Annotated in this window: 56 protein-coding genes and 1 pseudogene (1 of these 57 running past the window's edge); 36 read left to right on the top strand and 21 right to left on the bottom strand. The window is 70.4% G+C overall.

The window, feature by feature from the left end:
* The 5 genes from HQ603_RS14985 to HQ603_RS14965 all read left to right on the top strand — a co-directional run.
* Nucleotides 1-434 carry the final stretch of a PLP-dependent cysteine synthase family protein gene (locus HQ603_RS14985; RefSeq protein WP_261773890.1) on the top strand. 643 nt of this gene lie to the left of the window's left edge, so the window shows 434 of its 1,077 coding nt (coding positions 644-1,077); its start codon lies off the left edge, out of view; it ends in the stop codon at nt 432-434.
* A 20-nt stretch (nt 435-454) separates the two neighbouring features.
* A complete protein-coding gene (locus HQ603_RS14980; RefSeq protein WP_167322373.1) occupies nt 455-622 on the top strand; it encodes a hypothetical protein in 168 nt (55 codons plus the stop codon).
* Between the two features lies 1 nt (nt 623).
* Nucleotides 624-1,058, top strand: coding sequence for a GNAT family N-acetyltransferase (locus HQ603_RS14975; protein WP_222685430.1), 435 nt, complete (start codon nt 624-626; stop codon nt 1,056-1,058).
* A 119-nt stretch (nt 1,059-1,177) separates the two neighbouring features.
* Entirely contained in the window at nt 1,178-1,642 is a 465-nt protein-coding gene (locus HQ603_RS14970; RefSeq protein ID WP_222685428.1) for a helix-turn-helix domain-containing protein, read from the top strand.
* Between the two features lie 17 nt (nt 1,643-1,659).
* Nucleotides 1,660-2,874 (top strand): PIN domain-containing protein, encoded by a 1,215-nt coding sequence (locus HQ603_RS14965; protein ID WP_222685427.1) that lies wholly within the window; start codon nt 1,660-1,662, stop codon nt 2,872-2,874.
* Nucleotides 2,875-3,020: 146 nt separating this feature from the next.
* Here HQ603_RS14965 and HQ603_RS14960 read toward each other — a convergent pair whose 3' ends face one another.
* The 3 genes from HQ603_RS14960 to HQ603_RS14950 form a co-directional block, all read right to left on the bottom strand.
* On the bottom strand, nt 3,021-4,430 hold the full coding sequence (locus HQ603_RS14960; protein WP_222685425.1) for a DUF6297 family protein: 1,410 nt from the start codon (nt 4,428-4,430) through the stop codon (nt 3,021-3,023).
* A complete protein-coding gene (locus HQ603_RS14955) occupies nt 4,427-4,987 on the bottom strand; it encodes an ABC transporter ATP-binding protein (RefSeq protein WP_157889678.1) in 561 nt (186 codons plus the stop codon). The genes HQ603_RS14960 and HQ603_RS14955 overlap by 4 nt, the downstream gene beginning before the upstream one ends.
* Nucleotides 4,988-5,386: 399 nt before the next feature.
* Complete coding sequence (locus HQ603_RS14950; RefSeq protein ID WP_222685423.1) at nt 5,387-6,274, bottom strand: DUF5996 family protein; 888 nt, start codon at nt 6,272-6,274, stop codon at nt 5,387-5,389.
* Between the two features lie 92 nt (nt 6,275-6,366).
* Between HQ603_RS14950 and HQ603_RS14945 the strand changes: the two genes are divergently transcribed.
* The 16 genes from HQ603_RS14945 to hglS all read left to right on the top strand — a co-directional run bounded on the left by HQ603_RS14945 (nt 6,367) and on the right by hglS (nt 23,745).
* Nucleotides 6,367-6,759, top strand: a complete 393-nt coding sequence (locus HQ603_RS14945; protein WP_222685421.1) for a hypothetical protein — start codon at nt 6,367-6,369, stop codon at nt 6,757-6,759.
* 257 nt (nt 6,760-7,016) lie between these two features.
* A complete protein-coding gene (locus HQ603_RS14940; RefSeq protein WP_222685419.1) occupies nt 7,017-7,382 on the top strand; it encodes an NADH-quinone oxidoreductase subunit A in 366 nt (121 codons plus the stop codon).
* A 49-nt stretch (nt 7,383-7,431) separates the two neighbouring features.
* Nucleotides 7,432-7,998, top strand: a complete 567-nt coding sequence (locus HQ603_RS14935; protein WP_222685417.1) for a NuoB/complex I 20 kDa subunit family protein — start codon at nt 7,432-7,434, stop codon at nt 7,996-7,998.
* 59 nt (nt 7,999-8,057) lie between these two features.
* The gene (locus HQ603_RS14930) at nt 8,058-8,693 is read left to right on the top strand and encodes an NADH-quinone oxidoreductase subunit C (protein WP_222685464.1); all 636 of its coding nucleotides are present in this window, start codon (nt 8,058-8,060) and stop codon (nt 8,691-8,693) included.
* Nucleotides 8,693-10,048 (top strand): NADH dehydrogenase (quinone) subunit D, encoded by a 1,356-nt coding sequence (gene nuoD, locus HQ603_RS14925; RefSeq protein WP_222685416.1) that lies wholly within the window; start codon nt 8,693-8,695, stop codon nt 10,046-10,048. Before HQ603_RS14930 ends, nuoD begins: the two co-directional genes overlap by 1 nt.
* Nucleotides 10,045-10,878, top strand: a complete 834-nt coding sequence (gene nuoE, locus HQ603_RS14920) for an NADH-quinone oxidoreductase subunit NuoE (RefSeq protein ID WP_222685414.1) — start codon at nt 10,045-10,047, stop codon at nt 10,876-10,878. Before nuoD ends, nuoE begins: the two co-directional genes overlap by 4 nt.
* Nucleotides 10,875-12,191: an NADH-quinone oxidoreductase subunit NuoF gene (gene nuoF, locus HQ603_RS14915; RefSeq protein ID WP_222685413.1), complete on the top strand. Its 1,317-nt coding sequence runs from the start codon at nt 10,875-10,877 to the stop codon at nt 12,189-12,191. Before nuoE ends, nuoF begins: the two co-directional genes overlap by 4 nt.
* Nucleotides 12,188-14,563 (top strand): NADH-quinone oxidoreductase subunit G, encoded by a 2,376-nt coding sequence (locus tag HQ603_RS14910; RefSeq protein ID WP_222685411.1) that lies wholly within the window; start codon nt 12,188-12,190, stop codon nt 14,561-14,563. The genes nuoF and HQ603_RS14910 overlap by 4 nt, the downstream gene beginning before the upstream one ends.
* Complete coding sequence (gene nuoH, locus HQ603_RS14905) at nt 14,560-15,843, top strand: NADH-quinone oxidoreductase subunit NuoH (RefSeq protein WP_222685410.1); 1,284 nt, start codon at nt 14,560-14,562, stop codon at nt 15,841-15,843. The genes HQ603_RS14910 and nuoH overlap by 4 nt, the downstream gene beginning before the upstream one ends.
* Nucleotides 15,833-16,339, top strand: a complete 507-nt coding sequence (gene nuoI, locus HQ603_RS14900; protein WP_222685408.1) for an NADH-quinone oxidoreductase subunit NuoI — start codon at nt 15,833-15,835, stop codon at nt 16,337-16,339. Before nuoH ends, nuoI begins: the two co-directional genes overlap by 11 nt.
* Nucleotides 16,336-17,070, top strand: a complete 735-nt coding sequence (locus tag HQ603_RS14895) for an NADH-quinone oxidoreductase subunit J (protein WP_222685406.1) — start codon at nt 16,336-16,338, stop codon at nt 17,068-17,070. Before nuoI ends, HQ603_RS14895 begins: the two co-directional genes overlap by 4 nt.
* A complete protein-coding gene (gene nuoK / locus HQ603_RS14890; RefSeq protein ID WP_068149108.1) occupies nt 17,067-17,366 on the top strand; it encodes an NADH-quinone oxidoreductase subunit NuoK in 300 nt (99 codons plus the stop codon). The genes HQ603_RS14895 and nuoK overlap by 4 nt, the downstream gene beginning before the upstream one ends.
* 1 nt (nt 17,367) lies before the next feature.
* Complete coding sequence (gene nuoL, locus HQ603_RS14885) at nt 17,368-19,257, top strand: NADH-quinone oxidoreductase subunit L (protein WP_222685404.1); 1,890 nt, start codon at nt 17,368-17,370, stop codon at nt 19,255-19,257.
* Nucleotides 19,258-20,805 carry an NADH-quinone oxidoreductase subunit M gene (locus HQ603_RS14880; protein ID WP_222685403.1) on the top strand — a complete coding sequence of 516 codons (1,548 nt, stop codon included), beginning with the start codon at nt 19,258-19,260 and terminating at the stop codon, nt 20,803-20,805.
* Entirely contained in the window at nt 20,802-22,346 is a 1,545-nt protein-coding gene (nuoN, locus tag HQ603_RS14875; RefSeq protein ID WP_308126549.1) for an NADH-quinone oxidoreductase subunit NuoN, read from the top strand. Before HQ603_RS14880 ends, nuoN begins: the two co-directional genes overlap by 4 nt.
* Nucleotides 22,347-22,359: 13 nt before the next feature.
* Complete coding sequence (hglS, locus tag HQ603_RS14870; RefSeq protein ID WP_222685401.1) at nt 22,360-23,745, top strand: 2-oxoadipate dioxygenase/decarboxylase; 1,386 nt, start codon at nt 22,360-22,362, stop codon at nt 23,743-23,745.
* 7 nt (nt 23,746-23,752) lie between these two features.
* Here the strand turns inward: hglS and HQ603_RS14865 are convergent, their stop codons facing one another.
* Nucleotides 23,753-24,454, bottom strand: coding sequence for a type 1 glutamine amidotransferase domain-containing protein (locus HQ603_RS14865; RefSeq protein ID WP_222685400.1), 702 nt, complete (start codon nt 24,452-24,454; stop codon nt 23,753-23,755).
* Between the two features lie 143 nt (nt 24,455-24,597).
* Between HQ603_RS14865 and HQ603_RS14860 the strand changes: the two genes are divergently transcribed.
* On the top strand, nt 24,598-24,987 hold the full coding sequence (locus HQ603_RS14860) for a hypothetical protein (protein WP_222685397.1): 390 nt from the start codon (nt 24,598-24,600) through the stop codon (nt 24,985-24,987).
* On the opposite strand, the gene yczE is transcribed toward HQ603_RS14860, so the two are convergent.
* Complete coding sequence (yczE, locus tag HQ603_RS14855) at nt 24,933-25,598, bottom strand: membrane protein YczE (RefSeq protein ID WP_371831061.1); 666 nt, start codon at nt 25,596-25,598, stop codon at nt 24,933-24,935. The two genes, HQ603_RS14860 and yczE, sit on opposite strands and share 55 nt — an antisense overlap.
* 166 nt (nt 25,599-25,764) lie before the next feature.
* Between yczE and HQ603_RS14850 the strand changes: the two genes are divergently transcribed.
* On the top strand, nt 25,765-27,162 hold the full coding sequence (locus HQ603_RS14850) for a GGDEF domain-containing protein (RefSeq protein ID WP_222685393.1): 1,398 nt from the start codon (nt 25,765-25,767) through the stop codon (nt 27,160-27,162).
* Between the two features lie 25 nt (nt 27,163-27,187).
* Nucleotides 27,188-27,625, top strand: a complete 438-nt coding sequence (locus HQ603_RS14845) for an MmcQ/YjbR family DNA-binding protein (RefSeq protein WP_222685391.1) — start codon at nt 27,188-27,190, stop codon at nt 27,623-27,625.
* On the opposite strand, the gene HQ603_RS14840 is transcribed toward HQ603_RS14845, so the two are convergent.
* The 5 genes from HQ603_RS14840 to HQ603_RS14820 are packed head-to-tail and all read right to left on the bottom strand — an operon-like array spanning nt 27,588 to nt 34,111.
* Nucleotides 27,588-28,208: an isochorismatase family protein gene (locus HQ603_RS14840; RefSeq protein WP_308126548.1), complete on the bottom strand. Its 621-nt coding sequence runs from the start codon at nt 28,206-28,208 to the stop codon at nt 27,588-27,590. The two genes, HQ603_RS14845 and HQ603_RS14840, sit on opposite strands and share 38 nt — an antisense overlap.
* Complete coding sequence (locus HQ603_RS14835) at nt 28,205-30,094, bottom strand: hydantoinase B/oxoprolinase family protein (RefSeq protein WP_222685389.1); 1,890 nt, start codon at nt 30,092-30,094, stop codon at nt 28,205-28,207. The genes HQ603_RS14840 and HQ603_RS14835 overlap by 4 nt, the downstream gene beginning before the upstream one ends.
* Before the next feature lie 27 nt (nt 30,095-30,121).
* Complete coding sequence (locus tag HQ603_RS14830) at nt 30,122-32,194, bottom strand: hydantoinase/oxoprolinase family protein (RefSeq protein WP_222685387.1); 2,073 nt, start codon at nt 32,192-32,194, stop codon at nt 30,122-30,124.
* Nucleotides 32,195-32,228: 34 nt separating this feature from the next.
* Nucleotides 32,229-33,434: a CaiB/BaiF CoA transferase family protein gene (locus tag HQ603_RS14825; protein WP_222685386.1), complete on the bottom strand. Its 1,206-nt coding sequence runs from the start codon at nt 33,432-33,434 to the stop codon at nt 32,229-32,231.
* Entirely contained in the window at nt 33,431-34,111 is a 681-nt protein-coding gene (locus HQ603_RS14820) for a GntR family transcriptional regulator (RefSeq protein WP_222685385.1), read from the bottom strand. The genes HQ603_RS14825 and HQ603_RS14820 overlap by 4 nt, the downstream gene beginning before the upstream one ends.
* Before the next feature lie 125 nt (nt 34,112-34,236).
* Here HQ603_RS14820 and HQ603_RS14815 point away from each other — a divergent pair, with 125 nt between their 5' ends.
* Together HQ603_RS14815 and HQ603_RS14810 are read left to right on the top strand one after the other, a co-directional pair.
* A complete protein-coding gene (locus tag HQ603_RS14815) occupies nt 34,237-35,139 on the top strand; it encodes a hydroxymethylglutaryl-CoA lyase (RefSeq protein ID WP_222685383.1) in 903 nt (300 codons plus the stop codon).
* A 29-nt stretch (nt 35,140-35,168) separates the two neighbouring features.
* On the top strand, nt 35,169-35,708 hold the full coding sequence (locus HQ603_RS14810) for a YceI family protein (RefSeq protein WP_222685381.1): 540 nt from the start codon (nt 35,169-35,171) through the stop codon (nt 35,706-35,708).
* Here HQ603_RS14810 and HQ603_RS14805 read toward each other — a convergent pair.
* The 8 genes from HQ603_RS14805 to rpsF all read right to left on the bottom strand — a co-directional run bounded on the left by HQ603_RS14805 (nt 35,639) and on the right by rpsF (nt 41,450).
* Nucleotides 35,639-36,214 (bottom strand): hypothetical protein, encoded by a 576-nt coding sequence (locus HQ603_RS14805; protein ID WP_222685379.1) that lies wholly within the window; start codon nt 36,212-36,214, stop codon nt 35,639-35,641. The genes HQ603_RS14810 and HQ603_RS14805 overlap by 70 nt on opposite strands.
* Nucleotides 36,196-36,495 (bottom strand): hypothetical protein, encoded by a 300-nt coding sequence (locus HQ603_RS14800; protein ID WP_222685377.1) that lies wholly within the window; start codon nt 36,493-36,495, stop codon nt 36,196-36,198. Before HQ603_RS14800 ends, HQ603_RS14805 begins: the two co-directional genes overlap by 19 nt.
* Nucleotides 36,496-36,584: 89 nt before the next feature.
* Nucleotides 36,585-36,878: a hypothetical protein gene (locus HQ603_RS14795; RefSeq protein ID WP_222685376.1), complete on the bottom strand. Its 294-nt coding sequence runs from the start codon at nt 36,876-36,878 to the stop codon at nt 36,585-36,587.
* A gap of 11 nt (nt 36,879-36,889) precedes the next feature.
* Nucleotides 36,890-39,277 (bottom strand): replicative DNA helicase, encoded by a 2,388-nt coding sequence (gene dnaB, locus HQ603_RS14790; RefSeq protein ID WP_222685374.1) that lies wholly within the window; start codon nt 39,275-39,277, stop codon nt 36,890-36,892.
* Between the two features lie 510 nt (nt 39,278-39,787).
* Nucleotides 39,788-40,243, bottom strand: a complete 456-nt coding sequence (rplI, locus tag HQ603_RS14785) for a 50S ribosomal protein L9 (RefSeq protein WP_068104522.1) — start codon at nt 40,241-40,243, stop codon at nt 39,788-39,790.
* Nucleotides 40,244-40,258: 15 nt separating this feature from the next.
* Nucleotides 40,259-40,501 (bottom strand): 30S ribosomal protein S18, encoded by a 243-nt coding sequence (rpsR, locus tag HQ603_RS14780; protein WP_027506021.1) that lies wholly within the window; start codon nt 40,499-40,501, stop codon nt 40,259-40,261.
* A gap of 44 nt (nt 40,502-40,545) precedes the next feature.
* Complete coding sequence (locus HQ603_RS14775; protein ID WP_222676915.1) at nt 40,546-41,082, bottom strand: single-stranded DNA-binding protein; 537 nt, start codon at nt 41,080-41,082, stop codon at nt 40,546-40,548.
* Between the two features lie 80 nt (nt 41,083-41,162).
* Complete coding sequence (gene rpsF / locus HQ603_RS14770; protein WP_068104516.1) at nt 41,163-41,450, bottom strand: 30S ribosomal protein S6; 288 nt, start codon at nt 41,448-41,450, stop codon at nt 41,163-41,165.
* Between the two features lie 155 nt (nt 41,451-41,605).
* On the opposite strand from rpsF, the gene HQ603_RS14765 reads away from it, so the two are divergent.
* The 3 genes and pseudogenes from HQ603_RS14765 to HQ603_RS14755 form a co-directional block, all read left to right on the top strand.
* Nucleotides 41,606-42,964, top strand: coding sequence for a hypothetical protein (locus HQ603_RS14765; protein WP_222685372.1), 1,359 nt, complete (start codon nt 41,606-41,608; stop codon nt 42,962-42,964).
* Nucleotides 42,961-43,584 carry a GNAT family N-acetyltransferase gene (locus tag HQ603_RS14760; RefSeq protein WP_222685371.1) on the top strand — a complete coding sequence of 208 codons (624 nt, stop codon included), beginning with the start codon at nt 42,961-42,963 and terminating at the stop codon, nt 43,582-43,584. Before HQ603_RS14765 ends, HQ603_RS14760 begins: the two co-directional genes overlap by 4 nt.
* A gap of 111 nt (nt 43,585-43,695) precedes the next feature.
* Nucleotides 43,696-43,944, top strand: a pseudogene (locus HQ603_RS14755) (LuxR C-terminal-related transcriptional regulator); the annotation flags it as partial.
* Between the two features lie 18 nt (nt 43,945-43,962).
* Here HQ603_RS14755 and HQ603_RS14750 read toward each other — a convergent pair.
* Nucleotides 43,963-47,739, bottom strand: coding sequence for an nSTAND1 domain-containing NTPase (locus HQ603_RS14750; RefSeq protein ID WP_222685367.1), 3,777 nt, complete (start codon nt 47,737-47,739; stop codon nt 43,963-43,965).
* A 105-nt stretch (nt 47,740-47,844) separates the two neighbouring features.
* On the opposite strand from HQ603_RS14750, the gene HQ603_RS14745 reads away from it, so the two are divergent.
* The gene (locus tag HQ603_RS14745; RefSeq protein WP_222685366.1) at nt 47,845-48,096 is read left to right on the top strand and encodes a LuxR C-terminal-related transcriptional regulator; all 252 of its coding nucleotides are present in this window, start codon (nt 47,845-47,847) and stop codon (nt 48,094-48,096) included.
* Between the two features lie 4 nt (nt 48,097-48,100).
* Here the strand turns inward: HQ603_RS14745 and HQ603_RS14740 are convergent, their stop codons facing one another.
* Nucleotides 48,101-49,201 (bottom strand): DUF475 domain-containing protein, encoded by a 1,101-nt coding sequence (locus HQ603_RS14740; RefSeq protein ID WP_222685364.1) that lies wholly within the window; start codon nt 49,199-49,201, stop codon nt 48,101-48,103.
* A 173-nt stretch (nt 49,202-49,374) separates the two neighbouring features.
* Complete coding sequence (locus HQ603_RS14735; RefSeq protein WP_222685362.1) at nt 49,375-49,950, bottom strand: TerD family protein; 576 nt, start codon at nt 49,948-49,950, stop codon at nt 49,375-49,377.
* A gap of 148 nt (nt 49,951-50,098) precedes the next feature.
* Between HQ603_RS14735 and HQ603_RS14730 the strand changes: the two genes are divergently transcribed.
* From HQ603_RS14730 to HQ603_RS14705, 6 genes are all read left to right on the top strand, one after another.
* Nucleotides 50,099-51,298 carry a hypothetical protein gene (locus tag HQ603_RS14730; RefSeq protein WP_308126547.1) on the top strand — a complete coding sequence of 400 codons (1,200 nt, stop codon included), beginning with the start codon at nt 50,099-50,101 and terminating at the stop codon, nt 51,296-51,298.
* A 22-nt stretch (nt 51,299-51,320) separates the two neighbouring features.
* A complete protein-coding gene (locus tag HQ603_RS14725; protein ID WP_222685360.1) occupies nt 51,321-52,487 on the top strand; it encodes an HpcH/HpaI aldolase/citrate lyase family protein in 1,167 nt (388 codons plus the stop codon).
* Nucleotides 52,484-53,749, top strand: a complete 1,266-nt coding sequence (locus HQ603_RS14720; RefSeq protein ID WP_222685357.1) for a phosphoribosyltransferase family protein — start codon at nt 52,484-52,486, stop codon at nt 53,747-53,749. The genes HQ603_RS14725 and HQ603_RS14720 overlap by 4 nt, the downstream gene beginning before the upstream one ends.
* Nucleotides 53,746-54,855, top strand: a complete 1,110-nt coding sequence (locus tag HQ603_RS14715; protein WP_222685356.1) for a cysteine protease StiP family protein — start codon at nt 53,746-53,748, stop codon at nt 54,853-54,855. The genes HQ603_RS14720 and HQ603_RS14715 overlap by 4 nt, the downstream gene beginning before the upstream one ends.
* Nucleotides 54,852-55,682: an HAD family hydrolase gene (locus tag HQ603_RS14710; RefSeq protein ID WP_222685354.1), complete on the top strand. Its 831-nt coding sequence runs from the start codon at nt 54,852-54,854 to the stop codon at nt 55,680-55,682. The genes HQ603_RS14715 and HQ603_RS14710 overlap by 4 nt, the downstream gene beginning before the upstream one ends.
* A 36-nt stretch (nt 55,683-55,718) precedes the next feature.
* Nucleotides 55,719-56,291, top strand: a 573-nt coding sequence (locus HQ603_RS14705; RefSeq protein WP_222685352.1) for a TerD family protein, incomplete at its 3' end; no start/stop codon positions are given.

Here is a 56,291-nt window from a genome sequence, read left to right as displayed (position 1 = left end):
TCGACCCCGAGGGCTCCGCGTTCCATGACGCGTGGCTCACCGGCCGACGCGACGTCGTCGGCACCGGGTCGCGCATCGAGGGTATCGGTCGCCCGCGCGTCGAGCCGTCGTTCGTCCCCGCGGTCATCGAACGGATGGAGCGTGTGCCCGACGCCGCGTCGGTCGCCGCGGCGCGCATGCTCGGCCGGGTCACCGGACTCCATGCCGGCGGGTCGACGGGGACCAATCTGATCGGCGCGTTTCGGCTGGTCTCGGAGATGCGCGCCGCGGGGGAGCGGGGCAGCATCGTCACCCTGCTCTGCGACGGCGGGGAGCGGTACGAGCACACCTACTACGACGACGCGTGGGTGGCCGAGCGTGGGTGGGACCTCGCCGCCGAGCACGACCGCATCGACCGGTTCCTCGCCACGGGCGAGTTCTCCGGCGCGTCGTGAGCGCGGACTAGCCTGACGTCATGGCCGAGAACGAGAATTCTTCCTCAACTGCGTCGTCCGAGCCCACGTCGTCCGAACCCAAGGGCGGCCGTCCGGGTCCGGCGGACCAGGGCGGCGCCGGCGGCATGGCGACCCGGGAGAACGCGCCCGAGGTGGCCGAGACCGAAGCGCGCGAAGGCACCGACTGACGTGGTCACCATCGGCCGGGCGACGGTCCGGGACGCCGATCCTGCTGTGCTGTACCGCATTCTGCGTCTGCGGACACAGGTGTTCGTCCACGAGCAGCGCATCGTGGACGAGGAGGAGATCGACGGTCGGGACCTCGAGGACACCACCACCTTGTTCTGGGTGGAGGAGAACGGGGAGGTCCTGGCCACCCTGCGACTGCTCCAGGACGACACGCCGGCGCATGTCGGCCGCGTGGCGACGGCGCAGCAGGCCCGCGGCCGCGGTCTCGCGGCCGACCTGGTGCGGGCCGCACTCGATCACGCAGGGACCGACGTCGCCATCTCCGCGCAGGCCTACCTCGAGGGTTGGTACGGGCGCTTCGGGTTCGTCCGGACGGGGGAGAACTACCTCGAGGCGGGCATCGACCACGTGCCCATGCTGTTCACGCGACCGTGACCGTCACGATCGATTACACCGGCGGAACAGCTCTCGTCACCGGACGGGATCTTTCGGGCACCCGCGCGGGACGCTGAACCCGGGTTGCCGCTTTCGTTTCTTTCGATTTATGCTGAGTCATGACCGCATTGATGACACGCACCGTTCTGCCCTCCCCTGCGGGTGACCGAGATGTTCTCGATGCTCTCGGCGTAGCACTGTCCGGCGATCACGAGGTCTACGTGTCCGCAGAAGGCGAGTCCGCCGGCGTACGTCTCCCTGACGAGCTGCGTGCCGTCCTCGTCGACGCGGTGGCCGCATTGGCACGAGGCAACGCCGTCACTGTCGAGCCTCACCGCACGGTTCTGACCACGCAGGAAGCTGCGGACCTGCTGGGCATCACTCGTCCGACGTTCGTGCGGCTTCTCGATGCAGGGAGGATCCCGTTCACCACGCCCGGGAGGCACCGCCGTGTCGAACTCAAGGACGTGCTCGCCTACCGCGACGACCAGCAGGCCACACGGCGACAAGCACTCGATGCAATGGCAGCTCAGGCCACACCGGACCCACAGGACGCGGTCCGCGGCCCCATCACCACACGCTGAACCGAGACCTGCTACCGATGGCAACGTTCCGTGTGGTCCTCGATGCATGCGTCCTGCTGCCGCAGACACTGTGCGATGTTCTCCTCAGCATCGCCGACGCAGACCTGTTTCGACCGCTGTGGTCCCCCGACCTCCTCGATGAGGTCGAGCGCAACCTCTCCGGACCCCGGTTCCGGAAGACGCCCACGCAAGCGGCCCACCGCGTAGCAGCAATGCGCGCCGCCTTCCCACTGGCAGAGGAGGAGACACGGGGCTACACCGAGTTGATCGCAGCCATGACCAACGACCCCAAGGACCGGCACGTCCTGGCCGCCGCGGTGCGCGCCAACGCCGCAGTGATCGTGACCTCGAACCTCGAGGACTTCCCCGCCGCCGCGGCCGACCCGTTCGACATCGAGATCCTCGGCCCCGACGACTTTCTGTGCGACCAGCTCGACCTGGATCCCGACACCGTGCTTCACGCCCTGAACGTAATGTTGGAACGCAACCGCATACCTCCCCGAGACTTGGTCGAGCTGATCGATTCCCTCCGGGAGCAGACGCCGCAGTTCACCGCCGCCCTACTCGACATGCTCCGACCGGACGGTCCCGCAATCAGTATCGAGAACGGTGCGGATCTACCGGAACTGTCAGACGAACAGATCGGTGCGATGCCCGAGGATCAGCGTGCCGCGTACCTGCACCTACGCGACAAGGACCCGGCGGAACGGGCCCGCTTTCTCGGGCAGATTCCCCTGGTCAACGCCGCGTGGGACTTCCTGTATACCGCCTGCAGAGACGGCGACCTCCGTGCTGCGTGGCCGAGTGTCGATCCCGACTATCGGATCACTCTGACCACCCGCTGGGTGGACGACAACGCAGCAGCCATGACGGTGGATGGGTGGGACCATGATGCCGTCGCCCGCGCGCTGGCCGAACCGACCCCTGCACACCCACTCTGGGTTCATTTCGAGCGAGTGCATGTTCGCGGCTTTCGCGCCGCACTGCCGGATCCGGACGACTGGGGAATCGGAGCGCACACCCGCCTCCTCGGACCGAGCCTGGAAGCACTCTTTCTGCACGACACCTCCGCCCTTGCCGACGGCGTGTGGCATCCGAACCAATTGAGCTTCATCGTCCCGCTGGTCATGCACCACCGCGACGGCCGATGGATGCTCCATGCTCTCGGACAACAGGACGCCCCACCGATGGACGAACTTGCCACATTCCAGTCCGGCACGGACGACCATTGAGCAGAACACCCAGCCAGAACCCGGCAACGGTCATCGCGGCCGCACCGACCCGCGAGGCCCGCTCTACGAGAGGTGGTTCAGCAACGCCAGGATCTCATTGGATTCGTCGATCAGCCGTGAGTCCCGTTTCGAGATGAGCAATTCACTCATGCCAATCCCGCCGTCAGAGCCAGGGCGGTGACGACGGCCATCGTCACCAACCACAGGTCGAGACCTCGGGTGACGCTTGCGATGAGCGAGACCGGTAGCAGGCCGAATGGGCTGTCCACGACGGGGCCGCCGAAGTCGACCGGCGGCCGGGTCGCGGCGCGTAGCGCGGATCCCGCGAGCCCCGCCGCGATGAGCATTGCCATCCCCACCGTGATGGGTGTCACCAGGCACATGAGCGCAGCCCAGACGATGGCGGCGAAGGTGGGGACGACCGAATGCACGAGATACAGGTAGCGGTTCGAGTGCGCGAACAACCTGCGCAGCGCCGGGCTCGTGTGGACCTGCCGGAGCCCCCGAGCGAACGGCGAGACGGCGGTGTACCCGAACCCGACCGCGGCGAGCAGTCCCAATAGCGGGGAGACCCCGAACCACAAGGCATGGGCGCCGGCGGCGACGATGACCCAACCAAACACCCAACCGGGTCGGCGCAGCGGCCGCGCGAGGTCGAGTCGCACGAGTGCAAGAGCAGTGGACTCGGGCAACCGGACACTGCGGACGCAACCGACCCGCCGCCACCACCGATCCTCGATGACCCCGAAGAGCAGCGATCCGTCCATCCACTGCAGGCTCGCCCCTACGGCCGCCGCAGCCGATCCCGAATCGTCGAGAGCACGGCGGGTGATGCAGTGCAGACGCGAACCTGCGACAGCACTCACTGCGAGCGCCAGGACCGCGAGCGCAACGCTCACCAACCAGACCCCGGGGTCCGCTGCCGCGGGCACGGACAACGGCGACGGGTGGTGAACCGCGATCGCCGCGGCCACGGTCGTCAGAGACCCCCCGATCGACGACCACCTGACGACACTGTCGCCGGAGACCGGCAACGACTGGATGATCACCGCGGCTGCTACGACGATCATCGACGCGCAGCCGACGATTACCGCCGTCAGGGACGCGAGGACGCTCAGCGGAGTCGTCGCTGCGAGCCAGGTGGGGCCCGACGTAGAAACGAAGACGGCAGCGACCAAGCCGACGAAGCGGCGCCTCAGGACTAGGCCGCGGCCCGCGGCCGTCGAGACGATCAGATCCGAGAACGGCTTGCTGGCGGCGAGAGGCCCGACGACCGCGAACGACGTCAGCATCACGGTCAGGAGTGCGGCGAGCACGAGAAGCTCCGGAAGGACACCGACGGTGACCGCGCGGTGCGTCATCAGATGAACGAAGCCCCGGTACCCCTGGATCGCGACGCCGATGAGGACGACGAACACAACGGCGTTCTCCCCGATCGTCGTCAGCGGCCGTGTCGCGGGGCGCCCCGCGCTTCGGCGGCGGGCACGTCGGAGCGCGGCGCTCGGTGGTGTCGGCGCGGGTGCCGTGTCGGGTTCGACGGTGGACGCGACGATCACTGACCCAGCTCGATCGTCGTGCCGGCGATGGAGTCGGCCAGTGCGCTGTCGTGGGTGGCAGCGAGGACGGCACGTCCGGCCGCGACGAACTCGGCGAGGGTGTCCGCGAGCCACGCACATCCTTCGGTATCGAGATGCCGTTCGGGTTCGTCGAGTACCAGCAGCTCGAACGGTCGGATCATCGCCATCGCCAGTGCCATCCGTTGCCGTTGGCCACTGGACAACGCTCCCGGGAGGGCATCTGAGACGGCGGCGAGACCGGACCGGTCGCACCAGTGCAGCGCCGCCTCGTCACTGCCCCGCACCCCGTTGCACACGGCGATCAGTCGAAGGTGCTCGATGACGCTGACATCGGAGAAGTACGAGTTGGAGTCCACCGCGGCAGAGACCGCGCCACGGAATGCGGCGTCGGTCTCGCGACGGGGGTGGCCTTTCCACGAGATGGTTCCGGTGTCGACTTCGTCGGCACCGAGGATGCAGTTGAGCAACGTGGACTTCCCGGATCCGTTGTGGCCCCGCAGCCATGTCACCGATGCCGACTCGAGATCGAAGCTCACGTTGTCGAAAACCGTTGTGCCGCTGTAGGCTTTCGATACGGACTCGACAGCCAACAACACGTCGTCACCGTGGTTCACGGCACCATCTCCTAACATTGCCCGACTCGAATACGGTGTCGGCGAGATCGAAGCCGGTTCGTCCGCTCAGGTGAATGTGTCGAAACTTGGCGCAAGAGCGCGCATCCGAGATCACCGTGCGATGACAGTTCGTGTCGGTAAGTACAGACCACACGCTACGAGACGGGGTGCACGTCGGCAACAGCTGCGACGAAGTGGGCGATTTGTCCCAGTCTGCGTTGAGTGCGCGTTGGCTCGCCACGTCAACGCTCCCGCGGCTACGACGGGGAGGCGGCGGGCACCGGTGTCACGGTGACCTACGCCATCGTCGGGCCCACCCCGTCAGGCGCGAGGCCAGTCGGCGAGTTCCGCAGCGACGGCGGCGGTGCTGCGCAGGAAGTCGAGCAGCAGGGCATCGGGATCGTCGGCCCGACGGACGTCGGCGTAGGGCAGGACGAACTCGCCCAGAGCGGAGTCCCAGCACGCGGCGGCCGGGCTCACGGCGGCCTCGGCGAACCCGTCGGGCTGCGGGTAGGCGTAGGAGTAGAACACGCCTTCCGACGCGCCGCCGGGCCAGTAGCCGGCGCTCGAGAGCTCGGCGCGGTACGCCTCGTGCATGACCCAGTCGGGGCAGTTGGGGATGCCGCCGGGATGGGTGGGCGCGGGGCGACCGGAGAACCGCGTGACGGCCAGATCGAACGCGCCCCAGAAGAAGTGCGACGGACTGGACTTGCCGTCGAACTCCGCGCGGAACCGGGAGAAAACCCGATCCGCCGAGACCAGGGAGCGCCAGAACCGGGTGACCGCCTCGGCGTCGTAGCTCGCGTGGACGGTGTCCTCGGCGAAGGGGACGGCCGTCTCGAGTTCCACCGGCACGGGGCGATAGGTGACCTCGACGTCGAGAGCCCGCAGCATCGCGTCGAACTCCCGGTGGAAGTCGGCGACGGTCATGGGGCGCAGGTCGACGCGGCGGGTCTCGCCGCGCGTCGTCGTGGCGATCAGCGCGTGCTCGACGAAGTCGAAGCGGATCTCGAGGCCGCCGTCGCGGTACGGCATCAGCGACGTGGTCAGACCCGTCGCGTCGACGTAGAGGGTGACGCCCCACCAGTGGTTCACCGGCGGCGCGAGCGCCATGCGCACCTTGCCGACGATCTGCGTCCACATCTGCAGGGTGTCGCGGGTGTCCTGCCAGGACTCCACCTCGAGCGCAGGCCAGAATTCGTTCGTCACACCGCGAATCCAATCACGGTTCGGTGCAGAAATCCCCCGTGGGCGTGGAGAACTGCACCGAAGATCCGGGCCGGTCCGCTAGCGTCGGGCAGGTGACGGACGAGTCGGTGACGGTGCTGGTCTACAGCAGTCGCGCCGAGACGCGCGCGCTGGTGCACGCCGCCCTCGGCACCCGGCCGCACCCCGATCTCCCGCCGGTGACGTATCTCGACGTCGCGACGGGCCCCATGGTGGTCCGGCATCTCGACACCGGCACCGTGGACCTCGCGATCCTCGACGGCGAGGCCGCACCGGTCGGTGGCATGGGGCTGGCCAAGCAGGTGCGCGACGAGGTCGAGGTCTGCCCGCCGCTCCTGGTGCTCACCGGTCGGCCGCAGGACGCCTGGTTGGCCGACTGGTCGCGGGCGGACGCGGTGGTCTCCCACCCTATCGACCCGTTCGAGCTGGGCCGCGCGGTCACGGCGCTGTTGCGACAGCACACCTGAGCACGCTGTTGCGACAGCACACCTGAGCACGCTGTTGCGACAGCACACCTGAGCACGCTGTTGCGACAGCACACCTGAGCACGCTGTTGCGACAGCACACCTGACGCGTCGGCTAACGGCCCGCGCGAAGGTCACGATCCGACGCCGCCGGCGAAACGGAGTGGTGAAACCGAACCGCCCGCGACGGGAACGTCCTAGTGTGTGACTCGGATCACGTGAGAAGAGGTCACCACCTTCGACACGGGCAGGAGTGAGCGGTGAACGCCGACGCATACGTTCCGATTCTGGTTCTCGGTGCGATAGCCGTTGCGTTCGCGGGGTTCTCGGTGTTCGTGGCGTCGGCGGTGGGTCCCCGGCGGTACAACCGGGCGAAGCTCGAGGCCTACGAGTGCGGCGTCGCGCCCACTCCCCAGCGCCCCGGCGGCGGCCGATTCCCGGTCAAGTTCTACCTGACCGCAATGCTTTTCATCATCTTCGACATCGAGATCGTCTTCCTCTACCCCTGGGCCGTGCATCTCGAGGCACTCGGCGTGTTCGGGTTGCTCGCCATGGGGTTGTTCGTCGTCAACGTCTCCGTCGCCTACGCGTACGAGTGGCGACGCGGGGGTCTGAGCTGGGACTGACCGGGACCGAGCTCGGGTCCGCGACGGGTCCGTGAAAGGTGAGGTGCGCATGGGTGTCGAGGAGAAGCTGCCGAGCGGCTTCCTGCTGACCACCGTCGAGGGGCTGGCCGGCTTCGCCCGCAAGGGGTCGCTGTGGCCGGCCACCTTCGGACTCGCCTGCTGCGCCATCGAGATGATGGCCACCACCTCGGGCCGCTTCGACCTCGCCCGGTTCGGCATGGAAGCGTTCCGCGCGTCGCCGCGCCAGGCCGACCTCATGATCGTCGCCGGCCGGGTCAGTCAGAAGATGGCGCCCGTCCTCCGCCAGGTCTACGACCAGATGGCGGAGCCCAAATGGGTTCTGGCCATGGGGGTCTGCGCCTCCTCGGGCGGGATGTTCAACAACTACGCCGTGGTGCAGGGCGTCGATCACGTCGTCCCCGTCGACATCTACCTCCCCGGCTGCCCGCCCCGGCCGGAGATGCTCATCAACGCGATCCTCACCCTGCACGCCTCCATCGCCCGGATGCCCCTCGGCGTCGACCGGGAGCGGGCGGTGCGGGAGGCGGAAGCCGCGGCTCTCTCGGTGCCCGGCACGGACCCGACGTTCCTCGACCTGCCGGCGGTCCCGCGGTGACGGGCCCGACCGGCCCCACCGGCCCCACCGGGCCCGCCGCCCCCGTGACACCGCGGGGCATGTTCGGCGTGCGCGGCTCCGGCGACACGTCCGGTTACGGACGCCTCGCACCCCCGGCGCCCCGACACGACACCGCATCTCGGCCGTACGGCGAGCCGTTCGACACCGTCATGGACGCCCTGGAGGGGGCGCTGCAGGAGGCGCTGGGACCCACCGCGACCGACGCCGTCGAACGCGTCGTCGTCCACCGCGGCGAACTCACCGTCCACGTCGCGCGCGACCGTCTGCCCGCGGTGTTGTCCGCGCTGCGGGACACCGACTCGCTGCGGTTCGAACTCTGCCTCGGGGTCAGCGGCGTCCACGTCCCCGCCGACCCGGGCCGGGAACTGCACGCGGTCTACCACCTCTCCTCGATCACCCACGGTCGCCGTGTGCGCGTGGAGGTCTCGGTTCCCGACGCCGATCCGCACGTGCCGTCGTCGTGCGGGATCTATCCGACCAACGACTGGCACGAGCGCGAGACGTACGACTTCTTCGGCATCGTGTTCGACGGACACCCGTCCCTGACGCGCATCGAGATGCCCGACGACTGGGAGGGACATCCGCAGCGCAAGGACTATCCGCTGGGCGGCATCGACGTCCAGTTCCACGGCGCCACGGTCCCACCCCCCGACCAGCGGAGGTCCTACTCCTGATGACGACGCAGCAGGCCACCGGCACCGCGGGAGACACGAGCGCCGACACGAGGACCGACACACGGCCCGAGCCGACCGTCTACACGGCCGGCGGGCAGGACTGGGACGAGATCGCCGACCTCGCGAGCTCCGCCGGGGACGAGCGCATCATCGTCAACATGGGTCCGCAGCACCCGTCCACGCACGGCGTGCTGCGGCTGATCCTCGAGATCGAGGGCGAGACGGTCACCGAGGCCCGCTGCGGAATCGGCTACCTGCACACCGGGATCGAGAAGAACCTGGAATTCCGCACGTGGACGCAGGCGGTCACCTTCGTCACCCGCATGGACTACCTGTCGCCGTTCTTCAACGAGACGGCGTACTGCCTGGGCGTGGAGAAGCTGCTCGGGATCACCGACGACGTCCCCGAGCGTGCGTCCGTGATCCGCGTCCTGCTGATGGAGCTGAATCGGATCTCCTCGCACCTCGTCGCTCTGGCCACGGGCGGCATGGAACTCGGCGCGGTCACGGCCATGCTGTTCGGCTTCCGCGAGCGGGAGCTGATCCTCGACATCTTCGAGACGATCACCGGCCTGCGGATGAACCACGCCTTCGTCCGCCCCGGCGGCGTCGCGATGGACCTGCCGAGCGACGCGGTCCCCAAGATCCGAGAACTGCTGACCCTGTTGCCCGTTCGCCTACGCGACATGAGCGCGATGCTCGACGACAACCCCATCTGGAAGGGCCGCACGCGCGGCATCGGTTTCCTCGACCTCACCGGGTGCATGGCGCTCGGCGTGACCGGGCCGTGCCTGCGGGCCACCGGCCTCCCGTACGACCTGCGCCGCGCCGAGCCGTACTGCGGCTACGAGAACTACGAGTTCGACGTGGTCACCGAATCCGAATCCGACTGCTACGCCCGCTATCTCATCCGGGTGGACGAGATGAAGGAATCGCTGAAGATCGTCGAGCAGTGTCTGGACGCCCTGCGTCCCGGGCCCGTGATGGTCACCGACCGCAAGGTGGCGTGGCCCGCGCACCTGGTCTCCGAGGCCGACGGGCTCGGCCAGTCCCGCGACCACGTGCGCACCATCATGGACGGGTCGATGGAATCGCTCATCCATCACTTCAAGCTGGTCACCGAGGGCATCCGGGTGCCCGCCGGCCAGGTGTACTCCGCAGTGGAGTCCCCGCGCGGCGAGCTGGGCGTGCACCTGGTCTCCGACGGCGGCACCCGCCCGTACCGGGTGCACTTCCGCGACCCGTCCTTCACCAACCTCCAGGCCGTCGCGGCCATGTGCGAGGGCGGCATGGTCTCCGACGTCATCGCCGCGGTCGCCAGCATCGACCCCGTCATGGGCGGGGTGGACCGATGAGCGGGCGCGAGCCGGTCCTGGTGCCGTTCGGTCCGGCCCCCGCGGAGCGCGTGCAGCTGGTGCAGCCCGGCGCCCGGCGGACGTATCCGCCCGACGTGCGCGCCCGGCTCGAGCGGGACGCGGCCACCGTCGTCGCGCGCTACCCCCGCCCCCGGTCGGCGATCATCCCGCTCCTGCATCTGCTGCAGGCCGAGGACGGCTACCTCACCCCCGCGGCGATCGACTTCGTCTCGCACACCCTCGATCTCACCGGAGCCGAGGTGGCCGCCGTCGCCACGTTCTACTCGATGTATCGTCGCGAGCCCACGGGCGACTACCTGGTGGGCGTGTGCACCAACACCCTGTGCGCGGTGATGGGCGGCGACGCGATCCACGCCGCGCTCACCGAGCATCTGGCCGACGATCCGGGTGCGGTCACCCTCGAGCACATCGAGTGCAACGCGGCCTGCGACTACGCGCCGGTGATCATGGTCAACTGGGAGTTCTTCGACAACCAGACACCGGAGTCGGCGCGCACCCTGGTCGACGACCTGCGGTCCGGACGCCCGGTCACCCCCACCCGCGGCACCACGCTGTGCACGTTCCGGGAGACCTCCCGCATCCTCGCCGGATTCCCCGACCCGCGGCCGGGTGCCGACGACGCCGCCACGGCGGGCGAGGCGACGCTGGCCGGACTGCGGGTGGCGCGCGAGAGCGGCCTGTCCGCACCGGATCCGGCGCGGCCCGGCCCGTCGACACCGCCGGAGCCACCGGACGTGGCGACCGATTCCACCCCCGACGAGCCGGCGCCCGCGCCGTCCGCCGACGTTCCCGGGAAAGGGTTGCGATGACGCTCACTCCGGTGCTCAGCCGCTACTGGGACCACCCGCGTTCCTGGACGCTCGACACCTACCGCGAGCACGGCGGATACGACGGGTTGGCCGCGACTCTGGCCCGGACGCCCGACGAGGTCATCGCCCTGGTGAAGGACGCCGGGTTGCGGGGTCGCGGCGGGGCGGGGTTCCCCACCGGCGTCAAGTGGAGCTTCATCCCGCAGGACGGCCCGACGCCGGCGGACCAGTCGGTGCCGCACTACCTGGTGGTGAACGCCGACGAGTCCGAGCCCGGAACGTGCAAGGACATGCCGCTGCTCCTGGCGACTCCGCACGCGCTGATCGAGGGCATGATCATCGCGGCGTACGCCATTCGGTCCTCGCGCGCGTTCGTCTATCTGCGCGGCGAGGTGGTGCCGGTTCTGCGTCGCCTGCAGACCGCGGTGGCGGAGGCGTACGACGCCGGCTTCCTCGGCACCGACGTCCTCGGCTCCGGGTTCGACCTCGAGCTCGTGGTCCACGCGGGCGCGGGTGCCTACATCTGCGGCGAGGAGACCGCGCTGCTCGACTCGCTCGAGGGCCGACGCGGCCAGCCCCGGCTGCGTCCGCCGTTCCCCGCCGTCGCCGGTCTGTACGCGGGCCCGACGGTGGTCAACAACGTCGAGTCGATCGCGAGCGTGCCGTCGATCCTGGCCAACGGGGTGGACTGGTTCCGTTCGATGGGCAGCGAGAAGTCGCCCGGGTTCACCCTGTACTCCCTCTCGGGCCACGTCGAGCGGCCCGGCCAGTACGAGGCGCCGCTCGGCATCACGCTGCGCGAGTTGCTCGGTCATGCCGGGGGCGTGCGCGCCGGGCACGAGCTGAAGTTCTGGACGCCGGGCGGGTCCTCGACGCCGATCTTCACCGCCGAGCATCTCGACGTGCCGCTGGACTACGAGGGGGTCGCCGCGGCCGGGTCCATGCTGGGGACCAAGGCGTTGCAGGTCTTCGACGAGACCACGTGCGTCGTCCGTGCGGTGCGGCGGTGGAGCGAGTTCTACGCCCACGAATCGTGCGGCAAGTGCACCCCGTGCCGGGAGGGCACCTACTGGCTGGTGCAGATCCTGGCGCGGATGGAGGAGGGCACGGCGTCCGAGGACGATCTGCAGAAGCTCCTGGACGTGGCCGACAGCATCCTCGGAAAGTCGTTCTGCGCGTTGGGCGACGGCGCGGCGAGCCCCATCGTGTCCTCGGTGAGGTACTTCCGCGAGGAGTACCTCGAGCACGTGCGCGGCGGCGGGTGTCCGTTCGACCCCCACGCCTCGACCCTGATGGCCGGAGTACCGGCATGACCGCCGCGCCCGAGACCCGGACGGTGGACCTCACCATCGACGGCGTCCCGATCAGCGTGCCCGCGGGCACCCTCGTCATCCGCGCCGCGGAGATGCTGGGCATCACCGTGCCGCGGTTCTGCGACCACCCGCTGCTCGATCCGGTCGGGGCGTGCCGGCAGTGCCTCGTGGACGTCGAGGGGCAGCGAAAGCCGTTGGCCTCCTGCACCACCACGGTCAGCGACGGCATGGTGGTCCGCACCCAACGCAGCTCGGAGGTCGCCGAGAAGGCGCAGCGCGGGGTGATGGAACTGCTGCTCATCAACCATCCGCTGGACTGCCCCATCTGCGACAAGGGCGGCGAGTGCCCCCTGCAGAACCAGGCCATGTCGACCGGCCGCACGGAGTCCCGCTTCACCGAGACCAAGCGTACGTACCCGAAGCCCGTCCCGCTCTCCACCGAGGTACTGCTCGACCGGGAGCGGTGCGTGCTCTGCGCCCGCTGCACGCGCTTCTCCGAACAGGTGGCGGGTGATCCGTTCATCGATCTGCTGGAACGCGGTGCGCTGCAACAGGTCGGCATCTACGGCGCGGAGCCGTTCCGCTCCTACTTCTCGGGCAACACCGTGCAGATCTGCCCCGTCGGGGCGCTGACCAACACCGCGTACCGGTTCCGGGCGCGGCCCTTCGATCTGGTGTCCACCCCCAGCGCGTGCGAACACTGCGCCAGTGGCTGTGCGCAGCGCACGGACCACCGCCGCGGCACGGTCCTCCGGCGCCTCGCGGGCGACGATCCCGAGGTCAACGAGGAGTGGAACTGCGACAAGGGCCGGTGGGCGTTCGCGTACCTCACCGAACCGGACCGCCTCACCACCCCGCAGGTGCGCGGGCCGGACGGCGAGCTCGTCCCCGCGTCGTGGCCCGAGGCGCTGGCCGTCGCCGCCCGCGGGTTGGCCGGGGCGCGCGGCGACGCCGGCGTGCTGGTGGGTGGGCGGTCGACCGTCGAGGACGCCTACGCGTACGCGAAGTTCGCGCGGGTCGCGTTGGGTACCAACGACGTCGACTTCCGGATGCGTGACGTCTCGGACGAGGAATCGGAGTTCCTCGCCGCCCGCGTCGCCGGACGCGGACTCGGGGTCACCTACGCCGATCTCGCCGCCGCACCGGTCGTCCTCCTCCTCGCCCTCGAACCCGAGGAGGAGAGCCCGATGATCTTCCTCCGTCTGCGGAAAGCGGTGCGCACCGGTCGTACTCGCGTCGTCACCGTCGCCTCGCACCGGTCCGACGGGGCGCGCAAGCTGTCCGCCGACGTCGTGCGGGCGGTGCCCGGCGCGGAGGCCGACGCCCTGCGTTCCCTTCCCGACGACGTGCGGACGCTGCTCTCGACGCCGGGTGCGGTGATCCTGGTGGGCGAACGCGCCGCGGCCAGGCCCGGTCTGCCGACCGCCGCGGCGGAGACGGCCGACGCCACCGGTGCGGCCGTGGCCTGGGTCCCCCGTCGGGCCGGTGATCGCGGCGCGCTCGACGCCGGCGCCCTGCCCACCCTGCTGCCGGGCGGACGTCGGGTCGACGACGACGACGCGCGTCGGGCGGTGGCCGCCGCGTGGGGCGTCGCCGACCTGCCCTCGACACCGGGACGCGACACCGCCGCGATGGCGGGCGCGTCGTACTCGGCCCTGGTGCTGGCCGGGGTGGACGCGGCCGACGCTCCCGATCCCGACGCCCTGCGGGGAGCGGTGGACCGCGCGGGATTCGTGGTGGCGCTGAACATTCGACGGTCCGAGCTGACCGATCGTGCCGACGTCGTCTTCCCCGTCGCACCGGTGACCGGGAAGGCCGGGACGTTCGTGGACTGGGAGGGGCGCCGGCGCGCCTTCCCGGCGGCACTGCCGGTGGCGTCGGTGCTCCCGGACGGTCGGGTGCTGGACGCGCTCGCCGCCGCGATGGGTCATGCGCTGGGAACCAGCGATCCGGCGTCGACGCTCGCCGAGCTCGACCGGCTGGGGTCGGACCCCACCGACGGACCGACGGTCGCTCCGGTGTCACCCCCGCGTCCGGCCGTCGCGGCCGTCGCGGCCGGCACCGCCGTGCTCGACGGCTGGCGGATGCTGCTCGACGACGGGCGCCTGCAGGACGGGGAGGACGCCCTCGCCGGCACCGCGCGCACCCCGGTCGTGCGGATGTCGGAGGCGACGGCCGCCGAGGTGGGTGTCGGCGACGGCGATCCGGTGACGCTGTCGACCGATCGCGGCGCGGTGACGTTCCCGCTCGAGATCACCGACATGCCGGACCGCGTGGCGTGGGCGCCGTTGCACACCCCCGGCGCGTCGCTCCGGAGCCGTCTCGGGGTCGGCCCCGGCGCGACGGTGCGGGTGACAGGAGGCGACCGATGACCACGACGTCCCCCGATCTGTCCGTGTTCGGTGTCGACCCGATCTGGTTGATCGTCGGCAAGGCGCTGGCGGTCTTCGCGTTCCTCGTGCTCACTCCGCTGGTCTGCATCTACGCCGAGCGGAAGGTCATGGCGTGGATGCAGATGCGGGTGGGGCCCAACCGCACCGGTCCGTGGGGGCTGCTGCAGTCGGTGGCCGACGGCATCAAGCTGGCCCTCAAGGAGGGGCTGACCCCGGCGGGGGTCGACCGGCCGATCTACCTGCTGGCGCCGGTGATCTCGGTGGTCCCGGCGTTCATGGCGTTCGCCGTCATCCCGTTCGGTCCGACGGTGTCGGTGTTCGGCCACGTCACGCCGCTGCAGCTGACCGACCTGCCGGTCGCGGTGCTCTACGTGCTGGCCGTGACGTCGATCGGGGTGTACGGCATCGTGCTCGCCGGTTGGTCGTCGGGATCGACCTACCCGCTGCTCGGCGCGCTGCGCTCCACCGCGCAGGTGATCTCCTACGAGGTCGCGATGGGCCTGAGTTTCGCGGCGGTATTCCTGTTCGCCGGCACCATGTCCACCTCCGGCATCGTCTCCGCCCAGGAGCGCCTGTGGTTCGTGGTGATGCTGCTGCCGTCGTTCCTCGTCTACGTCGTCTCGATGGTCGGCGAGACCAACCGGGCCCCGTTCGATCTGCCCGAAGCGGAGGGCGAACTGGTGGGCGGCTTCCACACCGAGTACTCCTCCCTGCGGTTCGCGATGTTCATGCTGGCGGAGTACGTGAACATGGTGACGGTGTCCGCCCTGGCCACCACGCTCTTCCTCGGCGGCTGGCGAGCGCCGTTCCCGATCAGCGTGTGGGACGGGGCGAACCAGGGGTGGTGGCCGGTGCTCTGGTTCACCATCAAGGTCTGGGCGTTCCTGTTCGTCTTCGTCTGGCTGCGCAGCACCCTCCCGCGTCTGCGGTACGACCAGTTCATGGCCTTCGGCTGGAAGGTCCTGATCCCCGCGGCACTGCTCTGGGTGATGGTGGTGGCCGTGGTCCGCGTGCTGGTGGCGGATTCGCCGCACACCCGGCCGGTGACCGTCGCGGTGTCCCTGGTCTTCACCCTCGCGTTGGCTCTGGTGCTCCGCACCCGCCTGCGTCGTGCGCGTCTGCCGCGGACGGAGGCGCAGTCGGGGGCCGCGCCGCCGTCGTCCGACGCCGCTGACGGGGGATTCCCGGTGCCGCCGTTGCCGTCTCGGGTCGCCCGAACACCCGCAGTTCGAGAGACGGAGCGAGCAGATGTCCCCTGACGGACCCGGACCCCTCGCCGGCTTCGGCGTGACCTTCTCGACGATGTTCAAGAAGGCGCACACCGAGTCCTACCCGGAGGAGAAGCGGCCCACCGCGACTCGGTACCACGGGCGCCACCAGCTGAACCGCTACGCGGACGGGCTCGAGAAGTGCATCGGCTGCGAGCTGTGCGCCTGGGCGTGCCCGGCCGACGCCATCCACGTCGAGGGCGCGAACAACACCGAGGCGGAACGGTTCTCGCCCGGCGAGCGGTACGGGCGCGTCTACCAGATCAACTATCTCCGCTGCATCGGCTGCGGCCTCTGCATCGAGGCCTGCCCCACCCGCGCGCTGACCATGACCAACGAGTACGAGATGGCCGACGACAACCGCGAGGACCTGATCTACGGCAAGGACAAGCTGCTCGCCCCACTCGACGACGGCATGGAGGCACCGCCCCACCCGATGGCCGACGGTGCCACCGACGAGGACTACTACCGCGGAACCGTGCGATGACCGGCGAAGAGGTCACGTTCTGGATTCTGGCTCCCCTCACCGTGATCGCGGCGCTCGGCGTGGTCGCGTCCGCGAAGGCGGTGTACTCGGCGCTGTTCCTGGCCTCGACCATGGTGATGCTCGCCGTGTTCTACATCGTCCAGGGTGCGGTGTTCCTCGGCGTGGTGCAGATCGTCGTCTACACCGGCGCCGTGATGATGCTGTTCCTCTTCGTGCTCATGCTCGTGGGTGTCGACACCTCGGACACTCTGACCGAGAACCTGCGCGGCCAACGCGTGGCGGCAGTGGTGGTCGGACTCGGCTTCGGTATCCTGCTGATCGGCGGCCTGGGCAACGCCTCGCTCACCGGGTTCGGTGGATTCACGGGCGCCACCGGCGGGGGCGCGGGCGTCGGCACCGTGGAGGCTCTGGCCGAGCTGATCTTCGTGCGCTACGTCTGGGCGTTCCAGCTGACCGGCGCCCTGCTCATCACCGCGACCATCGGGGCGATGGTATTGACGCACCGTGACCAGGTGGGCACCGCGAAGACCCAGAAGCAATTGTCGCAGGAGCGGTTCCGCCGCGGTGATCGCGTGACGCCCCTGCCGAGCCCCGGCGTCTACGCCCGGCACAACGGCGTGGACCGGCCGGCGCGACTGCCCGACGGCACCCCGGCGCCCACCTCGGTGGGGCGACAGTTCCGCACCTCGACCGACACGGTCGCCGACCCGGCGGACGGGAGGCAGCCGTGAATCCCGACCACTACCTCTACCTCGCCGCGGCGTTGTTCACCATCGGCGCGTCCGGAGTGCTGCTGCGCCGCAACGCCATCGTGGTGTTCATGTGCGTGGAGCTGATGCTCAACGCGGCCAACCTGGCCTTCGTCACGGTGGCCCGTACCCGCAGCGAGGTCGACGGCCAGGTCTTCGCCTTCTTCACCATGGTGGTCGCGGCCGCCGAGGTGGTGGTGGGCCTGGCGATCATCATGGCCATCTTCCGATCCCGTCGCTCCGTCTCGGTCGACGACGACAGTCTGCTGAAGTTCTGACGTGGGCACGTCGCTCGCTCTGCTCCCCGGCCTCCCGCTGCTCGGCGCCGCGGCGCTCCTGCTAAGTGGTCGTCGGACCGACCGGTGGGGCCACGTCCTCGCCACCGCGCTGGTGTTCGCGTCCTTCGGGCTCGCGGTGGCCGCGTTCGTCTCGATGCTGGATCGACCGGTCGACGAGCGGCGCGTCGGTGCCGTCCTGTTCTCCTGGGTCCCCGCGCCGAACCTGTCGGTCGACGCCGGCCTGGCCCTCGACCCGCTGTCGATCTGCTTCGTCCTCCTCATCACCGGAGTCGGCGGTCTGGTCCACGTCTACTCCATGGCCTACATGCGGGACGACCCGCACCGGCGGCGGTTCTTCGCCTACCTGAACCTGTTCGTCGCCGCGATGCTCGTCCTGGTCATGGCCGACAACTTTCTCGGCCTCTACCTCGGGTGGGAAGGTGTCGGCCTCGCGTCGTACCTGCTCATCGGGTTCTGGTCCCACAAGCCGTCGGCGGCCACGGCCGCGCGCAAGGCGTTCGTCGTCAACCGCGTCGGCGACATCGGGCTGGCCGTCGCCCTCATGATCATGGTCGCCGAGGTGGGGTCGGTGTCCTACGACGCGGTCTTCGCCGCCGCCGGCACCGAACTCGGCCAGGGCACCACGACGGCGCTCGGGTTGCTCCTGCTCCTCGCCGCGTGCGGTAAGTCCGCACAGGTGCCGCTGCAGTCGTGGCTCGGCGACGCGATGGAGGGCCCCACCCCGGTGTCCGCGCTGATCCACGCGGCCACCATGGTGACGGCCGGGGTCTACCTGATCGTCCGGTCCGGCGCGATCTTCGAGGCCGCGCCCGCGGCGCAGACGGCGGTGGTGGCCGTCGGCGCGGTGACGCTGCTGGCCGGCGCGATCATCGGCTGCGCCAAGGACGACATCAAGAAGGCACTCGCGGCGTCGACGATGAGCCAGATCGGCTACATGGTCCTCGCCGCCGGCCTCGGTCCCGCCGGATACGCCGTCGCGATCATGCACCTGCTGACGCACGGCTTCTTCAAGGCGGGCCTGTTCCTCGGCGCCGGGTCGGTCATGCACGCGATGAACGACGAGACCGACATGCGACGCTACGGCGGGCTCGCACGCGTCCTCCCCGTCACCGCCGTCACGTTCGGACTGGCCTACCTCGCCATCATCGGCGTGCCTCCGTTCGCGGGGTTCTGGTCGAAGGACGGCATCATCGAGGCCGCGCTGGACGAGGGCGGAGTGCGGGGCGTGCTCCTCGGCGGCGCCACGATCCTCGGCGCCGGCATCACGGCGTTCTACATGACGCGGGTCGTGATCCTCACCTTCGGCGGCCGAGCCCGCTGGAACGCCGACGGGGTGCACCCCCACGAGGCTCCCGCCTCGATGAACGCGCCGATGGTGATCCTCGCGATCGGGTCCGTCGGCGCCGGAGCCGTTCTGGCCGTGGGGGATCGGCTCTCGGGGTGGCTGGCCCCGGTGGTCGGCGAGCACGAGCCCGCGCACCTCGTCCCCGTCTGGGTCGTGACCACGATCGTCCTGGTGACCGTGGCGGTCGGCGTCGGACTCGCCGTCCGGCAGTACGCCCGCCGCGACGTCCCGGTGACCGCTCCGACCGGGAACCGCCTCACCCGCGCCGCCCGTCGGGACCTCTACGGCGACGACCTCAACGAGGCGATCGCGATGCGTCCCGGGCAACGCCTGACGGCCGGCGTCGTCCGGCTCGACGAGGTGGGCGTGGACGGTGCGGTCGGCGCCGTGACGGCCACCGTTCGGGCGGCGTCGGAGCGACTCCGGCTGCTGCAGAACGGATTCGTCCGCACCTACGCGCTGTCGATGTTCGGCGGCGCCGTCCTGGTTCTCGCCGTCACGCTCGCACTCGGATCGGGGTCGTAGATGCTCACCGCACTGTGGGTCCTGCCGCTGCTCGGCGCCGCGGCCGCTCTGGTCGTCCCGCGCGGGTCGGCGGCCGCGGCCAAGGTGGTCGCCCTGGTCGTCTCCCTCGCCGCGTGCGCGCTGTCGGTGGTGGTCGCGGTGCGGTTCGTCCCCGGTGCGCCCGGCTACCAGTTCGTCGAATCGGCCACCTGGATACCGCGATTCGGCGCCGGATACGTCCTGGGGATCGACGGCGTCGCCCTCACCCTCGTGCTCCTGACCACGGTGCTGGTCCCGCTGCTGCTGCTCGCCGGGTGGCGGGACGTCGCGCCGACGAACGACGACCACGGCGCGGCGTCCCGCCGCCCGCACACCTACGTGGCGCTCATCCTCGTGGTCGAGTCGATGGTGCTGGTCTCGCTGCTCTCCCTCGACATCCTGCTGTTCTACGTGTTCTTCGAGGCCATGCTGGTGCCGATGTACTTCCTCGTCGGCGGCTTCGGTCCGCGAGTCGGCGCCGCACGGGCCGCCGCGGTGAAGTTCCTGCTCTACAACCTCGCCGGTGGCCTGGTGATGCTGGCGGCGGTCATCGGCCTCTACGCCGTCACCGCCGCCGAGGGGTCACCGTTCTCGGCCGGGACGTTCGACGTCCGCGCCATCGCCGACGCCGCGTCCACCGGTGACCTCGGCGCGAGTCCCGGCGTGATCAACGCGATCTTCCTCGGCTTCCTGGTGGCCTTCGCGGTCAAGGCGCCGCTCTGGCCGCTGCACACCTGGTTGCCGGGTGCGGCCGTCGAATCCACCCCCGCCACAGCGGTACTCATGATGGCCGTCGTGGACAAGGTGGGCACGTTCGGCATGCTGCGGTACTGCCTGCAGCTCTTCCCCGACGCCTCGGCCACGTTCGCGCCGTGGATCGTCGGGCTCGCGGTGATCGGAATCGTCTACGGGGCGATCCTGGCGATCGGCTCGACGGACATGATGCGCCTCGTCGCCTACACGTCGATCTCGCACTTCGGGTTCATCGTGCTCGGCATCTTCGCCCTCACCGCGCAGGCGCAGGCCGGTGCCACGCTGTACATGCTCAACCACGGCATCGCCACGGCCGCCCTGTTCCTGGTGGCCGGGTTCCTCGTCGCGCGTCGGGGGACCGCCCGGATCGCGGACTACGGCGGAGTCGGCCGCACCGCACCCGTCCTGGCCGGCACGTTCCTGGTCGCCGGCCTGGCCACGCTGTCCCTGCCGGGCCTCGCCCCGTTCGTCAGCGAATTCCTGGTCCTGGTGGGTACGTACGCCCGGTACGAGGCCGCCGCGGTGGTCGCCGCCGTCGCCCTGGTCCTGTCCGCGGTGTACATCCTGTGGCTCTACCAACGGGTCATGACGGGACCGACCACCGAGGCGGACCGACGCATCCGTGACCTGGTTCCGCGCGAACTCGTCGTCGTCGCACCGCTTCTCGTGCTCGTGATCGGCCTCGGGGTCTATCCCAAGCCCATGCTCGACGTCATCACCCCGGCCGTGGACCGCACGTCGGTCCAGCCGGCCGAGCAAGGAGTGGCAGCCCCGTGACCGTTCCGACTCCGTCCCTCGAGTACGCCCTGCTGTCCCCCATGATCATCGTGCTGGGGGCGGCCGTGGTCGGCGTGCTGGTCGACGCGTTCGTCCCGGCCGCGGCGCGCCGCCGCGCCCACCTGATCCTGTCCCTCGGCGCGCTCGCCGCGGCGCTCGCGGCCGTCGTGGGACTGGCCGGCGCCGAGGACGTCGTCGTCGCCGGATCGCTCGCCGTGGACGGCGTCACGCTGGTCCTGCAGGGCATTCTCGTGGTGGTCACCGCCGGGGCGATCGTGCTGGTCGCGCACCGCACCGTCGAACACCCGGAGACCGACCGCGTCGACGCGTTCACCCCGCAGGCGTCGGTGGTCCCCGGCAGTCTCGCGGAGGCCCGCGCGGTCACGGCCCGCGTGACGCGCACCGAGGTCTACCCGCTCACGCTGTTCGCCGCCGGCGGCATGATGGTCCTGCCCGCCTCGGCCGACCTGCTGACGATGTTCGTCGCCCTCGAGGTGCTCTCCCTGCCGCTGTACCTGCTCTGCGGGTTGGCCCGGCGGCGTCGGCTGCTCTCCCAGGAGGCCTCGCTCAAGTACTTCCTGCTCGGCGCGTTCTCGTCGGCGTTCTTCCTCTTCGGTGTGGCCCTGCTCTACGGGTACGCCGGCACGGTCGACCTGGCCGGGATCGCGGCCGCCGCCGAGTCCGGGCAGGCGACCGACCCCCTGCTCGGCGTCATGGGCGTCGGGCTCGTCGCCGTCGGTCTGCTGTTCAAAGTCGGTGCGGTGCCGTTCCATTCGTGGGTTCCCGACGTCTACCAGGGCGCGCCCGTCCCGGTGACCGCGTTCATGGCGGCGGCCACCAAGGTGGCCGCGTTCGGGGCGCTCGTGCGCGTTCTCGTGGTCGCCGCCCCGGCGCTGGAGGACCAGATCCGGCCGATGCTGTGGGCGGTGGCGATCGCGACGATGGTGGTGGGCGCCGTCGTCGCCGTCACGCAGACCGACGTGGTCCGCATGCTGGCGTACTCGTCCGTCGCGCACGCGGGGTTCCTGCTCACCGGCGTGGTGGCGGGCGAGGCGGGCATCGCCGCGACCCTGTTCTACCTGGCGGCGTACGCCGTGAGCACGCTCGGCGCGTTCGCCGTGGTGTGCGCCGTGCGTGACGGCGGCGGTCCCGCCACCGCCGTCGACCGGTGGGCCGGGCTCGGCAGCCGGTCCCCGCTGCTCGCGGGCGCGTTCGCCCTGTTCCTGCTGGCCTTCGCCGGCATTCCCTTGACCAGTGGTTTCACCAGCAAGTTCGCCGTGTTCGAAGCCGCCCTGTCGGAGGGCGGGGCCGCGCTCGTCGTGGTCGGCGTGCTGTCGAGCGCCGTCGCCGCGTCGTTCTACGTGCGGGTGATCGTGGTGCTGTTCTTCACCCCGGCGCAGGACTCTCCGCCCACCGTCGACGCCGGCCCGGGGGTCGGCGTGGTCGTGGGCGCGGCCGCCGTCGTCACCGTGGCGCTGGGTGTGTTCCCGCAGCCCCTGTTGGACCTGGCGGATCGGGCGGCGGCGCTGCTCGCGAGGTGACAGGCTGCCGATCATGACCGTCTCTGCGCCCCACCGCGACCGGGTCGACGCCACCGCGCTGCGCACCGCGTTCGCCGCCCGGCTGTCCGCGCTGTACAGCCGGGAGGTGCCCGCGTACACGACGCTGGTCGACGTGGCCCGCGAGGTCAACGCCGACGTCCTGGCCACGCGCGGCGAGGACGCGGAACGGCTCGGGTCGATCGAGCGGGTGACGGCCGAGCGGCACGGCGCGATCCGGGTGGGCACGCCGGCGGAACTCGCCGCCGTGGCCACGGTGTTCGGGGCCATGGGCATGCATCCGGTGGGGTTCTACGACCTGCGCGAGACGGCCGCGGCGGTGCCGGTGGTCTCCACCGCCTTCCGACCCGTCGCCCGAGACGAGCTGGCGCGCAATCCGTTCCGGGTGTTCACTTCGCTGCTGGTGGTCGACGATCGGCGGTTCTTCACACCCGACCTCACCACCCGTCTCCGTGAGTTCCTCTCCCGCCGAACGCTGTTCGCTCCCCACCTCGTGGACCTCGCGCGGCGGGCGGAACGGGACGGCGGGCTGGACGCCGACGACGCCGAGGTCTTCCTCGTCGCCGCCACCGCCGCCTTCGCGCTGTCCCCGGATGCGGTGGATCGCGCCTGGTACGGCGAGCTGTCGCAGGTGTCGTCCGTCGCCGCGGACATCGGCGGGGTCGGCAGTACGCACATCAACCACCTGACGCCCCGCGTCCTGGACATCGACGACCTCTATGCGCGCATGCAGGCGCGGGGGATCGAGATGATCGACGAGATCCAGGGCCCACCGCGGTGGGGTGGGCCGGACCTGCTGCTCCGCCAGACGTCGTTCCGCGCCCTGGCGGAACCGCGGCGGTTCCGCGAGGCGGACGGGAGCGTCACCGACGACACTCTGCGCGTGCGCTTCGGCGAGGTGGAGGCACGGGGTGTGGCCGCCACCCCGCGTGGCCGCGCGCTCTACGACCGCCTGCTCACCGAACCCGGTGACGCCGCGGCGACGTGGCGCGCCGCCGCCCCCGCCACCGAACGCGGCATGCTCGACGCCGACCTCGCCTACTTCACTCTCGCGCCCGGATCGGAGCGGCCCGACGGGCCCGTCCCGACCACCGTCGCGGAACTCCTCGACGGCGGCTGGGCCGTCGCCGCGCCGATCGTCTACGAGGACTTCCTCCCCGCGTCGGCCGCCGGCATCTTCGCCTCCAACCTCACCGGGTCGAGCCGCCGTGACGACGAGTCCGACGGCGCCGCAGTCGATCTCGCGTGGCTCGAGGGTGCCGCCGGTCGGACGATCCACGACCCCTACGCGCTGTACGACGCCGAGCGCGCCGCCTCGTTCGACGCCGTCACCGCGCACTGGGGGCTGCCGACCACCCCGGTACTGCCGGGAGATCGGTAGCGGGGGGTCAGCTGAGCGCCGCCACCACCCGCTCGGCCAACGGCGCCGTCGAGGCCGGGTTCTGGCCGGTGTAGACGGTGCGGTCCACCACCACGTGCGGCGACCACGCCTCGCCGGAGGAGAACGACGCGCCGCCCTCCCGCAGCCGGGTCTCGAGCAGCCACGGCGCCTTGTCGGCGAGCCCGGCCTGCTCCTCCTCGGTGTTGGTGAAGCCGGTCAGCTCGTAGCCGGCGAAGGGCCACGAGCCGTCGTGCCGCGTCGCGGCCAGCAGCGCAGCGGGTGCGTGGCAGACGGCCGAGACCACCTTGCCGCTGTCGAGGAACTCGGTGACCAACGAGCCGAAGACGGGGGAGACCGCCAGGTCCTCCATGGGGCCGTGGCCGCCGGGGACGAACACCACGTCGAACGACGACGCCGTCTGGTCCTCGAGCTTCGCCGGCGCGGCGAGCACGTCGTCGATGTCGGCGAGGTACTGCTTCAGTTCCGCGACCTTGCTCTCGTCGCCACCGTTGGCGTCGACGGCGAGCGAGCCCTGGTCGACGGTCGGGCTAACCCCGCCCGGGGTGGCCACGACGACGTCCCAGCCGGCGTCGACGAACGTGCGGTGGGAGGCGACCAGTTCCTCCGCCCAATAGCCGGTGGGGTGCGTCGATCCGTCCTTCAACGTCCAGTGGTCTGCGCCGGTCACCACGAACAGCAACGTCGTCATGGAATGGGTCCTCGATCCGTGAAGAAGAAATGGGGGAACCCTGCCCGCATACCCACAATCCGCTGCCGGGGAACGCGCGGGCGCCGTCGGACGTTGAACGGGGACCGAGAACGGCAGATCCCGATTCCCCCGGAAGGTGCACCATGAGCGGCAACGGACAGTTCGGCTTCGATCCCGAGGACTTCGAGCGCGTCGCGCGCGAGGCGAGCGACGGGCTGCGTGACCTGCTGGGCCAGGCCATGCGGAACGCGGGCACCGGCGGCAACCCGCTGGGCAACCTCGCCAGCATGTTCACGGCCACCGGGGCCCCCGCACCCGCGCCGACGACCACCGGCGAGAAGGGCGACGGCGTGTGGGTGATCTACACGATCGACGACGACGGTTCCGCCGGCATCGATCAGGTCTTCGCCACCGAGCTCGACGCGCTGCGGGCGCACCGGGACAACGTCGACCCGTGTCGCAAGGTGCGCTTCCTTCCCTACGGCGTGTCCGTGGGCGTGCTCGCCGCGGGCATCGACCCCGGCACGGACTGAGCCCGGCGCGCCGGTCGGCCCATCAGCCACACCGAGAGCTGCACCAGCGGGCCGATCGCCAGCGCGTAGAGCACGGTGCCCACGCCGACGGTGCCGCCGAGGACCCAGCCCACCGCGAGGACCGACACCTCGATGCCGGTGCGGATGACCCGCACGGACCAGCCGGTGCGCCCCACGATGCCCGTCATGAGGCCGTCGCGCGGGCCCGGGCCCATGCCCGCCGAGATGTACATCGCGGTGGCGACGGCGTTGATCGCGACGCCTCCCACCAGCAGGGCCGAGCGCACCGGGAGCGCGGCGTCGTCGGGCAGCCAGGCCGACGTCAGATCGACCGACACCGCGATGACCGCGATGTTCGCGACGGTGCCGACGCCCGGTCGTTGGCGCAGCGGGATCCACAGCAGGAGGACGACGGCGCCCACGCAGGCGGTGATCGTGCCGAAGCTGGCGCCGGTGCGGTGCGCGAGACCCTGGTGCAGGACGTCCCACGGGTTCAGGCCGAGGCCGCCGGCGATCATCATCGCCATCGAGAACCCGTACAGGAACAACCCGACGAACAGCAGGGTCAGTCGCGTCGGGAGCGACCCCGTCGAGATGTGCATACCGCTCAGTGTCGTCCTCGTCGGCCGTGCTGTCTGCAGGCCACCCGCCGAGAGTGGACCGGTGATGCCCGGTCGTGAATACTGTGCGAGACCACAAAGGCTGAGCTGGGAACAACTCGCCCGTCAGCAGTGACGGCCGAGGACCGGGGGTTCCTTCTCGATCGAAGGACTCCCGATGCCTGCGCCGAAGGTGCCGCTACCGCCGATACCGCGATCGATCCTCGATCCGGCGTCCGTGGCCGCCGTCGTCTTCCTGGCCGCCCTGCTCGGCATCCACACCCGACCGCCCGGACTGCTGGCGTCGATCTGGTTCGCCAACGCCGTCGCCCTCGCGCTCGTCGTCCGCTGGCCGCACTACCTGCGGGCGACGTCCGTCGTCGCCCTCTTCGTCGGATGCGTCGCCGCCGATCTGGTCAGCGGAACCGACCCCTACGCGGCGGCGGTGCTCAACGCGGCGAACGCCGTCGGCGTCGTCGCCGGAGCCCTGACCGTGCGTTGGCGTCGGTCCGAGCCGCTCCTGCTCACCGGGTCGCCCGCGTTCGCGCGGCTGTCGATCGGCATCGTCGTGGCGTCGATCACCTCCGCCACGATCGCGACGGTGCTGTCGGGGTTGTTGGTGGATGTCACACCCACGGTGTCGCCGACGGCGTGGTTCTCGTCCGAGTTCGTCAGCTACCTGCTGGTGACGACGATCCTGCTGTCGGTCCGGTCGGGCGGACCGTGGCGGCCGCCGTCGCCGCGGGTGTTCTCGTCGGTCGCGTGGACGGTGGCGGTGCCCATCGTGGTCGCCGTGACCCTGATGATCGCCGGCATGGTGGCGGACGGCCCGCTCCTGGTGGCGCTGCCGCTGCCCGCCCTGCTCTGGTGCGCCACCCGAATCCCGTTTTCCGGTACCGCCCTGCTCACCGCGTGCTGGGCGGGGTGGAACCTGTTGATCGCCGGGCGCGTGGGTGTGCTGGGGGCCGGGGAGGCAACGCAGAGTCCCGTCGCCACCCTGTCCGTGGCGCTGGTCGCGCTCGGTCCGTTGCTCGTCGCGGCGGTGACGCTGGACCGGATGGCGGTTCAGAACAAGCTGCACGAGGCCCTCGAGTACGACAGCCTCACCGGCACCCTGTCGCGCGCGGCGTTCCTCCGACGCAGTCAGCGGCGCCTCAACACGCTGGTCGACGGCGCGCAGCCGGTGGCCCTGCTGATGCTCGACCTCGACGACTTCAAGACGATCAACGACACCATGGGGCACGCGGCGGGCGACGTGGCTCTGGTCCGCTCCGCCGGCTGCATCCTCTCCGCCCTGCCCGACGGCGCCGTCGCCGGGCGCATCGGCGGGGAGGAATTCGCGGTCCTGCTCCCGATGGCCGACCACGAGGACGCCACCGCCGTCGCCGACACCATTCGCCGCGACCACGAACGACTGCACCTGCTCAGCACCCGCACCGCCACGGTGAGCATCGGACTCGCCTGGGCGCCCGCGGCGCCGGCGTCGGTGTCCCCGCTGCTCGACACCGCCGACCGCGCGCTCTACGACGCCAAGCGCGGCGGCCGCAACACCGTCGTCGCGGTGACCCTGACCTGACCCGAACCGCACTACGCTGCAGGTCATGGCCGAGTGGGACGACGTCCGCCGGATCGCGCTGTCGCTGCCGGAGACCGACGAGCACGCCTCGTACGGTGGCGCGCCCGCGTGGCGGGTGAAGGGCAAGTCGTTCGTCTGGGACCGCCCGCTCGGTGCCGCGGATCTCGACGAACTCGGCGACGACGCCCCGACGGGTCCCGTGCTCGGCGCCCGCGTCGCCGACGAGGGCGAGAAGCGGGCTCTGATCGACGACGACCCCACGGTGTTCTTCACCGTCTCGCACTTCGACGGCTACGCGGCGGTTCTGGTGCGCCTCGAGGCCGTGTCCCCGACCCTCCTGCGGGAGGTGGTCGTGGAGGCCTGGCTGGTGCGCGCACCCGTCCGGCTACGCCGCGAGCACGAGGACGCCCTGGTGCGGAGACTCGCTACCGGTCGAAGGCGAGAATCGCCTCCTCCAGAGTGATCACGTCCGCGTACTTGGCGCGCAGGTCGAGCAGATTCGCCTCGTGCATCCCGCCCGCGCGGTCACCGCACGCGTCGGCCACCACGCGCGGCCGGAACCCGTGCTGCAGCGCGTCGGTCGCACTCGCGCGCACGCAGCCGCTGGTGGTCAGACCGCAGAGGTAGAGCGTGTCGACGCCGTCCGCGGTCAGGGTGGCCGCGAGCGAGGTGCCGAAGAACGCACTGGCGTACTGCTTGGTCACCACCACCTCGCCGGGGAGCGGAGCGGGCTCGGGCGGGAACTCGGCCAGTGCCGAGCCCTCCTCGAACACGCTGAGGGACGGTATCTTTCGCGTGAACAGACCGCCGTCGACCCCGCCCTTGCCGTAGCTCACCCGCGTGAAGACGACGGGCACGTCGCGGCCCCGCGCCGCCTCCACCAGGCGCGCCGCCGCGGCCACCGCGTCGTCCACCGGCGCCCGCATCGGCGACGAGTCCACCAGGTAGGCCTGGACGACGTCGATCACCAGCACCGCCGCGCGTCGGCCCGGCCCCAGCTCACCACCGAAGCCCGACGCGCGGTAGGACTCCATCGGCTCGCTCACGCGCGCACCGCCTTGCGGACGTTCACCGGCGGACGCGGGGCGGGCAGGCCCGTCTCCTCCTCGCAGCGGGCGAGGATGTCGGCGATGTCCGGTCCCTTGTCGAACACCGTGGTCTCGCCGCGTGCCTCGACCAGCTCGGCACGACGCGCCGTGGTCGCGTCGACGTCGACGGTGCCGGCCGCGTCGCACACGACGCCGTAACCCGACGCCGCCCCGTCCGGCGTGATCAGGCCGCGACGGACCTCGAGGGCGACGAGCTCCGCGTCCCGTTCGGTGGGGTCGCCCCACCCGCCGCCGCCCCACGTCACGAAGTGCAGGACGTCGCCCCGCGCCACCGGGACGTCGTGCACCTTGCTCGCCAGGATCTCGGTGGTGCCGTCGGCACGCTCGATCCACTTGCGCCCGCGCGCACCGGGTTTACCGCCGTTGACCCCCCAGGGGTAGGTGAGCCAGCGGTCGTCGTGGATCGCGATGGTGCCCGGCTCCTCGAACCGGTACGCCACGTCCACCCCGTTGCCGCCGCGGTGCAGACCCGCACCGCCGGTGTCGGCGATGGTCTCCCACCGCTCGATCCGCAAGGGGTAGTAGGACTCCAGGTACTCGCACGGGATGTTGACGAACGACGGCCACAGCGAATGCCCGTCCGGACCGTCGCCCATCGGCCGACCGGGGATGCCGCCGAATCCGATGGAGTACAGCTGGAACCACTCGCCGTCGCGCGCCCCGCCGTCGTAGTGCCCGGAGTACATGAAGTGCGGGGACGAGGAGAAGCCGGCCGCGTTGAGGATGCTGGGGTTGTTCTTGCCGAGCAGCCCGCCGAACAGGTCGAAGACGCGCCCGATGCCGTGGTTGCGGCCGTTGAGCGCCGCCGGGTACCGGGGTTTCCAGAACGAGTCCTCCGGGATGGTGACGTCGATCAGCGGGTAGAAGCCGTCGTTCCACAGGATCTGGGGATCGGCGACGGTGATCACGTAGATGCCGAAGAACATCCGGACGAGATTCTCGTTGATGAAGTAGTTGATCGGCCCGACGGCCTGCGGTGCGTTCTTCGAGAAGTCGAGGTGGATCTTCTCGCCGTGGCGAGTCAGCTCGATGGTGAGTTCGTAGGGGCCGTAACCACATCCGTCGTCGCAGATGAAGTCGGAGAACTCGATGGTCTCCCCGTCGACGAAGAGCGTGGCCAGCAACACCTTCATCGCCTGGTAGTTCCGCTCGAGCAGCGCGTCGAGGGCGGAGAGGTAGACGTCGACGCCGAACCGGTCGCACAGCTCGACGATGCGCCGGGCCGCGGTGCTGCACGCCGCGACGAGTCCGTTGAGGTCCGCGCGGTTCCAATCGGGCTTGCGTACCTGGTTGAGGATGATGTCGAGTGCGGTGTCGTTCATCTCGCCGGCGCTGTAGAGCTTGAACGGCGGAATGATCACGCCCTCTTCGTAAATGGTGTGCGCGTCGGTCGGCATGGACGACGGCGTCTTGCCGCCCACGTCGGACATGTGACCGAACATCGACGACCAGCCCACCACCCGGCCGCTGTGGAAGATCGGCATGACGATCAACCAGTCGTTGGCGTGACTGATCGCTGCCCCGCACGCGTACGGGTCGGAGGTGAGCAGGATGTCGCCCTCGCCGACGGTGCCGTCGAAGTTGTCCAGGAAGTCCGGGACGGACAGCCCGAACTGACCGACGACCATCTTGCCGCTGGGGTCGGCGATGAGCGGGAACTCGTCGTGCTGCTCCCGGATGCCGGGGGAGAGAGCGGTCCGGAAGAGGACTTCGTCCATCTCCGCGCGGGCGTTGCGCAGCGCGTTTTCGATGATGTCGAGGGTGATGGGGTCGACGGGAACGGTGGTGAACGGGGTCTGCGAGGTCTCGACGATGGTAGCCATGGTGGATGCTCCTGATCGGGTTGCGACTCAGCGCGATTCGGGTCCGGCGTGATCCACCGGGGCGAGGAGAAGGCTGCCGCTGGGATGCACGGTGGCGGCGTGTCCGGACAGGACCAAGGTGGTCGAGTCCATCTCGGTGATCACGGCGGGCCCCGTGACGACGTGCCCGGCGAGCAGGCGTGTGCGGTCGTGCACGGGGGCGGTCACGAACTCCCCGTCCATCCAGACCTCGGTGGTGGACACCGGTTCCGGGTCCCCGGTGGCCTCGGCCAGCGGGGCCACCGTGACGTCCGGCCGCGGCCCGCTGACCGTGACGCGGAGGTTGATCACCTCGCGCTCGTTCTTCAACAGGAACGAGAAGAGCCGCTGGTGCTCGGTGTCGAAGGACTCACCGAGGGTGCTCAGCAGTCCCGGACGGTCCAGCGCGGCCGCGTCGACGTCGACCGGGATCTCGAAGCCCTGGCCCTGGTAGCGCAGGTCGACCTGGTACTTCGCGGTCTGCTGCTCCGGTGGCACCCCCTCCGCCGAGAGCCGCTGCGCCGCCGTCTCGGCGAGATCGCGCAACGCGCTCGACAGGTCGTCGTCGGTGAGGTCGGCGAACGCGCGAATCATGGTGCGGGCGCTCTCGTCTCGCACGCACGTCGTCGCGTCGCCGTAGGCGCAGAGCACGCCCGGGGACGGCGGCACGATCACCGGCCACGAGCCGGTGAGGCGGCCGAGGGCATTGGCGTGCAGCGGACCGGCGCCGCCGAACGACACCAGGGCGAAGTCCCGGGGGTCGTAGCCCTGCTGCACGCTCACCAGACGCAGGGCGCCGAACATGTTCTCGTTGACGATGTCGACGATGCCCGACGCCGCGGCCTCGGGGCTCTCCAGACCCATCGCGTCGGCGATGGTGGCGACGGCGCGGCGACTGGCCTCGACGTCGAGTGCCACCTCACCGCCCGCGAGCGCACTCGGCAGGTAGCCCAGCACGACGTTGGCGTCGGTCACCGTGGGCGCGGTCCCGCCGTTCCCGTAGGCGGCGGGGCCGGGATCGGCGCCGGCCGACTGCGGACCGACCCGCAGTGCCTTCGTCAGTTCCGGGACGTGGGCGATGGAGCCGCCGCCCGCGCCGACGGTCCGCACGTCGACGCTGGTCGCCCGGACCGCCAGGTCCCCGACCTTGGTCTCCCGTCCGATCCGCGGCTCGCCGCCGAGCACCAGCGCGACGTCCGTCGACGTCCCGCCCATGTCGAACGTGAGGAAATCGGTGTAGCCGGCCTGCTCGGCGAACCACACAGCACCCGTCACGCCGCCCGCCGGACCCGAGAGCAACAGGGACACCGGGTCTTCCGCGGCCTTGGCGGACTGCACCAGACCGCCGTCGCTGCGCAGGATGGACAGGGGAGCGGTGATACCGCGGTCCCGGAGCGAGGTGTCCAGGTTGCGCACGTAGCGCGAGACCTCGGGCTGGACGTAGCTGTTGGCGACGGTGGTGAGCGTGCGCTCGTACTCCCGCATCTCGGGCAGGACGTGGCTGGACAGCGACACCGGGATGCCCGGCAGTTCCTCCGCCGCCCAGGCGGCCACCTGCTTCTCGTGGGCGTCGTTGGCGTAGGCGTTGATGAGCGAGACGGTCAGGGCCTCGATGCCGGCGCCCGCGAGGGTGCGCAGCTGCGCCCGCGCCTGCTGCTCGTCGAGGGCGGTCACCTCGCTGCCGTCGGCGGCGATGCGGCCGACCACCTCCACCGTGTTCTCCAGTGCGGCCAGGGGTTCCGGCTTGGGCCAGATGATCCACCCGGCCAGTCCGCCCGGCACGAACGATCGCGCGATCTGGAGCACCTGGCGAAAGCCGTCGGTGGTGACCAGGCCCACCCGCGCGCCGCGGCCCTCGAGGATCGCGTTGGTGGCGACGGTGGTGCCGTGCAGCACCTGGCCGACGTCCGACGGGTCGATGCCCGCCGCGTCGCACACCTTCGCGATGCCGTTGAGGACGCCGACGGACTGATCCGCCGGCGTCGACGCCGTCTTGGCGCGGTAGGTGGTGCCGGTGGATTCTTCGAGCAGGAGCACGTCGGTGAAGGTGCCGCCGACGTCGACGCCGAGTCGATAGCGCATGGGGGGTTCTCCCGGTTTCCGGTCTCGGGGGTGGTCAGATGGTGCCGCGGGCGGCGAGAGCGTCGCGGTCGGCGTCGGACAAGCCGAGCAGACGGCCGTAGACATCGGAGTTGTGTTCGCCCAGTTCGGGTCCCGCGTGACGGACCGATCCGGGAGTGTCGCTGAGCTTCGGCACCACCCCGGCCATGGGGATGTCGCCGAGTTCGGGGTGGGCGAGTCGGACGATGGCCTCACGCGCGGCGAAGTGCGGATCGGCGAACATGTCTCGCGCCGTGTAGATCCGGCCGGCGGGCACCCCGGCCTCGTGGAGGATCTCGAGCACGTCGTCGGTCTTCTGCGCGGCGGTCCACTCGCCGATGACGTCGTCGAGTTCCTCCATGTTGACCCCGCGCGAGGCGTGGTCGCGGTACTTCGGGTTCTCGATCAGATCGGTGCGACCCATCGCGGTCGCGAGCCGGGAGAACACCGAATCCTGGTTCGCCGCCACGAGAATCATCTCGCCGCCCTCGGTGGGATAGACGTTGCTGGGGGCGATGTTCGGCAGGACCGACCCCGTGCGCTCGCGCTGGTAGCCGCCGATCTCCCATTCCGGCAACAGCGACTCCATCATCGCGAGAACGGCCTCGTAGATCGCGGAGTCGACGAGCTGGCCACGCCCGCTGCTCTCGCGGTGGTGCAGGGCGGACAGGACGCCGATGGTCGCGAAGACGGCGGCGAGCGAATCACCCAGCGAGATGCCCGCCCGCGACGGCGGCTGATCGGGATTGCCGGTGACGTACCGGATTCCGCCCATGGCCTCGCCGATGGAGCCGAAGCCGGCCCGCGGGGCGTAGGGGCCGTTCTGGCCGTATCCGGTCACCCGCGCCATGATGAGCCGCGGGTTGATCTCGCGCAGTTGCTCGAAGCCCAGCCCCCACCGCTCGAGCGTGCCGGGGCGGAAGTTCTCCACCACGATGTCCGCGTCGGCGATGATCCGCCGCGCCAGGTCCTGTCCTTCCTCGCTGCGGAGGTTGCAGGTGACCGACTTCTTGCCGCGCGCCACCACCGGCCACCAGAGCGAGCGGCCGTGGGGCTTCTCGCGGCCCCACTGGCGCATCGGGTCGCCGACGCCGGGGGCCTCCAGCTTGATCACCTCCGCGCCGAAATCGGCGAGCAGCTGGCCGCAGAAGGGCCCGGCGAGGAGCTGGCCCATCTCCACCACGCGAAGGTCGGACAGGGGGCCGGGGGAGGGTTCGGTCATCGTCGGGGCTCCTGGGTGGTGTCGGGGTTCTCGGGGGGTGCGAGGGACTGCAGCAGAACGTGTTTGGCCGCGCGAACGTGCGCACGCATCACGGAGTCGGCCCACGTCTCGTCCCCCGCGCGCAGCGCCGCCACCAGGTCGCGGTGGTGAGCGTGGCTGCGCGCGAGGTCGCCGGGCGCGTAGCGGTGGAACGTCCGCATCACCAGCGGGAGTTGGATCACCGCGCCGAGCATCGAGATCAGGCGGCTGCTGGCCGCGGCGGTGCGCACGATGGCGTGGAACTCGTCGTTGAGCTGCGCCATGAGGTCGAGCCGCTGCTCGGCGCCCTGCGCGGCCGCGGCTTCCATGAGGTCGCAGAGTTCGGCGAGCCGGTCGAGGTCCTTGCCGTCGATGCGGCGCGCCGCGCGGGACGCCGCCATGGCCTCGAGGTTCATGCGGAGGTCGTAGATCTCGTCGAGGTCGTCGGCGGTCCAGGACCGCACCCGCGCCCCGCGGTGGGGGAGCACCTCCACCAGACCTTCCATCTCGAGTCGACGGAGGGCTTCTCGTACCGGCGTGCGGGACGTGGCCGTGAGCTCGGCGATCTCCACCTCGCCGAGCCGGGACCCCGGCTCGTACGAGCCCGCGACGATGCCGTCCCGGAGGTGCGCGTACACCCGATCCACTGCCCTGGTCATCGATCGATCCGCCTTCAAGGTCGAGGATTGTTCACAATGTAGGGCCACAAATCGGCCCTGTCCCGGTTTACGGCGATATTCGCTCCGCTATTGCATGCAACCGATGCAAGGTGGACCATCGACGCATGACTGCGGTGGAACTGGTGGAAGTCGGCCCGCGCGACGGGCTCCAGAACGAGAAGACCGTCCTGTCGGTGGAGCAGAAGATCGAGCTGATCGTGCGCGCTCTGGACGCCGGCGTCCGCCGCGTCGAGGCCGTGAGCTTCGTCAATCCCGCCCGCGTGCCGCAGATGGCCGGCGCAGAAGACGTGATGGCCGGGCTCCCCCGCGACCGCGGGGCGTCGTACATCGGGTTGGTGCTCAACCGGCGCGGGCTCGACCGCGCTCTCGCCGCCGCCGTCGACGAGGTCAACGTGGTGGTGGTGTCCACCGAGGAGTTCAGCCGTCGCAACCAGGGCTGCTCCGTCGACGAGGGCATCGCGGCCGCCGTCGACATCGTGCGGGACGCCCGGGCCGCAGGGCTGTTCGCGACGGTCACCGTGGCGGCGTCGTTCGGCTGCCCGTTCTCCGGCGAGGTGGATCCCGCGCACATCGGCCGGATCCTCGCCCGGGTCGCCGAGGCCGAGCCGTCGGAGATCGCGATCGCCGACACCATCGGCGTCGGCGTTCCCGCACAGGTACGCACGCTGGCCGAGGTCGCGACCGCGAACGCCCCCGGCGTTCCGCAGCGCTGGCACTTCCACAACACCCGCAACACCGGCTACGCCAACGCCCTCACCGCGCTGGAGACGGGAGCCGCGGCGCTGGACGCCTCGATCGGCGGGTTCGGCGGCTGCCCCTTCGCCCCCGCAGCGACGGGCAACATCGCCTCCGAGGACCTGATCTACGCGCTCGACCGGTCCGGGGTGCGCACCGGCGTCGACATGGGCCGGTTGGTCGACGCGGCGGGCTGGTTGGGCTCGGCCCTCGGCGAGGACGTGCCTGCCCTGCTCGGCCGGGCGGGCGGCTTCCCGCGCGCCCTCGAGTAGTCCTGGCTCTGCGTGGCTACAGTCCGAAGATGACCGACACGCGGACCCTCCGAGCCTCCGATGACAACGTCCTGGAAGTACGGACCGGCGTCACCGGCAAGGCGTCGTCGATGGGGCATCGGTTGACCCTGGTGATGCGGGAGTGGACCGCCACCGTCTCGGAGAAGGCCGGCGAACTGGTCGGGGTGGACGTGACGGTGGACGTGGACTCGCTGACCGTCACCCACGGCGAGGGCGGGGTCACGCCGATGTTCGGGCCGGAGAAGGCCATGGCCCGGTCCAACGCGCTGAAGACGCTGCACAGCAAGGACTTCCCGACCATCCGCTACGTCAGCACCGACGTCACGGGCACCGACGAGGGCTACCGGCTGACCGGATCGCTCACCGTCCACGGCACCGAGCGTCCCCACACCGTCGACCTGCGGGTGGCGCGGGTGCAGGAGCAGTGGCGGGCGTCCTTCGAGACCACGGTGACCCAGACCGACTTCGGCATCGAGCCCTACTCGCAGATGTTCGGGGCCATGAAGGTGGTAGACGACGTCGTGGTCACCTTCGACGCGGGGTTGTGAGGGCGCTGCTCGAATAGTGGATCCTTGGCCCCGCTTTCCGGGGCGTGGTTTCCACGATTCGGAGGGACTTGCCGAGCTTCGCGGCGGCGGATCTGGGCCGCAGACGCGCTGCCGGTGACTGTGCCTCGACCGCGCGACCCCTTCAGCACCAGTAGGCCCTCCGCAGTAAGACGCCCACGCCCTTGACAACCGGCGTTCTGAAGGTAGAGGAGCCCACCGACCTCATTTCGAGTATCGATTGTCTCGGCGGTTGCCGTCGTTTCGACACTGACCGGGTCGAGGATCGGCTCCAGGATGGGTGCGCCGAGCGTTGCCAGCAACACAGCAATCGTCTCGAGAAATTCGTGGCAATCGGCTTCTAACGGCTCGGGCGTATGGGGATTCGACGCCTGGTTGCCGTTCACGAGCTGGTAGCGACCCGCTTTGGTCGCCCGATCGATCGACAACCATTCCAGATAGGAAGCGTGGGTGGATGTCCACTCGTTCGTCAGCGAAACCGCAACCATCGAACGCGTCCAGAAATCTTTGCTCTTTGCGTGCTGTTCAGTCGTTCGCCGACGTTGCCCGTCTGACCGATGTAGGACTGCGCAGCGTTGTCCAAGTCGGAGCCGAACAGGAAATAGACCCCGACCTGTGCAGATTCCGGCCGCCTGAGAAAATCGCCGAGTAACGGGCGAGGGATTTCGAAAACACGGACAGTACGCGTCGTGATGCTGGCGATACGCAGCCCTGCCGGACTGCCCGAAGGCAGGTAGATCTGGATTGTTTGTGCGCGCGCCACGCTCATCTGATTCCGTTCCATTCTGTGACGGTTCGAACCAGAACCCACGCATTCCCGTGCACCTCATACTTCGCGATTACTCTGATTTCAGTACATCAGCGACGGCGTTTTCGTCCCCGCGGACCGATGACCTCGGAAGCCTCTGGATGCAGTCGACGATAGGCGTCTATGACGTCCTGTAACTGGTGTTCCGGGCGCTGTGGGTCTCGGTAGCGCGTGTCGCCGACCGAACCACGGTATTCCTCTGCCAGTCGCCGCATCTCGAGCCGGTCTGCTGCTGCATCGGGAACAACGAGATCGCGCTCGGTTCCCTCCGCTTCGTTCGTGAGTCCACGACCCTCCGCTTTGAGGTCGTCCCAGTATTTGGGGTTCGAGATCGGTCGGCTCATCAGTGACTCCTCTACCCCCGCGCCATGTCCACGAACCGCGACAGATGCAGCTGGTGGGCCACGGTGATGGTCGCCGTCGGGCCGTTACGGTGCTTGCCCAGGATCAGGTCCGCCTCACCGCCACGCGGATCGTCGCGCTCGGTGGCGTCGGGACGGTAGAGCAGGATGACCATGTCGGCGTCCTGCTCGAGGGAGCCGGACTCGCGAAGGTCGGACACCATCGGCTTCTTGTCGGTGCGCTGCTCGGGACCACGGTTGAGCTGACAGATCGCGACCACGGGGACCATGAGTTCCTTGGCCAGCAACTTGAGCGAACGTGAGAAGTCCGAGACCTCCTGCTGGCGCGACTCGACCTTCTTGCCGGACGACATCAGCTGCAGATAGTCGATGACGATCAGCTTGAGGTCGTGCCGCTGCTTGAGCCGCCGGGCCTTCGCGCGGATCTCCATCATGGTGAGGTTCGGCGAATCGTCCACGAACAGCGGCGCTTCGCTGATCTCGCTCATGCGGCGGGCGAGGCGCGTCCAGTCGTCGTCGGTCATCTTGCCCGAGCGCATGTCGCCCAGCTTGATCTTCGCCTCGGCCGAGAGCAGGCGCATCACGATTTCGGTGCGGCTCATCTCGAGGGAGAACATGACACTGGCCATGCCGTGCTTGATGGAGCACGAGCGCATGAAATCCATACCGAGAGTGGAGTTGTGCGTCGGCACCATCGACCGGCCCGCGAGGTAGAGGTGGTCGGCGTTGTCGACCTCCACGCACCGCACCGGGACCGACTCGATCTTCCGGACGGCCGTGATCATTCGACTCGACGACCGCGCTGTACCGACCGCCTTGCGGCGCTGCTTGTGCAGCACGTCCTTCCGCGTCAGCCCGAAGACCTGCTCGTCCGTCGCGAAGGTCAGCGTGAACGCGGTCGACGAGGACTCGCGTCGACCCTTCACCGACTTGGTCGCCAACTGAACGCGGTACCCGAGGCTGACGATCAGCTCGGCGACGTCCGTCGCGAGCCGCTCGTGAGTGACGCTGAACTGCACGCTCCCACCGCCGGTCACGGTTCCGTCCGTGTCCAACAGGCCGGCCAGCAGGGCGCGGCGCTGCGCCTCGGACGCGCGCAGGTACTCGATCGGGATGTGCTTGGTGTTCAGGACCCCGACGGTGCGCAGCGCAGTCTCGGGCTCCACCGACCCCTCGCTCTCGATGCGGGCGATGATCTCGGGATCGTCCGACGTGATCTGCGCGCACGCACTGGTGCCGTCGCCGAGCCAGGCACCGAGCGTGTAGGGCGGGACCAGCAGGTCGGCCTCGTCGAACTGCAGCGGCGCAGTGTTGGTCACCGAGTGGTTGGTGCGCCCGTCCTTGGTCGCGCACCGGACGGTCGCCGCGATCTCCTCGGTGGTGCGTACCTCGGCGAACGTGCGCTGGTTGCGGTAGCCGTTGTACTGCGTTGCCGCCGCCTGCGCGGACTTGCGCGACGCACGGGTGTCGGTCAGCCACTGGTGTTCCGCGTCGGCGACGATGACCGTCCCGTCGGAGAACTCCACCTCATAGCAGGGGCGACCGACCATGACGTCCGTTGCAGCGACGACGCGTGTCGCGCGGCCCGACGCGTCGATCAACCGATCGCCCACCTCGACCTCGCCCATGGTGGTCCAGCCCGTCGGGGTCGGCAGGGGGGTGTCGAGTGCGAGGGCCTTTCCGACACCCGGTCTCGCCGCCACGATGATCATCTGCCCCGGGTGCAGACCGTTGGTCACCTCGTCGAGCTCGGTGAAGCCGGTGGGCACACCGTTGGACATGCCGCCGCGGCTGGCGATGGAGTCGATCTCGTCCATCGTGGGCTGCAGCAGCTCCTCGAGCTGCACGAAGTCCTCGGCGGTACGGCGCTCGGTGACCTCGTACACCTCGGCCTGGGCGCGGTCGACCACCTCGGAGACGTCCTGACCGTCGGCGCCGGCGTAACCGAACTGCACGATGCGCGTGCCGGCCTCCACCAGCCGCCGCAGGATGGCCTTCTCGACGACGATCTCGGCGTAGAACGAGGCGTTGGCCGCCGTCGGCACCGTCTGCGTCAGCGTGACCAGATAGGGCGGTCCACCGATGCGCTTGAGTTCCCCGCGCCGCTCGAGCTCGGCCGAGACGGTCACCGGGTCGGCCGGATCCCCGCGGCCGTAGAGGTCGAGGATCGCGTCGTAGACCATCTGGTGGGCCGGGCGGTAGAAGTCACCGGGCCGCAGGATCTCGAGCACGTCGGCGATGGCGTCCTTGCTCAGCAGCATGCCGCCGAGCACGGACTGCTCCGCGGCCATGTCCTGCGGAGGCTGGCGGCCGAAGTCCTCACCGGGCGGCTCGGACGGGCCGGAATAGTCGCTCGACCCGCGATCGTCCACCACAGCCACAGATATTCGCCGCCTTCTCGCTCGTGCCGACGGCCGTCACCGGACCGTCGAATCCCGCGGGGTGATGCCCCGGAGATGTCTACCTCGGCGCACCGACAGGACGACCCGATCCGCGGCCTCGAGATCGATGCCGGAGGGACGTTAGGGGCTCGAATCGGGTCGCGCAAAAGCGCTTGTGGACCGACCCGGGGATGGACTGTGCAAACTGCGGGACGCGGTGTTGACCATCTGTGGACAACCTGGGGAGCACCGAGAAAGTTTCAGTGGAAACAGCAGGTCAGAGGCTGTTCATGAACTTTCTTTCCTGGGGATCGACTCGGCGTCGGCGTGTCCACGGGAGTTGACAACTCGGGCGTGTCGGGTCGCGCGGGACCGGAGTTATCAACATGACGTGGCTCACACCGACGGAATTCGAACGTTGGCCTCGTTTTCGCGACTTAGTCCGGGCACGACGACGCCCCGGCCCGCCGTGGAGGCGAACCGGGGCGTCGTGCAGCGCTGGGCGCGGACCTAGGAGGCCGTGACCTCGAGGTCGAACGCAGCGGTGACGTCGGGGTGCAGCGCGACCGTGATGCGGTGCTTGCCGACGGACTTGATGTGCGACTTCGGCAGCTCGACGCTGCGCTTGTCGACGGTGGGGCCACCGGCGGACTTGAGCGCGGCGGCGACGTCGGCGGCGGTGACCGAGCCGAAGAGCTTGCCCGAATCGCCGGCGGTACGCACCGTCAGCGACACCGAGTCGAGGCCCTCGATGGCCTGCTTGAGCTCGTTGGCGTGGTCGAGTCCGCGCACGGCGCGGGCTTCCTGCGCACGACGGATGCCGTCGACCTGCTTCTGCGCGCCGCGGGTGGCCACGATGGCCAGGCCGCGAGGCAGCAGGTAGTTGCGGCCGTATCCGTCCTTGACCTCCACGGTGTCGCCGGGCGCACCGAGGTTGTCGACATCAGCGGTGAGGATGAGCTTCATGGTTTCCCTTTCCCCTTATCGCGCAGTCGCGGCGTAGGGCAGCAGGGCCACCTCACGCGAGTTCTTGACTGCGATGGCGATGTCCCGCTGATGCTGGACGCAGTTGCCGGTGACACGACGAGCGCGGATCTTGCCGCGATCGCTGACGTACTTACGCAGCAGCGTCGTGTCCTTGTAGTCGATGGACGTGTTCTTTTCCTTGCAGAAGGCGCAGACCTTCTTCTTGATCACCTTGTCGCGCAACGGCGGTTTGGGCATGGTCGATCTCCAGATCAGATGTGATGCGTGTGTTGGGGTGCCGGTCAGAACGGCGGTTCGTCGTCCCCGCCACGGTTGCCGCCACCGAACGAGCCCGATGCCTGCGGGGCGCTGCCCCACGGATCGTCGTTCTGCGAGCTGCCACCGGACGCGGGACGAGGCGATCCGCCCGACCCACCGGAGGAACCGAACCCGCCTCCGCCACCGCCGCCACCGCGACTGACCTTGTTGACCTTGGCCGTCGCGTAGCGGAGCGAAGGGCCGACCTCGTCGACCTCGAGTTCGACGACAGTGCGCTTCTCACCCTCACGCGTCTCGAAGGAACGCTGCCGGAGCCGGCCCGTGACGACCACCCGAGCGCCGCGAGTCAGGGACTCGGCGACGTTCTCCGCTGCCTCACGCCAGATGTTGCAGCGGAGGAACAGCGCGTCGCCGTCCTTCCACTCGTTGGTCTGGCGATCGAAGGTGCGGGGGGTGGACGCGACGGTGAAGTTCGCGACCGCCGCACCGGCGGGGGTGAATCGAAGTTCGGGATCGGCCGTCAGGTTTCCGACGACGGTGATGACGGTTTCGCCTGCCATGATTCCTCTTTCTCGTACCTCGTCAGTGCCTGCAGTGTCGTGTCCGCCGCCAGCCTAGGGGCGGGCGCCGACAAGGAAGGTCACTTGCCGCGGCGGAGAACCTTGGTGCGCAGAACGGACTCGTTCAGGCCCAGCTGACGATCGAGCTCGGACACCGAAGCAGGCTCGGCATCGATGTCGATGACGGCGTAGATACCTTCGGAGTGCTTCTCGATCTCGTAGGCGAGACGGCGCTTACCCCACACATCGACCTTGTCGATCTTGCCGCCGTCCTTGCGGATGACGTTGAGGAACGTATCCAGCGACGGGGCGACGGTGCGCTCGTCCAGGTTGGGGTCGAGAATGACCATCAGTTCGTAATGACGCATGAGACCTCATCACCTCCTATGGACTGTGAAACGGTCACGGACGATCCGTGACAGGAGGGTCGTTGCGTCAGCAACCTGCCCAGGGTACCTTCCGCACCCACCGCCGACGAAATCCCGCCCGAGCGCCCCGCCCACCCCCGCCCTAGGGTGAGGTCATGGAGACCGGTCGCCGCGCGAGTCCGCTCGTGGCCGCGTCGGTCACGCTCGTCGCCCTGGTCACGATGGCGCTCGGGTATCTCAACAAGGCGCGGTGCGCGGGTCCGCCCTTCGACGCCGCCGGGCGTAGCGAGGCGTTCGACCGCATCAAGGACGCCACCGTCTGCTATTCCGACATCCAGTTCCTCTGGCTGGATCGGGGCATCGACCAGCACCTGTTCCCCTACGTCGGTGGGGCGATCGCACCCGACGGCACCCTGACCGGCGGCACCGTCGAGTACCCGGTGCTCAGCGGGCTGCTGATGTGGCTCGGCGCCCTGGGCAGTCACACCGACGCGGAGTTCCTGGCGTGGTCGGCGGTCCTGCTGGCCCCGTTCGGCGCGGTGACGGCGTGGATGCTCGGCCGCCTGACCGGCCGCGTCGCGCTGATCTGGTCCGCCAGTCCCGCGCTGGTGCTGTACGCGTTCCACAACTGGGAACTTCCCGTCGTCGCAACGACGGTCGGCGCGGTCGCGGTGATGGCGACGCGACTCCCGCTGCGGGTGCGCGCGGTGGTCGCCGCCGTGCTGCTCGGGATCGGCTTCTGCCTCAAGCTCTACCCGGGCGCGTTCGTGCTCCCGCTGGCGGCCCACGTCCTGTACGCGAACGCGAGCACGGGCCGACGCGACGTGCGCGGCGCGCTGGGCGTCCTCGCCGCGGCCGGGGCCACGGTGGGGGCGATCAACGTGCCGTTCGCCGTCGTCGGCTTCGACGGATGGCGGGCGTCGTTCGCCTTCCAGGGACTGCGCCGGGTGGACATCACCACCAACTCCGTCTGGTACTGGGGCGTGCGGTATCTCTTCGAGACCCCCGGCGCGACACCCGAGGTGAGCACGGCGGCCGACGCCGCCTTCCAGTCGGCGGTCGACCTGCTCTCCCCCGTCCTGGTCCTGCTGTCCTTCGCCGGCGCGCTGTGGTTCGGCCGTCGTCGACTCGCCGTCGTCGGGACGTACCCGTGGGTGCAGACCAGCGCGGTGATGCTCACGGGGTTCCTGCTCTTCCACAAGGTCCATTCCCCGCAGTACACCCTGTGGATCCTGCCGTTCTTCGTGCTCCTCCGCGTGCCCTGGCAGGTGGTCGGTGCCTATCTGATGACGGACGTCGTCGTGGGCGTGGGCGTCTTCCGCTGGTTCGCGGCCCTCGCCGCCGGCACCGACGCGTCGGCGGAGGAGAGCCTGGTGGTGCTCGGCGTGTGGGCGCGCACCGCGCTGCTGCTGGTCCTGCTGGTCGTCTTCGCCCGCGCGGCGGTCCGGACGCCCACCACTCGCCGCGCACGGCCGACCGCGCGACGGCTCGAATCGGAGGAGGTACCGGCATGAGCGACTGGATCGAGCACGAGACGTTGCGGGGGACGCACGTCGTTCTGGAACCGCTGACCGACGGGCACGTCGACGACCTCGTCGCGGCCGCCGACGACGAGCGCATCTTCCGGTGGACCAGCGCACCGATCAGGACGCCCGACGACGCCGCCGCCTACATCGAGGCGGCGCTGGCCGACCCGACCCGGCAGCCCTTCCTCCAACGCACCGCGGACGGCACCCCCGTGGGCACGACGTCGTACTACCTGATCGACCCGGCTCACCGGAGTCTCGCGATCGGCTACACCTGGCTCTCGACGACGGTGCAGGGCACCGCGGTCAATCCGGAGGCCAAGGTGCTGTTGCTGGACCGCGCGTTCAGCCGCGGCGCAGTGCGCGTGGAATGGCACACCGACGAACACAATGCCCAATCCCGCGCCGCAATTCTTGGGCTGGGCGCGCAGTTCGAGGGACTGCTTCGTAAACATCGGCAACGGTCCGACGGGTCGTGGCGCACCACCGCGCTCTTCGCGATGACCGACGACGACTGGCCGGACGCATGCATTCGATTGAATGAAAAGGTGCGAAATCGGTTTGACCGGCCCAGAAATGGTGACAGACCAACCGTTCCGATGCCATGATTCTGCGAACCGGGCAATCGCCCGGTTTTCGGATACGCGTCTCGTCGGGGGAGGCGTGCCGGCATGGAGGCGTGACTCATGGCCACACTCGTCTTCGATCGACCGCCAGCAGCCGACATCACGGCGCTCACCTCTCGACCGAAACTCACCGCACGCGAGATCGAGGTTCTCCTCGCCTGGTTCCGCAGCGATTCCAAACCCGCTGTCGCGCGGACCCTCTACCTGTCCCTCGGAACGGTCAACACGCACCTGACCCGGATCCGTCAGAAGTACGCGGCCGTCGGGCGTCCCGCGCCGACCAAGGCGTCCCTGGTGGCGCGGGCGCTGCAGGACGACATCGTCGCCCTGACCGACCTGTAGCCCGGGCGGATCGACCGGTCAGCGGGGGGAGCGGAGCGCTCCTCGGCCGCACGGCGGGGCGTAGTCCACGCCCGGCAGCAGGCCCGCCCACTCGGGCTCGGTGACCAGCGTTCCCGCTCGCGCACAGAGGTTCTCGATCGCGGCCTCGGGATCGATCGTCCACTGCCGCACGGTGCCACCGACCCCGCCCGCCACCACGGTGTCGGCACCCACGAAGACCGCGTCGTAGACCCGCTCCCCGGTCGCGCTCAGGGCGGCGAAGGGCTGCGGCGCGGTCGGATCGCGCACGTCCCAGATCCACGCCGAGTCGATCGACGTGCCCCCCACCAGGCGTCCGTCGTCGGCATCGAACGCCAGCGAGTACACCTCGGTGTCGGCGCCGGTCGTGCCGAGCACCCGCAACTGCGCCGGATCGGTGGCATCGACGAGGGTGACGGTTCCGTCCGCGGTGCCGACGGCCAGCACCGACCGGTCCGCCGACAGCGCGACCGCGTTGCCCGCGGCCGGCAATCCCGTCAGCTGTCCGATCCGCACCGGGCGGAGCGGATCCGTCAGGTCCCACGTCTCGACGGCAGCGGCCGACGTGGCGACGTGCACGACCGCGCGGTCCGTCCGGAAGATCGACAGCGACGGCAGACCGGTCACCGTGAACGTCGACACGGCGCGCGGGGCGGCGGGATCGGCCAGATCGAGGACCGCGACGTCGGGCGCGTCCTGCTGCGAGAGGAGCAGATACCGGTCGTCGGCGGTGAACGCGAGACCGCCGACCAGCAGGGGCACCACGCCGTCGATCGCGCCGAGCCGCACCGGGCGGGCGGGATCGGTGACGTCCCACGTCTCGACGCCACCGGTGCTCGTGCCGACCACCGCCGTCGAGCTGTCCCAGCTCAGCGCCGACGCACCGGTGTACACCACCCCCGGACCGGGACGCAGCGTCGCCGGCGTCGGCTCGACGCCACCGGCCCCGGCCCGCCACACCACGGCGCCGTCTCCGCGCTGTCCGACACCGGCGAGCACCGACGGGCCACCCTGCCGGTGGACCAGGGTGAAGACGCTGGCCGTCGGCCCCGGCAGGTCGGGACCGGGGACGCGCCATCGCCGGGTGGTCCCACCTCCGTCGGACGTGATCAGCGATCCGGTGCCGCCGAACGCGACGCTGCCGACCACCGCCGGACCGGGGAGAGTCGCCACCTCGTCGTCGGTGCGCGCGTTCCACACGACCGTCGACGCGTCCGAGCTGCCCGCGGCGAAGAACTGCCCGGTGCGATCGAAGGCGACCGTCGTGACGTAGCTGCCGAACTGTCCCAGGGGCGCGAGGTCGGTGAGCCTGCCGTCGCCGCCGAGCGTCCACCGCCGGACCTCTCGCCCGGTGGTCCCCGCCGCCAGCGTCGTTCCGTCCGGCGCCACGTCGAGATCGAGATAGCGGTAGGTGGAGCCGTCGAACGGGACGGCGAACAGGGCCTCGCCCGAGTCGGTGTCCCACACGGTGAGTGCGCGCCCGTTCCCGGCCCCCACGAGGCGACGACCGTCCGGCGTGTAGTCCACGACGGTGTTGCCGGCCCCGGGGACGTCCAGTCGCGTCGGCGGCGCCGGCGTCTCGTACGACCACCGCAGCACCGTCGACGTCGCGGTGCCCACCGCCAGCTCGGCGCTTCCCGGCCGGAACACGATCGACTGCGCCGTCGTGTCGAGGGGGAGCGTCGCGATCCTGCGCGGCCCGCCCCGCACCGAGACGTCGTACACGGCGACGAGCGTGGCGCTGCCGACCGCGACGCGCGTTCCCGACGCGTCCACCGCGAGGGACTGCACGGGCCCGGCGTCGGTGGTCACGCGCGACGGCGGGGCCTGCGCGAACGCGCTCTCGTCGTCGGGGTCGCCGCGATACAGGTCCACCGAACCCGAGGAATAGCCCACGGCCAGAACGCGTCCCGCCTCGTCGAGCACGGACTGGGTGGGACCCGCCGGGCCGACGACGCGCGTCGGGACCGCCGACGCCGTGGTGTCCAGAACCGCCGACCGGGCGTCGAACGACGGGTCCATCTCGTACGCGGCCACCGCCAACTGCGCCGACAGTGCCGGATCCTGGTCGCGGAGTCGCCGTGACTGCGCGAGGACGACCCGCGCGTCCGCGACGGCCCGAGCCTCGACCGCGTCGTTGCGTTCGGACACCGCGCGTGATCGCGCCGACACCGCGAGCGTCGCCGCGGCCACCGCCAGCACCGTCATCACGGCCAGCGCCGAGGTCAACGCCGCCCGCACCCGGGCCCGTCGGCGACGCGCGTCGGCCGTCCGGCGATGCTCGGCGGCCGATTCGGTGACGTACTCCGTCTCGAGCGCGTTGAGGTGCTCGCGACGCCCGCCGGTGGCGAGCAGCGACTCGTACAGCGCCGACCGCGTCTCGCTCAACAGCTCGCCACGATCGCGGCCCGTCTCGTCCCATCCGCGCGCGTACTGCGTCAGCGTGCGGTGATGCACCACCCACGCCCGGTGGGCGTCGATCAGTTCCGCGAACCTCGGCCACGTGGTCACCAACGCCTCGTGGGTGATGGACACGAACTGCTCGTCGACCGTCAGCAACCTGGCGTCGGTGAGATCGTCGACCACCTCGGCGGCGACGGCCCCTACCTCGGCGAGGGGGACGAGACGACGCGTCACGGTCGGGCCGTCGAGGTCCACCAGTCGCAGGAGCAGACGCTCGGCGACGGCCCGCTCGTCGGCGTCGTAGGCGCCGAGCACCGCTTCCGCCGTCTGCTCGACCGCCGCGGCGATCCCCCCGGTCGCCCGATAGTCCGCGACGGACAACACGGACGTGCGCGCGCGCTCCCAGGTCGCGAGAAGGACGTGCGAGAGCAGGGGGAGCGTCGACGGCGACAGTCCCTGCTGCGATCGCACACCCAGTTCCGCGAGCAGCACGTCGACCAGCGCGGGGTCGAAGCGGGCGCCGGCGGTCTCGGCGGGAGCGGTGATCACCCGACGCACCCGCTGCTCGTCGAGCGGCCCGACGACCAGCGGACCCGACGAGAGCACGGCCGCCATCGTCGGCTCGGTCAGGGCGGACGCGTAGAAGTCCGCGCGCAGCGCCACGACCGCCACCACGGGGTGATCGGCGTCGGTGGTCAGGTTCTCGAGGCGGTCGAGGTAGCGCCGGCGCTCGCTCGCGTCGAACGCCTCGCCCCACAGTTCCTCGGCCTGGTCGATCACGACGACGTCCGGACGCGCATCGAGGTCGCGCAGGTCCCGGAGGTCGTGGAGATCCCGGAGGCGCGACGGCGTGGTGCGCACCGCCGTCCGCGCACCGAGGTCGCCGCGCTCGATCCGCGCGAGCAGGCCGGCCGACAGCAGCGACGACTTCCCGGCACCGGACGCTCCGACCACGGCGAGGATTCCTCCGCCGGTCAGCAGCCGAACCCGGTCGAGCAGCGCGTCGGTCTCGTCCGCGCGGCCGTGGAACCACCGGGAGTCATCGACGGAGAAGGCCGCGAGACCTCGGTAGGGCGTCGCCGCCGCCCGCCGCTGGGTCGCCCGCCGCACGCGCAGCACCGCCGCCCACCAGGCGTCGGCGTCGTCGGGGGCGACCCCGCACGCATCGAGCACGCGACGGAAGGAGTCCTGGTTGCTCGGCGTCGGAACGTGCTTGCCACTGAACCAGCCGCCCACCGTCGCCAGGCGGACGTCGGCGCGGTCGGCGATCGCCCGCACGGTGACCCCGCTCGACTCCCGCAGGCCCCGCAGGGCGTCCGCGAGGTCCTCCCGCGACTGCACTGCCCCCGGATCCCGCCCGGCCCCCCAGCTCATGTCGCCGACTCTAGGCGCAGGTCGGCGGCGGATGCGCGTTCGGAGTTCGTTCGGACACCGCGCCTCGGCTGGTCGCGGGACCAGCGCGCAACGAGCATCGAGACCATGCGCCAGCCTGCGGATCCCGCCGCGATTCCGTCCCTCAGCGATCGTGAGGTCGAAGTCCTTCTCGCGTGGTTCGCGGCCGACTCGAAGACCGACACGGCGCGAGCCCTCTACATCGCGCCGTGCACCGTGCACACCCACATCACGCGAGTACGGGCGAAGTACGAGGCGGTGGGCCGCCCGGCACAGACGAAAGCCGCCCTGTTCGCACGCGCGATCCAGGACGGCTTCACGTCCGTCGAGAGTTGGTGAGCGGTCAGACGTTGACCTTGGCCTCGTCGGCGTGGCCCTCGGCCGCGAGTCGACGATTGCGTCGGATGCTGGACAGGAACGACAGGCCGATCAGCACGACGCCCACCAGACCGGTGACGATCTCGTTGATGTGCACGCCGATGGACACCAGCAGGATCGCGGCCAGAGCGCCGATGGCCCAGTGCGCACCGTGCTCGAGGTACACGTAGTCGTCGAGCGTGCCCTTGCGCACCAGGAAGACCGTCAGGGAGCGGACGAACATCGCACCGATGAAACCGAGGCCCAGGGCGATGACGATCGGGTCCGCCGTGATGGCGAACGCGCCGATGACGCCGTCGAAGCTGAACGACGCGTCGAGCACCTCGAGGTAGAGAAAGAGGAAGAAGCCGGCCTTGCCGGTCGCCTTGGCCAGATCGGACGGACCCGACTGTTCCTCCTCGTCCTCCCCGGGGACGTGGAAGAGATTGCCGAGGCCGTTGACCGTGATGTACGTGATCATGCCGAGGACACCGGAGACCATGACCGTCGAGATCTTCTCGTCCTCCGCGAGGAACTCGGCCGCGAGCACCAGCGAGACGCCGGCGACGACGACGGGCAGCATGTCGAGCTTGCCCGCCTTGGCCAGCGGCTTCTCGATCCACGAGAGCCAGGTGTGCTCGCGCTCCTCGAAGATGAAGCCGAGGAACAGCATCATGAGGAACATGCCGCCGAACGCCGCGATCTGCGGGTGCGCGTCGGTGATCAGCGTCTCGTAGGACGGGCTGCCGTCCGGGAAGTACGGGGCGTCGTCGGCCGGGGGGTTCAGCGCGAGGCGCATCGCCTCGACGGGCCCCAGCCCGGACGCGGCCCAGACGATCACCAGCGGGAACACCAACCGCATGCCGAACACGGCGATCACGATGCCGATGGTGAGGAAGATCTTCTGCCAGAAATCGCTCATCCGGCGCAGCACCGTCGCGTTGATGACGGCGTTGTCGAACGACAGCGACACCTCGAGGATGCCGAGGATCACCACCAGCGCGACCGCTTGCCAACTGCCGTAGACGAACGCGACGACGATGGCGAGCGCCGTGATGGCGAACGACCACCCGAAGATTCTGAGCACCGATCCTGGCCTTCCTGGTGGCGTCGACCCCGTGCGAGCCGAGCCTGACACGAATACTGCCCGCCACCCGTGTCGGATGGCGGGCAGTTCGAGCGTGACGAACGGGGCGAACGCTCCGTCCGTGGCTGGACTCTACTCCCGGTGGGGTGGGGTCACCCCCGGCGCGAGGGGGATCAGACGTTCACGCCGAAGTCGCGGGCGATGCCGGCGAGACCGGAGGCGTAGCCCTGACCGACGGCGCGGAACTTCCACTCGTTGTTGTTCCGGTACAGCTCGCCGAACACCATGGCGGTCTCCGTCGAGGCGTCCTCGCTGAGGTCGTAGCGGGCGAGCTCGGAACCGGTGGACTTGTCGACGACGCGGATGTACGCGTTGCGCACCTGGCCGAAGGACTGCGAGCGGGCGTCGGCCTCGTAGATCGACACCGGGAAGGTGATGGTGTCGATGTTCGGCGGCACCGCGGACAGCTCGACGTTGATGACCTCGTCGTCGCCGTCGCCCTCACCGGTGGTGTTGTCACCGATGTGCTCGATCGAGCCGTCCGGGGACTTGAGGTTGTTGAAGAAGACGAAGTGCTGGTCGCTGACGACCTTCTTGTCCGTGCCGAGCGCGATGGCGCTGGCGTCGAGGTCGAAGTCGGTGCCCGTGGTGGTCCGCACGTCCCATCCCAGGCCCACCGACACCGCGGTCAGGTTCGGTGCCGCTTTGGTCAGGGAGACGTTGCCGCCCTTGCTCAGGCTGACGCCCATGATGCTTCCTCTCGTCGATGCGTTCCGTGTCACCCGCGCGGAGTCACCCGCTCGGTGACCCTCGCCGGGTGGATCCTTCTGCACGTTCATACCGCCAACGACCGACGACGCACACGCGTTCCCGACGGACGGCCGTAGGATCGTGACCGTGACTCACCGGTGGCCCGGGCGGCTCAGCCGTTCGACCGCCCGTGCGGAGGCGGTCGCCGACATTCGCAGCGACACGGTGCGCTCGTTCCTGGACATGGACACCCGCCAGAGCATCGCGGCCGGCGGTGTCCACGCGCTCGAGAAGCTCGGCCGGGCCGAGGACGCCCTGCGCGAGCGGTGGCGGCGGGTCGAGGAACAGTGCTTCGCGGCCGGCGCCACCTACCTCGCCGCGACGGAACGTCCCGAGTCCGACGCGTCCGAGGAGGCCTGGTCCGCGTTCGCCGCGGCGATCGCGCAGCTCGCGGCGGCCAGCGCGGCCGTCGACGAGTTCTACGGCGCGTACCGCGGCCGGCTCGAGCACGCCGTCGCCGAGTACGCCGCCGTCCCCCGGCTGGCCGCCGACGCCCGGCGGACGGCGCAGGACGCGGCCGGGCGGGTGGACGGCTCGCAGCCGTACCACCGGTTCCCCTCGGTCCGCCGCGCTCTCGGCGAGGTCGACGCCGCCCTCACCGCGCTGGCCCGCGCCGAGGCCACCGGCCTCGGACCCGACGTCGTCGCGGCCGCGGCCTGCACCCGCGAGGCCGCCGACGCACTGCGCAGCACGCTCGCCGACGCCCCCGGTCGCGCCGACGCCGCCGCCAAGGCCCTGGCGTCGGTCCGCACCCGGCTGCAGGCCGTCGGGACGCGGGCGGAGAACATCGCGCCGGCGTACTCGGCGCTGCTGCGCGAGTTCGTCGCCGCCGGGTCGGCGGACCTGACGGGCGCCCGCGAACGCTGCGAGGAGCACATGCGCGCCGCCGCCGCGGACATCGACGCCGCGACCGTCGCTGCGCGACAGGGGGATCCGGAGGGCGCGCTCGACCACATCGGGGTCGCGCGGCAACACCTCGCGGACGCGGAGGAGGACGTCGACGCCGTCACCGACCGACTCGCCCGGCTCCGGGAGGTCCGCGACCATCCCGATCGCGTCGAGCAGGGCGTGCGTTTCCGATTGCGTGACGCGCAACTGCTGGTGGTCGACCGCGGCCGGGTTGCCGAGTGGGGATCGGTCCTGGATGCTCAACTCGCGCGCCTGGAGCGCGCCGGCGATCGACTCGCCGTCGGCCGCCCGGACTACTGGGCGTATCTGCGTGAGCTGGACGCCATCGACGCGTTCGTCGCGGGTGTGATCGACCGCGTGCGCGGCCGCCGCACCTGACCATCGATCGAAAGGCACACCGGTGCAGCACTTCTCCCACCTGGACGACGACGTCCGGGCGCGGCTGTTCGACCGTCCGCCCGCCGACGTGTCCGCGGACAGCGACGTCGTCGACCGTGCGCTGGCCCTCGGCGCCACCCTCTACGCCCCCGCCACGCGGACCGATCTGGCCGACACCGTCCGGCGCCGGGCCGCGGACGGGGTGCGGTCGATGGTGCTCGACCTCGAGGACGCCGTCGCGGACCACGACCTCGACGGCGCGCGACGACGGGTGGTGGACGCGGTCCGCGATCTCGCCGGCGATCCACCCGACGCGGCCGTCTTCGTCCGCGTCCGCACGATCGACGACATGCACCGGGTCTGCGACGGAATCGTCGGCGCCGCAGCGTCGCTCGCCGGGTTCGTGCTGCCGAAGTTCCGCCCCGCCGTCGGCGACGAGTTCCTCACCGCGGTGTCCGAGCGCGCCGCGGACCTGGGCGTGCCGTTCGGGGTGATGCCCGTGGTGGAGACACCCGAGGTGGTACACCGCGAGACCCGCGACGAGGAACTGTCCGGCATTCGCGAGGTTCTCGGGCGGCACCGTGACCGGGTGCTCGCGGTCCGGATCGGCGCCACCGACATGAGCGGACTGTTCGGCATCCGCCGCGACCGCGACCTCACCATCTACGACGTGCGTGTGGTGGCGGACACCATCGCGGCCGTCGTCAACCACCTCGGCCGCACGGACGGAACGGGTTTCGTGGTCACCGGCCCGGTGTGGGAGTACTTCGCCGACCACGAGCGACTGTTCCGACCGCTCCTGCGCCAGACACCCTTCGCCGAGCACGACGCGGTGCGCTTCCGAACGCACCTCGTGAGCCGCGACATCGACGGACTCCTCCGCGAGGTCGCCCTCGACCGGGCGAACGGCCTGCACGGCAAGACCGTCATCCACCCCACGCACGTCGCCGCCGTCCACGCCCTGTCGGTGGTGACCCGCGAGGAGTACCGCGACGCGTGCGACGTCGCGGCCGCGTCGGGCGGCGGCGTCCGGGCGTCGGACTACCGGAACAAGATGAACGAGTCGGGGCCCCACCGCACCTGGGCCGAGCGCACCCTGCGCCGAGCACACGTGTTCGGGGTGACCGCCGACGGCGTCTCGTTCGTCGACGTGATGCGGGCGCTCGTCGTCCCGGAGGGGGAGCGATGAGCACCGCTGCGAGCGGAACGCCCTGGGCCACGGCCGAACTGGGGCTGCGCGTCGAGCATGTCGACTCGCCGGTCGGTCTCCGGGTCGAGGAATTGGTCGAGCCGGGACTGCGCCGCAACCCCAAGCGCGCCCACCTGCTGGTCTCGACGGTGCTGGGCAAGCACATCCCGTGCTCCCCGGACCGGGTGATCGAGGCCGCCGGCCTGCTCGCGGACCGGTGCGCCGCCGTGCTGTCGGACGTGCCCGGTCCGGTCGCGGTGTTCGGATTCGCCGAGACGGCCACCGGTCTGGGCCACGGCGTCGCCACGGCACTCGACGCCGCGGCCTACCTGCACTCGACGCGCCGATCGGTGCCGGGGTTCCCGGTGGTCGGCGGGTTCGAGGAGGGGCACTCGCACGCCACCGATCACGCCCTGGTGCCCACGGACCTCGCGGTCGACCTGCCCCCCGAGTGTCCGCTGGTGCTGGTGGACGACGAGATCTCCACCGGCGCCACGGCTCTCGACGCCGTCCGTGCGCTGCACGTGCTGTCCCCACGGGACCGCTACGTGGTCGCCTCCTTGGTCGACATGCGGTCCGACGAGGACCGCCGACGGCTGTCCGAGGCCGCCGCGGCGCTCGGGGTGCGCATCGACTCGGTGTCCCTCGCCACCGGCCGGGTCACGACGCCCGACGGACTGACCGACGCGGTGGCCGCCCTGCCGCCGACTCCCGACCGCGACCCGGCACCCCGGCGGGGAACGACGCGTCGCGTCGACGTCCCCTGGCCGGACGGCGTGCCAGACGGAGGCCGCCACGGCTTCCGCGCGTCGGACCGACCGGCCTTCGACGAGGCCGTGGACCGGGCCGCCGAGGCCCTGGGACCCGCGCTCGGCGACGGGCCCGTCGTCGTGGTCGGGCACGAGGAGCTGATGTACCTGCCGCTGCGCCTGGCGGAGTCGCTGACCCGCGCCGGTGTGCACGCCCTGTTCCAGACGACGTCCCGATCGCCGGCCTACGTCCGCGACGATCCGGGCTACCCGCTGCGACGCGGGTGGTCGTTCCGTCCGCCGGAGGGCGGCGACGGGCGTCGCTACCTGTACAACGCGTCGGTGTCCGGACGCGACGCGACGGTGGTGCTGGTGGTCGATCCGCCCGCCGACACCGAGCACCTCGTCGCCGAGGACGGCGTGGTCGACGCGTTGACGGCGTCGGGCATCGACGTGGTGGTCGCCGTGGTGGCGACGGACCCCGCCCACCTCACCGCGGACCGGCGCTCGTGACCACCCCGCTGCACGGTCCCGAGTTCTCCTCGTACGCCGCCGACGAGGTGTCCTGGCTGCTGCAGGACCTGTCCCGGGTCGACCTCGAGGCGCCCACCGCCGAGCGCGAACGCAGGATCCAGTCCGGCGCAGCCCATTACGCGGAGTCACTCCCTGTCGAGTATCAGCCCGACGAGCAGTACCGGGCCCTGTTCGAGAGGGTCCTGGCCGAGAGCGCCCCCCGGCTGGCGACCGCCGTGGGCATCGTCACCGAACTGATTCGCGCCGAACGCGGCCCGCACCCGGTGGTGGCCTCGCTCGCGCGTGCCGGCACGCCCATCGGCATCCTGATCCGGCGCTGGGCCCGCCACGTGCACGGCGAGGACTGGCCGCACTACACCGTCTCGATCGTGCGTGGTCGCGGAATCGACAGCGCCGCACTGGACTACCTGAGCCGGCACCACGACCCGTCGTCGGTCGTGTTCGTGGACGGGTGGACGGGCAAGGGCGCCATCGCGCGGGAACTCACCGAGGCCCTGGACGCGCACGCCGCGGCCGGGGGAGCGCGGTTCGACGACCGACTCGCGGTGCTGGCCGATCCCGGTCACTGCGTCACCACCTACGGCACCCGGGACGACTTCCTCATTGCCTCGGCCTGCCTCAATTCGACGGTGTCCGGTCTGGTGTCCCGCACGGTGCTGAACGATGCGCTCATCGGCCCCGGCGAGTTCCACGGCGCCAAGTTCTACGCCGAGCTGGCCGACGTCGACGTCTCGAACCGATTGTTGGACAGCGTCTCCGCGTGTTTCGACGACGTCCGTGACGCGGTGGCCGCGGGCGTGCGGGACGTGCTGGCGAGCGACCGCACGCCCACCTGGTCAGGGTGGCGCTCGGTCGAGGACGTGCAGCGCCGGTACGGCATCGCGAGCGTCAACTTCGTCAAACCCGGTGTCGGGGAGGCCACGCGGGTACTGCTGCGCCGCGTGCCGTGGCGGGTGCTCGTCCGTGACGCCGACGCCCCGGAACACCGCCACATCCGCCTGCTGGCCGAGGCACGCGGGGTCCCCGTCGACGTGGTGCCGGACCTCGCCTACTCCTGCATGGGTCTGATCAAGGAGATGACGTGACCGTGCTGATCGCCACGGACCTCGACCGCACCATGATCTACAGCGCCGGCGCACTCGCGGAAGGATCGAGCCCCGCCGGCACCGTGTGCGTCGAGCATCTCGACGGACAGCCGTTGTCCTTCATGTCCTCTCGCGCCGCCGAGCTGCTCCGGGCCCTGACGCGGACGGCCGTCGTCCTCCCCACCACGACGCGCACGGTCGAGCAGTTCCGCCGCATCGACCTGCCCGGCGCACCGTGGCGGTACGCCGTCACCAGCAACGGCGGCACCGTTCTGGTCGACGGCGAGCCGGACCGGGCCTGGCGCGACGGCGTCGACCGGGCCGTGCGCGACTCCGCCGCCTCGCTTGCCGACGTCGGCTCCGAGCTCGACCGACTCGGCGAGCCCGACTGGATTCTCAAGCGGCGCACTGCCGACGACCTCTTCTGCTACCTCGTGGTGGACACCGCCGCCATGCCGTCGTCGTTCGTCCGGGACTGGGGACACTGGTGCGCCGAGCGCGGCTGGAACGTCTCGCAGCAGGGCCGCAAGGTCTACGCGATGCCCGACGCCGTCTGCAAGTCCCGCGCCGTCGCCGAGGTCCGCGCCCGCCTGATCGCCGACGGCGTCCTCCCCGACACCGCACCGGTTCTCGCCGCCGGCGACGGTGCGCTCGACGCCGAGATGCTCCGCGCCGCCGACGCCGCCGTCCGCCCCCGACACGGCGAACTCGAGGCGCTCGGCTGGGAGTGTCCGGGCCTCACGGTGACCGCTGCCGCGGGCGCCACCGCCGCCGAGGAGATCCTGCGCTGGTTCGCGAACCGCATTCCGACCGGCGTCGCCACGTAGGCTTGGGCACCACGACCGCGACCAGGTAGGAGCACCGTGTCCACACCGCTGACCAAGGGCCAGAACGCGCCGCTCACCACCGCCGGCGTACGCGTCGGCGTCCAGCTGAGCGCACCGGCCGACATCTCCGCCCTGCTCGTCACCGACGCGGGCACCGTGCGCAGCGACGCCGACTTCGTCTTCTTCAACCAACCCACCGGGCCCGGCGTGCGTCTCGACGGAACGCAGGTCGTCGTCACCACCGCCGACGTCCCCGCCGACATCGCCCAGATTCGCGTCGTCGTCACCCTCGACGACGACACCGCCACCTTCGGACGATTCGACGCGCCCACCGCCGTCGTCCTCGACGGGTCCGGCGCGGAACTGTTCAGCTACCGCATCGACGGATTGTCGTCAGAATCCATCGTCATCGCCCTCGAGCTCTACCGCCGCGGCGACGGATGGAAGGTGCGCGCCGTCGGGCAGGGTTACGCCGGGGGGTTTGCGGCGCTGGTCCAGGACCACGGGGTGAGTGTCGACGATGCGCCGGCCGCTCCCGCGCCCACGCCGCCGCCCACTCCCACGCCGCCGCCTGCGCCGACGCCCCCGCCCGCTCCCACTCCCACGTCC

The organism is Rhodococcoides corynebacterioides, assembly GCF_019834675.1.
Lineage (GTDB): Bacteria > Actinomycetota > Actinomycetes > Mycobacteriales > Mycobacteriaceae > Rhodococcoides > Rhodococcoides corynebacterioides_A.
This window is presented reverse-complemented; position numbering and strand designations above follow the sequence as displayed.

Bases quoted from the DNA above. Each gene is read 5' to 3' on its own strand.
- HQ603_RS14980 (WP_167322373.1), top strand. From the start codon at position 455: ATGGCCGAGAACGAGAATTCTTCCTCAACTGCGTCGTCCGAGCCCACG.
- HQ603_RS14970 (WP_222685428.1), top strand. From the start codon at position 1,178: ATGACCGCATTGATGACACGCACCGTTCTGCCCTCCCCTGCGGGTGAC.
- HQ603_RS14965 (WP_222685427.1), top strand. From the start codon at position 1,660: ATGGCAACGTTCCGTGTGGTCCTCGATGCATGCGTCCTGCTGCCGCAG.
- HQ603_RS14935 (WP_222685417.1), top strand. From the start codon at position 7,432: ATGGGTGTCGAGGAGAAGCTGCCGAGCGGCTTCCTGCTGACCACCGTC.
- HQ603_RS14930 (WP_222685464.1), top strand. From the start codon at position 8,058: ATGTTCGGCGTGCGCGGCTCCGGCGACACGTCCGGTTACGGACGCCTC.
- nuoD (WP_222685416.1), top strand. From the start codon at position 8,693: ATGACGACGCAGCAGGCCACCGGCACCGCGGGAGACACGAGCGCCGAC.
- nuoE (WP_222685414.1), top strand. From the start codon at position 10,045: ATGAGCGGGCGCGAGCCGGTCCTGGTGCCGTTCGGTCCGGCCCCCGCG.
- nuoF (WP_222685413.1), top strand. From the start codon at position 10,875: ATGACGCTCACTCCGGTGCTCAGCCGCTACTGGGACCACCCGCGTTCC.
- HQ603_RS14910 (WP_222685411.1), top strand. From the start codon at position 12,188: ATGACCGCCGCGCCCGAGACCCGGACGGTGGACCTCACCATCGACGGC.
- nuoH (WP_222685410.1), top strand. From the start codon at position 14,560: ATGACCACGACGTCCCCCGATCTGTCCGTGTTCGGTGTCGACCCGATC.
- nuoI (WP_222685408.1), top strand. From the start codon at position 15,833: ATGTCCCCTGACGGACCCGGACCCCTCGCCGGCTTCGGCGTGACCTTC.
- HQ603_RS14895 (WP_222685406.1), top strand. From the start codon at position 16,336: ATGACCGGCGAAGAGGTCACGTTCTGGATTCTGGCTCCCCTCACCGTG.
- HQ603_RS14880 (WP_222685403.1), top strand. From the start codon at position 19,258: ATGCTCACCGCACTGTGGGTCCTGCCGCTGCTCGGCGCCGCGGCCGCT.
- hglS (WP_222685401.1), top strand. From the start codon at position 22,360: ATGACCGTCTCTGCGCCCCACCGCGACCGGGTCGACGCCACCGCGCTG.
- HQ603_RS14865 (WP_222685400.1), bottom strand. From the start codon at position 24,454: ATGACGACGTTGCTGTTCGTGGTGACCGGCGCAGACCACTGGACGTTG.
- HQ603_RS14860 (WP_222685397.1), top strand. From the start codon at position 24,598: ATGAGCGGCAACGGACAGTTCGGCTTCGATCCCGAGGACTTCGAGCGC.
- HQ603_RS14850 (WP_222685393.1), top strand. From the start codon at position 25,765: ATGCCTGCGCCGAAGGTGCCGCTACCGCCGATACCGCGATCGATCCTC.
- HQ603_RS14845 (WP_222685391.1), top strand. From the start codon at position 27,188: ATGGCCGAGTGGGACGACGTCCGCCGGATCGCGCTGTCGCTGCCGGAG.
- HQ603_RS14835 (WP_222685389.1), bottom strand. From the start codon at position 30,094: ATGGCTACCATCGTCGAGACCTCGCAGACCCCGTTCACCACCGTTCCC.
- HQ603_RS14830 (WP_222685387.1), bottom strand. From the start codon at position 32,194: ATGCGCTATCGACTCGGCGTCGACGTCGGCGGCACCTTCACCGACGTG.
- HQ603_RS14825 (WP_222685386.1), bottom strand. From the start codon at position 33,434: ATGACCGAACCCTCCCCCGGCCCCCTGTCCGACCTTCGCGTGGTGGAG.
- HQ603_RS14820 (WP_222685385.1), bottom strand. From the start codon at position 34,111: ATGACCAGGGCAGTGGATCGGGTGTACGCGCACCTCCGGGACGGCATC.
- HQ603_RS14815 (WP_222685383.1), top strand. From the start codon at position 34,237: ATGACTGCGGTGGAACTGGTGGAAGTCGGCCCGCGCGACGGGCTCCAG.
- HQ603_RS14810 (WP_222685381.1), top strand. From the start codon at position 35,169: ATGACCGACACGCGGACCCTCCGAGCCTCCGATGACAACGTCCTGGAA.
- HQ603_RS14805 (WP_222685379.1), bottom strand. From the start codon at position 36,214: ATGGTTGCGGTTTCGCTGACGAACGAGTGGACATCCACCCACGCTTCC.
- HQ603_RS14800 (WP_222685377.1), bottom strand. From the start codon at position 36,495: ATGAGCGTGGCGCGCGCACAAACAATCCAGATCTACCTGCCTTCGGGC.
- HQ603_RS14795 (WP_222685376.1), bottom strand. From the start codon at position 36,878: ATGAGCCGACCGATCTCGAACCCCAAATACTGGGACGACCTCAAAGCG.
- rplI (WP_068104522.1), bottom strand. From the start codon at position 40,243: ATGAAGCTCATCCTCACCGCTGATGTCGACAACCTCGGTGCGCCCGGC.
- rpsR (WP_027506021.1), bottom strand. From the start codon at position 40,501: ATGCCCAAACCGCCGTTGCGCGACAAGGTGATCAAGAAGAAGGTCTGC.
- HQ603_RS14775 (WP_222676915.1), bottom strand. From the start codon at position 41,082: ATGGCAGGCGAAACCGTCATCACCGTCGTCGGAAACCTGACGGCCGAT.
- rpsF (WP_068104516.1), bottom strand. From the start codon at position 41,450: ATGCGTCATTACGAACTGATGGTCATTCTCGACCCCAACCTGGACGAG.
- HQ603_RS14765 (WP_222685372.1), top strand. From the start codon at position 41,606: ATGGAGACCGGTCGCCGCGCGAGTCCGCTCGTGGCCGCGTCGGTCACG.
- HQ603_RS14760 (WP_222685371.1), top strand. From the start codon at position 42,961: ATGAGCGACTGGATCGAGCACGAGACGTTGCGGGGGACGCACGTCGTT.
- HQ603_RS14750 (WP_222685367.1), bottom strand. From the start codon at position 47,739: ATGAGCTGGGGGGCCGGGCGGGATCCGGGGGCAGTGCAGTCGCGGGAG.
- HQ603_RS14745 (WP_222685366.1), top strand. From the start codon at position 47,845: ATGCGCCAGCCTGCGGATCCCGCCGCGATTCCGTCCCTCAGCGATCGT.
- HQ603_RS14735 (WP_222685362.1), bottom strand. From the start codon at position 49,950: ATGGGCGTCAGCCTGAGCAAGGGCGGCAACGTCTCCCTGACCAAAGCG.
- HQ603_RS14720 (WP_222685357.1), top strand. From the start codon at position 52,484: ATGAGCACCGCTGCGAGCGGAACGCCCTGGGCCACGGCCGAACTGGGG.